Here is a 43,579-nt window from a genome sequence, read left to right as displayed (position 1 = left end):
CTCTTAAAGCAGGCGTCACAGCAGTTTTACAAAAAGTAAACCGTTTCTTTTGGTAATCTAATAAACCAGAATCTTTTAACTGTTTGATTACTTGTCCAGCAGTCTCTCTCGTTGTCCCACTATTAACCGCTAATTCTTTTAGTGTGATAGGGTATGGAATTTCGACATGGCCATCTGTGGTTGGTATGCCAAGCTCTTCTTTTAAAATGAATAAGTTTTGTTTCACTCGATCAAAAGCGCTAGAAGTTAAACCGATCTGTATCCGCAGTTCGTGCATCGCTACTACTTTTGAGATTTTATGGATCATATAGAGTAATTGTTTTGGATTGTTTTTCGCAATTTTTTCATAACAAGATACTGGGAAAGAGAAAGTTTCGATGTCTGTCATTGCTTGAGCAGTGTATGAATAAATTCCTTCTTCAAAAATACCAGACATTGGGAAAAGGTTATTTGGATTGACATAATCATAATAATAATAAGTAGCACTTTCATCATATCGTTCTAGACGAACCAATCCTGATGTTAAAATGTAGAGACGTTGTCGTTCATCTCCTTCATCAAATAAAATTTGTCCTTTTTTATAAGAACGAAGGATCGTATGCTCTTTAATGAGCTCAAATTCCTCGTCAGTAAAGTTTTCAAAATCAGGTTGATAGCGTAACTTTGAAAAATGATAATCAATTCTATTTATACGCATAAAACTCCCACTCCTTACTTTCAGCTACATACTATATTGTGACTGGTTTTGACTTAAATGTAAAGTTTTAACCTAGAAGAAAAATCATGGTTAAAACAGCAATTTTATTCTTTGTGATCAATCTTTTTTGTTATTATGAATAATTTATACAGATAGATTGCATAATTCTTTTTAATGATTGGTATTTTTGTATAAAAAACACAATTATTACATAAAGCAAGCGCTATCAACCTTGTGAAATATCGAAAAAGAAAATATTCAAAAATAATTTTTTAATGAATAAATATTTTTTTGAGAGAGTTTTCAGTATAAAAAAAGTGATAAAAGTTAATAAAAAATGTAAAAACGTGTATTTATTTAATTGTCTTCTAATAATGTGAAATTGCTCTCGTTTTATATGAGAAGAAATTATGAAAGTGGTTACAAAAAGGCGGTATTCTATGTATGTAATCAAAACGAAGGAGGCAACACAACATGGATAAACCTATTCACGTTTTCTCTGAGATAGGGAAGTTAAAGACAGTTTTATTGAAACGACCTGGACAAGAAGTGGAAAATTTAACACCAGATATTATGGACCGTCTGTTGTTTGATGATATTCCATATCTGCCAATCGCACAAGAAGAGCATGACTATTTTGCAAAGACATTGCAAGATGAAGGCGTCGAAACTTTATATCTAGAAAAATTAGCTGCAGAAGCAATTGATGCCGGCAATGTCAAAGAACAATTTTTAAATAAAATGTTAGACGAATCCCACATTGCATCTTCTGCTGTAAGAGATGGTCTTCATGAGTTCCTTCTATCAATGGAAACCCAAGAAATGGTAGATAAAATTATGGCGGGTGTCCGCACGAAAGATATTTCAGTTCGTTCAAACAGTCTGTATGATCTTTCTTCAGATGACGACTATCCATTCTATATGGACCCAATGCCAAACCTTTACTTTACACGTGATCCTTCCGCATCAATGGGAAATGGGATGACTGTTAACATGATGACATTTGAAGCACGTCGTCGTGAATCAATGTTTACTGAATACATCTTGAAACATCACCCACGTTTTGCGAACAAAGGGGTTGAAGTATGGTTAGATCGTGAAAACCCTGATCACATCGAAGGTGGAGATGAATTAATCCTAAGTGACAAAGTCGTCGCTGTAGGTATCTCACAACGAACAAGCGCTAAAGCAATCGAAAAATTAGCACGTAATTTATTTGCTAAACATGCAGGCTTTGAAAAAGTCCTAGCAATCAAGATTCCTAACAATCGAGCAATGATGCATTTAGATACTGTGTTTACCATGGTTGACCATGATAAATTCACGATCCATCCAGCAATCCAAAGTAAAGAAGGAAAAATGGATGTCTTTACGATCGAACAAGCAGGCGATGATATCAAGATCGCTCATTCAGATGACTTACAAGCGTCATTAAAAGCTGCGTTAGGTTTGGATGATTTAGTCTTGATCCCAACTGGTAATGGTGATGCGATCGTTGCTCCTCGTGAACAATGGAATGATGGTTCTAACACCCTGGCAATCGCACCAGGTGTTGTCGTAACGTACAACCGTAACTATGTATCCAATGAATTATTACGTAGCTATGGCATCAAAGTATTGGAAATCAATTCAAGTGAGTTGTCACGCGGTCGTGGTGGTCCACGCTGCATGAGCCAACCATTAGTACGTGAAGATTTAAAATAATATGAATGCTAGTGGCAGTCTAACTGTCAGCTGCCACTAGATTTCCTCTTTAAAACAAAAACAAACAACCTAAAGGAGAATTTTAGTTATGAAAGAGTCAGTATTTCAAGGAAGAAGTTTATTAGCAGAAAAAGATTTTACAAAAGAAGAATTGCAATATCTAATCGATTTTTCTGAGCACTTAAAAGATTTGAAAAAACGTGGCATTCCACATCACTACTTAGAAGGTAAAAACATTGCACTTTTATTTGAAAAAACGTCTACTCGTACACGTGCAGCTTTTACAACTGCAGCAATCGATTTAGGTGCGCATCCTGAATATCTAGGTGCCAATGATATCCAATTAGGTAAAAAAGAATCAACAGAAGATACAGCTAAAGTATTAGGTCGAATGTTTGACGGAATTGAGTTCCGCGGCTTTAGCCAAAAAATGGTGGAAGAACTAGCAGAATTTTCTGGTGTTCCAGTATGGAATGGTTTAACAGACGAATGGCATCCAACACAAATGATCGCAGATTTCTTAACAATCCAAGAAAACTTTGGAACAGTTGAAGGAATCACAGTGGCATATTGTGGTGACGGACGTAACAACATGGCGAACTCTTTACTTGTGACTGGGGCTATTTTAGGTGCAAATATGCGTATCGTAGCACCAAAAGAATTACAACCAGAAGAAGAAATCGTCAAAATGGCAGAAGAATTTGCTGCTAAATCTGGTGCACAATTAATGATCACTGATGACGTGGATAAAGGTGTTGACGGTGCTGACGTACTTTATTCAGATGTTTGGGTATCAATGGGTGAAGAAGATAAATTTGAAGAACGAATCAAATTGTTGAAACCTTACCAAATCAACATGGAAATGATCGAAAAAACGCACAATACTGACCGTTTGATTTTCTTACATTGCTTACCAGCATTCCATGATACTAACACAATCTATGGTGAACAAATGAAAGAACGCTTCGGCATTACTGAGATGGAAGTTACTGATGAAGTCTTCCGCAGTAAATATGCACGTCAATTCGACCAAGCAGAAAACCGCATGCATTCAATCAAAGCAATCATGGCAGCAACACTTGGTAACTTGTTTATTCCTCGTGTATAACGGTTAATCACATTCATCTCAAGAACAAAACGAGTCAGCTTTAATGGACCTCATCATGGGCTGGCTTGTTTTGTCATTGAGAAAATTCAGAACTCTCTGGAGAAAGGAAGACAAATATGGCAAATCGTAAAGTAGTTGTCGCATTAGGTGGTAATGCGATTTTATCAACAGATGCAAGTGCAAAAGCACAACAAGAGGCATTGATGGAAACAGCAAAATACTTAGTAAAATTCATTGAACAAGGGGATGAGTTGATCATTTCTCACGGGAATGGACCACAAGTAGGGAATTTGCTGATCCAACAACAAGCAGCTGACTCAGAAAAGACACCAGCGATGCCTTTAGATACTTGTGTTGCAATGACAGAAGGATCAATTGGGTACTGGTTACAAAATGCAATGGGTGAAGTGTTGAAAGAAAAAGGCATCGATAAAGATGTGGTTTCGCTTGTTACGCAAGTCATCGTTGATGAAAACGATCCATCATTTAAAAACCCAAGCAAACCAGTAGGACCATTCTATACCGAAGAAGAAGCCAATGAACAAATGAAAGCTGATTCAACAGTAACCTTTAAAGAAGATGCTGGTCGTGGCTGGCGTAAAGTAGTGGCTTCTCCTAAACCAATTTCAATTAAAGAAGCACGAGTGATTGAAACGTTAGTAGAACAAGGCGTGATTACAGTCTCTGTTGGTGGTGGCGGAATTCCTGTTGTGGAAACGGCAACTGGTTTAGAAGGTAGAGAAGCGGTTATCGATAAAGATTTTGCTTCTGAAAAATTAGCGGAAATCATCGATGCAGATCTATTGATCGTTTTAACTGGAGTAGATAATGTTTATGTAAATTATCAAAAACCAGATCAAAAGAAACTAGAAACTGTTTCAGTTTCAGAAATGAAGCAATACATTGATGAAAATCAATTTGCACCAGGAAGTATGCTGCCAAAAGTCGAAGCGGCAATTGCCTTTGTTGAGGCAAAACCAAAAGCTAAAGCGATTATTACTTCTTTAGAAAATATCGAGAACCTTCTCGCGTCTGAAGAAGGAACGATCATCGTAGCGGATAACTAAGAATTCTTTTTCTTAGGAAATGAACTATGTTAAAAAGTGTCCAGTTGGTATTTCTTCTCCTTTAGACCTTCTGGACATTTTTTATAAGAAATCCCTAGCCAGCAGTTTTTTTTTCTGCTATAATTCAATTAATATAATAATTTCATAGTTTGTTGAACAAGAGAGTAATTGTATTTACTTGATCAAAGCGAGTTTGGGTGTGGTGAAAGCCAAACGAGAGGATACAATGAAGCGCACTTGGAGAACTCTGTCTAAGACAGACGGCTATCAACCGATATCAGATGAAGCTGGTCCTAGCAAATAGGACAACTGGAGTGGTACCGCGGGATATCTCGTCTCTAGTGATCATAGTTATCTATGATCACTAGAGATTTTTTTGTTTTCAGCAAACAAAAGTATTTATAGGAGGAATGTAAATGAATAACAAAGATATTGTATCAAAAGCGATCTATGACGTTGTCAAAGACGATCTTACAATGGAACAAGTAGAAAAACTATTAGAAAATCCAAAATCTGCAGACCATGGGGATGTAGCCTTTCCTGCCTTTTCATTAGCGAAAATCTATCGAAAAGCCCCTCAACAAATTGCAGCTGACCTAGCAGAAAAAATCGATTCAACAAACTTTGAAAAAATCGAAGTGGTTGGTCCTTACTTAAACTTCTTTATGAATAAAGCGATGATCAGTAAAGAAGTTTTGGCTTCTGTCGTGAAAGAAAAAGAACATTATGGCGACAGCTCCATCGGAAATAACGGAAACGTACCAATCGATATGTCTTCTCCTAATATTGCAAAGCCGATTTCAATGGGGCATTTGCGTTCTACAGTTATCGGGAACTCCATCGGATTTATCATGGAAAAATTAGGCTACAACCCGATTCGTATCAATCATTTAGGAGATTGGGGCACACAGTTTGGGAAACTGATTGTGGCTTATAAAAAATGGGGTTCAGAAGAAGCAGTACGTTCTGAACCAATCAATGAATTGTTGCGTCTGTATGTTCAATTCCATGAAGTGGCTGAAACAGAACCAGAATTGAATGATGAAGCACGTTCATGGTTTAAACGTTTGGAAGAAGGCGACAAAGAAGCCATTGAATTATGGCAATGGTTCCGCGACGAATCTATGAAAGAGTTCAATAAAATCTACGATCTATTAGAAGTTCGTTTTGATTCTTTAAATGGTGAAGCTTTCTATAACGATAAAATGGATGAAATCGTAGAACTTTTAGAAGAAAAACATTTATTGCAAGCAGATAAAGGTGCTGAAATCGTTGACTTATCAGCTTATGATTTGAACCCAGCGTTGATCAAGAAATCAGATGGTGCAACACTTTATATCACTCGTGATTTAGCAGCAGCTCTTTACCGCAAACGCACCTATGATTTTAAACAATCATTGTATGTTGTCGGAAACGAACAAAGTTATCACTTCAAACAATTGAAAGCTGTTCTTAAAGAATTAGGCTTTGATTGGTCAGATGATATGCATCACATCCCATTCGGATTGATTACTCAAGGTGGTAAAAAACTATCAACACGTAAAGGGAAAATTGTTTTACTTGAAGAAGTGCTAAATGAAGCCATTGACTCTGCTAAAGAACAGATCAGTGAGAAAAATCCTGATTTAGAAAATAAAGATGTGGTAGCTAAACAAGTCGGTGTTGGCGCAGTTATCTTCCATGATTTAAAAAACGATCGCCTAAATACATTTGACTTTAATTTAGAAGAAGTTGTCCGTTTCGAAGGTGAAACAGGACCTTATGTACAATATACGCATGCTCGTGCTGTCAGCTTGTTAGCAAAAGCCGACTTTACGCCATCGACAGATCAAGAATACGCCTTGAATGATGAAAACAGCTGGGAAGTTGTAAAATTGATTCAAAAATACCCAGAAACTGTTTTACAAGCAGGTGAAAAATACGAACCGTCTATTATTGCGAAACATGCAATCAAGTTAGCTCAAGCATTTAATAAATATTATGCACATACTAAAATTTTAGTTGAAGATGACCAAAAAGAAGCGCGTTTAGCATTAGTTTATGCTGTAACAGTCTTGTTAAAAGAAGATTTACGTTTGCTTGGCTTACACGCACCAGATAAAATGTAAGAAAAGTAACGTACACAAATAAACCGTCCCTTACGAAAGGCTTACTTATAATAGTAGCTTTCGTGAGGGGCGGTTTATTTTATATAGAAGTGATTGGGACAGATATCATCCATTCATTGATTCATGCTGCGTTGATTAAATTTAGTTGGCTTAAAAAAGTGTTGTTTCTTTGGGAGCATGTAAGAAGGCTTCCACCAATTTTGCTTCTTCTTCATCTTTGGAAATGATAATGGTTGTATCGAACCCGGCAATCGTACTGACGATATGAGGTGGTTTGATATCGTCTAAAACGGCAGCGAAAAGATGTGCGTTGTCTGGTAAGGTATGGACGACCGTCAGAAAATGGACCCGTTCCACTTTTAACACGATGTCTTCGATCATTTGGACTAACCGTTTTTCATCATCTGTTTTTGCTTCGAGTCCTTTTTTTCCTTGAAAAAGAACAAAATGGGAAACGCCATTTTCATCTGGTACTTTTACGATTTTTAAGTCACGAATATCTCTGGAAATCGTAGCTTGTGTCGCTGTCACACCATAATCCTCCAGTTTGGCCAAGAGTTCTTCTTGTGTACGGATCGTAAATTCCCCGATCACTTGTTTAATAAGTAAATGTCGCTCAGATTTACGCATATTCTTTCTCCTTTACGAAAGATTTCACATGTATCATATCAAAAAAAATTCGAGTTGCCCAATATTATTCTGATTTATGAGATAACTCTAGGAATTATGATCATTTGTTAATGAGAGAGTAAAGCATAAAAGATGAGAATAAATGCAGAGGCAACTAGAGATTTCTCTTGATATTTACTAGCAAGTCAGGTAAAATATTGAATGTTGAGCAAGAATGTCTCTTTAGCTATTGCTATACAGGTAGGTTACTTGTATAATGTTTAAAGATGCTTTTTGCATCAACAAATCCACATTCCTGTTGGATCGTTGATAGGTGCTTGAAAAAGTTTGTCAGCGAGGTGAAAGACAGGGAGAGGAAAAATAAAAACCAAATCGGAGGAAACAAAAATGGCAGTAATTTCAATGAAACAATTACTAGAAGCCGGCGTACATTTTGGTCACCAAACTCGTCGCTGGAACCCAAAAATGAAGAAATATATCTTCACAGAAAGAAACGGAATCTACATCATCGACTTACAAAAAACTGTTAAGTTAGTAGATGCAGCTTATGACTACATGAAGAGCGTTGCAGAAGAAGGCGGCGTAGCTTTATTCGTAGGTACGAAAAAGCAAGCACAAGAAGCAATCAAAGATGAAGCAACACGTGCTGGACAATACTTTGTAAACCATCGTTGGTTAGGTGGAACATTGACTAACTGGGATACAATCCAAAAACGTATCAGCCGTTTGAAACAAATCAATGCAATGGAAGAAGATGGAACTTTTGAAGTTCTACCTAAAAAAGAAGTTGCTGGTTTGAACAAACAACGTGAACGTCTTGAAAAATTCTTGGGTGGTATCGCTGATATGCCAAGAATTCCAGATGTAATGTACATCGTTGACCCACGTAAAGAGCGCATTGCTGTTCAAGAAGCGCATAAATTAAATATCCCAATCGTAGCTATGGTTGATACAAACTGCGACCCAGACGAAATCGACGTAGTTATCCCTTCAAATGACGATGCAATTCGTGCGGTTAAATTGATTACTTCAAAAATGGCTGATGCATTTATCGAAGGTAACCAAGGGGAAGACCAAGTAGTTGAAGAAGACTTTGTAGTAGAAAACAATGCTACTTCAATCGAAGAAATCGTTGACGTTGTAGAAGGCGACAACACTTCAGCAGAATAATTTTTAAATGATGGAGCTGTTTCAAAGGCTAGGCGACAAGCCTCACTCTCCTTTGAAACAGCTTTTTTTAAAAAGAAACTATAGGAGGATACAATAATGGCAGATGTAACAGCTAAAATGGTAAAAGAACTACGCGAAATGACAGGCGTAGGTATGATGGATGCGAAAAAAGCATTAGTTGAAGTAGAAGGCGATATGGAAAAAGCAGTAGATCTTTTACGTGAAAAAGGAATGGCTAAAGCAGCTAAGAAAAATGATCGTATTGCAGCTGAAGGATTAGCTTCAGTAGCAATCAAAGGAAATACTGCAGCAATCGTTGAAGTTAACTCAGAAACAGACTTTGTTTCTAAAAACGAAATGTTCCAAGATCTAGTGAAAGAAATCGCTGAACTTGTTGCAGAAAACAAACCTGCAGACATGGAAGCTGCAATGAAGATCAAAACAGAAAAAGGTACGATCGAATCTGACTTGATCGAAGCAACACAAGTAATCGGAGAAAAAATCAGCTTCCGTCGTTTTGAAGTAGTTGAAAAAGAAGATAACGCTGCTTTCGGTGGTTACTTACACATGGGCGGACGTATCGCTGTATTGACTGTTTTAGATGGAACAACTGATGAATCTGTAGCAAGAGACGTTGCTATGCACGTAGCTGCAATCAATCCTCGCTATGTAAACGAAACTCAAATTCCTGAAGCTGAATTAGAACATGAAAAAACTGTTCTTACAGAACAAGCTTTAAACGAAGGTAAGCCTGCTAATATCGTTGAAAAAATGGTAGAAGGACGCTTGAAGAAATTTAAAGCAGAAATCGCTTTGGTTGACCAACCATTCGTTAAAGATCCTGATATGACTGTTGAAAAATATGTTGCTTCTAAAGGTGCTACAGTGAAAACTTTTGTACGCTTTGAAGTTGGCGAAGGAATCGAAAAACGCGAAGACAACTTTGTTGAAGAAGTTATGAACCAAGTGAAAAAATAATTCTGAAAATTGAGTATATGTTATCTAATGTTGATTCATTTTGCGAGTCACTTTTTAAATGTTGGATCAACATTAGATAGTATGCTTATTTGGAATTAAAAAGGAGCAGCGACGTATGTCACAGCTCTTTTTTTTAGGCATAGGTACAAATAGTTAGACTTTTAGTGGCTAAATTACCTGAATATGGTAAAATAGCAATAGAAAATATTGGAGGAATGAACATGGTCACACCGAAATATCAGCGTGTTGTCTTAAAATTAAGTGGAGAAGCTTTAGCTGGGAATGAAGGCTTTGGAATTAAACCGCCTGTTATTAAAGAAATCATCCAAGAAATCAAAGAAGTACACGAATTAGGCGTTGAAATGGCTATCGTGGTAGGCGGCGGCAATATTTGGCGCGGACAAATCGGTGCTCAGATGGGAATGGAACGTGCTCAAGCTGATTACATGGGGATGCTGGCAACTGTAATGAATGCTTTAGCGTTGCAAGATACTTTGGAAAATGTTGGTGTGCCAACACGTGTCCAAACATCAATCGAAATGCGACAAATTGCTGAACCATATATTCGCAGAAAAGCAGAACGTCATTTAGAAAAAGGCCGAATCGTGATTTTTGCAGGTGGAACTGGGAATCCATACTTTTCAACAGACACTACTGCAGCATTACGCGCAGCTGAGATTGGCGCTGATGTTATTTTAATGGCTAAAAACAATGTTGATGGTGTTTATTCAGCTGATCCAAAATTAGATTCAAATGCTGTGAAATTTGAAGAATTGACTCATTTAGAAGTGATTGCAAAAGGGTTGCAGGTAATGGACTCTACCGCTAGCTCACTAAGCATGGACAATGACATCCCATTGCTTGTCTTTAATTTAAATGAACATGGAAATATCCGTCGTGCAATCTTAGGCGAAAATATCGGAACAACTGTAAGGGGGAAATAAAAAATGGCAGATGCAATTATGACAGAAGCAAAAGAAAAAATGCAAAAAGCAGCACAAAATTTACAACGTGAGCTTGGACAAATTCGTGCAGGACGTGCCAATGCAAGTTTACTTGATCGAATCACAGTTAATTATTATGGTGCACCAACACCTTTGAACCAAATGGCTTCAATCCAAATCCCGGAAGCACGTGTTTTAATGATCACTCCATTTGATAAGAGCATTTTACAAGATGTTGAAAAAGCAATTATGGCAAGTGATATTGGAATCAGTCCAACCAATGATGGGAATGTCATTCGTTTAATTATTCCTCAATTAACTGAAGAACGTCGTAAAGAATTAGCAAAAGATGTAAAAAAAGAAGCAGAAAATGCAAAAATCGCTGTTCGTAACATTCGTCGTGATGCAATTGATGAATACAAAAAACAACAAAAAAATGGCGATATCACAGAAGATGATCTACGTGGATTAGAAAAAGAAGTACAAAAACTAACCGATGAAAGCATCAAAGAAGTAGATAAAATCGCTAGTGACAAAGAACAAGAATTACTGGAAGTTTAATCATAAAGCTTGGTAGAATCAGTCTTTTATCAATGCCGTTTATGTATTTTTATACCTACTAAAAAGCCTTGGACGATTTCTTGTCCTAGGCTTTTTTTATAGCAAAAGTTAAAAAATAAGAAAAAAGTCGTAGAAATAACTAAAAAAAGTAATCCAGCATAGGAAATCACGTGATAAATTGATATAATACTAAAGATAGTGGTAACTTTTAAGTATAGGAGGAAAAAGAATGTTACGTTTTTTTCCGCAAAAAAACAAGTATATTCAAGAAAAAAGTGATTTTCATTTTGCGGCTGAAGGTCCCATTCCTCAGCATATCGCAATCATTATGGACGGAAATGGTCGTTGGGCCCAAAATCGACGTTTACCTCGAGTTGCTGGACATAAAGAAGGGATGGAGACAGTTAAAAAAGTAACCAAACAAGCTTCTCGTTTAGGTGTGAAAGTTTTAACCCTCTATGCTTTTTCAACAGAAAATTGGAAACGACCAAAAGATGAAGTCCGTTTTTTGATGCAACTTCCAGTGGATTTTTTTGATACATTTGTTCCAGAATTGATCAAAGAAAACGTTCAGGTTCGTGTCATGGGCTATGAAGAAGTATTACCTGAACATACACAAGATGCTGTTCGTCGAGCAATTGAGCAAACAAAAGATAATACTGGAATGATCCTTAACTTTGCTTTGAATTATGGAAGCAGAGCAGAGATTGTGACAGCAGTCAAAAAAATTGCTGAAGAAGTCAAAAATGAAGAAACTGCGATTGAAGCTATTGACGAAGAACTGATTGCAGATCATCTCATGACTGGTTTTTTGCCAACCGAATGGCGGGATCCTGAATTGGTTATTCGAACAAGTGGGGAAGAAAGAATTAGTAACTTCTTGCTTTGGCAACTTGCATACAGCGAATTGTATTTCACAAAAGCTTTGTGGCCTGATTTTGATGGGGCGCATCTAGAAGAAGCAATCGCAGCATTTCAAAACAGAGACCGTCGTTTCGGTGGCGTGAAGAAAACAGAGAAAGAAGGAGATCAGTCATGAAGCAACGAGTGATCACAGCTGCTATTGCCCTGGTCCTATTTATACCAATTATATGGATCGGTGGAATCACAATCGAATTTGTAGCAGCTTTGTTAGCAGTCGTCGGTGTCTATGAGTTATTCCGTATGAAGGGCTTGACGTTGTTAAGTTTTGAAGGAATATTATCAGCGATTGGAGCAGTTATTTTAGTTCTACCAAAAGAACGTTGGTTTTTCTTTTTACCGGAGAAGACAAGCACGTTTATGCTCTTTTACTTGATCGTCATGATCTTGTTAGGGACATCAGTTATTTCAAAGAATACCTATACGATTGATGAAGCGGGGTTCCCGGTAATTACTAGTTTATATGTAGGTATTGGATTTCAAAATTTCGTCAATGCAAGAACAGAAGGTTTGGCAGTCTTGCTCTTTGGATTATTTGTCGTTTGGGCAACTGATATCGGTGCTTATATGGTTGGAAGACAATACGGAAAACATAAGTTAAGTCCAGATGTTTCACCAAATAAAACAATCGAAGGAGCATTAGGTGGTATTGCTAGTGCATTAGTCGTTGCTTTGTTGTACTTCTTGTTCTATCCAGCCAAAGAATTATTTGGACATGGGCTGTTCTTCATGCTCCTTGTAACGATGCTCTTATCGATCGTGGGACAATTTGGTGATCTCGTTGAATCTTCGATCAAACGTCACTACGATGTCAAAGATTCTGGGAATATCTTACCAGGGCATGGCGGGATACTAGATCGTTTTGATAGTTTGCTTTTTGTCTTTCCAATCATGCATTTATTTGGATTGATTTAGTGATCATCAAAGACTTGAATGAGCACTTGCCTAATCGTCTACTCATTTATAAATAACAATAGTTTAATAGTATGCCAATGAGTTGTTAACTAAATATGGGTATGGGAATGAAGCATTATCTTTTTTCAAATCAATATGCGAGTTTAATGTTCACATCTTACTCAAAAAAGAATACGTGGTGTCTTAGAAGTTGTTCGTTCAGAAAATAAGCCGAATAATCCAGAAGAAAAATAGTTTTGGATTATTCGGCTTATTTCTAAAAATTGATTATTTCCAGCGCCACCTCTTTTCTTTAAAAAAACTAGGGCTATTGGTGAATAGCTATTAATATGGTAAAATTAAGATGTTTTATTTAACCTAAAAAAAAGTAAAGGAGAATGTAAAATGAAAACAATTATTACATTTATTATTGTTTTTGGCATTTTGGTCATTGTTCATGAATTTGGACACTTCTTCTTTGCGAAACGATCAGGAATTCTCGTTCGAGAGTTTGCAATTGGTATGGGACCCAAAATTTATGGGCATCAAGCTAAGGACGGAACTACCTATACACTACGTTTATTGCCAATCGGAGGTTATGTGAGGATGGCAGGAAACGGGGACGATGAAACAGAGATGGCTCCGGGAATGCCGTTATCTCTTTTATTAAATTCTGATGGTATCGTAGAGAAAATCAATTTAAGTAAAAAAGTACAGCTTACAAATAGTATCCCGATGGAATTGATTCGTTATGATCTTGAAGAAGAATTAACGATTACTGGCTATGTCAATGGCGAGGAAGAACAAGAAGTGACTTATTCTGTCGCGCATGATGCTTCGATCATTGAAGCCGATGGCACAGAACTTCGAATCGCTCCAAAAGACGTGCAGTTCCAATCAGCCAAATTATGGCAACGGATGTTGACGAATTTCGCAGGACCAATGAATAATTTCTTGTTAGCTATTTTGTTATTTATTCTGCTTGCTTTTATGCATGGCGGAGTTCAAGTCACTAACACGAATCAAATTGGCGAAGTCTTACCTAATGGTGCAGCACAAACTGCTGGTTTAAAAGAAAATGATAAAATCTTGGAGATCAATGGTAATGCCATTCATTCTTGGGGAGATCTAACGGCTACGATCACCGAGAATCCTGGGAAAAAACTCAATGTTGAAGTCGAGCGCAATGGTCAGAAACAAACCCTTTCAGTAACACCAGGCGTGGTAGAATCGAATGGAAAAAAATATGGGCAATTAGGAATCAAAGCACCAATGAAAACGGGATTTTTTGACAAAATCATTGGAGGAACACAACAAGCTTTCAGTAGTTCATTAGAAATTTTTAAAGCACTAGGCTCATTATTTACAAACTTTAGTTTAAATAAATTGGGCGGTCCTGTAATGATGTTCCAATTATCTTCAGAAGCTGCAGATCAAGGAATATTAACGGTCATTAGCTTGATGGCCATTCTTTCGATGAATTTGGGAATCGTTAACTTATTACCAATTCCAGCGCTTGACGGAGGAAAGCTTGTCTTGAACGTCGTGGAAGGGATTCGTGGAAAACCAATCAGCCAAGAAAAAGAAGGCTTTATCACATTAGCAGGCTTCGGTTTATTGATGCTTTTAATGGTATTAGTCACATGGAATGATATCCAACGATTCTTTTTCTAGAAAAAGTTTATAAATAGGGTATAATTACAAACGATAAATGATTATATGAGAAATGAAGGAGTATATAGAATGAGACAATCAAAAATGTTGATTCCAACATTACGAGAAGTTCCAAATGATGCAGAAGTACTAAGTCATCAAATTTTATTAAGAGCAGGGTATATTCGCCAAGTTTCAGCTGGTATTTATTCTTATTTGCCTCTTGCTAATCGTGTATTGGAAAAATTAAAAACGATCATGCGTGAAGAATTTGAAAAGATTGGCGCTGTCGAAATGTTGATGCCAGCTCTCTTACCTGCGGAATTGTGGGAAGAATCTGGTCGTTATGAAACTTACGGCCCAAATTTATATCGTCTCAATGATCGTAATGATCGCAAAATGATCTTAGGTCCAACTCATGAAGAAACATTTACTGAATTGATTCGCAATGAAGTCAATTCCTATAAAAAATTGCCGTTGAACCTTTACCAAATCCAGACAAAATATCGTGATGAAAAACGTCCACGGTTTGGGTTATTACGTGGCAGAGAATTTATTATGAAAGATGCTTACTCTTTCCATTCATCAGAAGAAAGTTTAGATGAAGCGTATAAAGATTATGAAAAAGCATATACTGAGATTTTCAAACGTTGTGGGTTAGATTTCCGAGCAATCATTGGTGATGGTGGCGCAATGGGTGGTAAAGATTCAAAAGAATTCATGGCGATCTCAGAAATCGGTGAAGATACGATCTGTTACTCAACAGAAAGCGATTATGCCGCTAACTTAGAAATGGCGACAAGTTATTATGTCCCTAAAAAATCACATGAAACACAACTTGAATTAGAAAAAATTGCGACACCAGATGTAAAAACGATTGAAGAAGTAGCGAACTTCTTTGAAACTGAACCACAAAAAATCATTAAATCTGTTTTATTTATGGCAGACGAAAACCCAGTATTGGTATTAGTACGTGGGGACCACGATGTCAATGATGTGAAACTGAAAAACTTTTTAGCGGTTGATTTCTTAGAAGAAGCAACAGAAGAAGATGCTCAAAAATACCTAGGAGCAGATTTCGGCTCTGTTGGTCCAATCGGTGTAGCAGAAGAAGTAAAAGTCTACGCTGATCGTCATGTCCAAGACTTAGCGAACGCTATTACTGGAGCGAATGAAACTGGGTTCCATTATGTGAATGTCAACCCAGAACGAGATTTTGAAGTGATCTCATATGAAGACCTTCGCTTTGTTCAAGAAGGAGATCCATCACCTGATAATAATGGTGTATTGGCATTTACACGTGGAATCGAAATCGGACATATCTTTAAATTAGGCACACGCTATAGTGAATCAATGGGCGCAACCGTATTAGATGAAAATGGACGTGAAAAATTTGTCATTATGGGTTGTTACGGAATTGGCGTAAGTCGTCTACTTTCAGCAATCGTTGAACAAAATTCAGATGAAAATGGCATTAACTGGCCTAAAGGAATCGCGCCTTTTGATTTACATGTTGTTCAAATGAATCTAAAAGACGAAAACCAAACGAACTTAACCGAAGAAGTTGAACAAACGATGTTGGCTGCTGGTTATCAAGTACTCGTTGACGATCGTAATGAGCGTGCAGGTGTGAAATTTGCAGATTCCGATTTAATTGGCTGTCCAATTAGAATTACAGTAGGTAAAAAAGCGGTGGATGGTATCGTTGAAGTCAAAATTAAGAAAACTGGGGAAATGGTTGAAGTTCGCAAAGAAGAGCTAGCAAATACGTTACCCATTCTTTTAAATCAATAAAATACAGTCAAGAAAGAAAATTCTTGCTTGAAATAAAAGACAAGCCTAACAAATAGTTGGGCTTGTCTTTTTTCTAATGAGACTGAGGCAAGTTTTGGCTCGGTATCCTTCGTTTTTTGTTTCTCACATTTGTTCGAATGAAAAATCATACTGGCTCTTTAGTAAGAAGAAATTGATTTGTGTTACAAAATCGTTCTTAATAAATCGTTGGCACCAATCCTCCATCAAGTCGCAAGGCAGCGCCAGAAAAAGAAGTTGCATAGGGGCTAGAAACAAATGCAACAAAACGCCCGATTTCTTCTGGTCGGATCAAGCGTTGGATCTGTGAGAGTGGACGATGATTTTTCATAAAATCTTGTTCCCATTCAGATTCAGGCAATTGGCTGTCTGCGTACATTGTTGTTAACATTCCTTGAACGCCCTCTGTCAAGGTGGAGCCAGGCATGATCGTGTTGACGGTCACTTGAGAGCCAACAGTCAATTTGGATAAACTTTTTGCTAAAGAAAGATTCATTGTTTTGGTCATACTGTATTGAGCCATTTCACCTGAAGGCATCACTGCTTCTTCACTCGCAATAAAAAGGATACGACCAAAATCTTGCTTCAACATTTTAGGTAAATAATTTTTGGCTAATGCATTTCCAGCAAGAACATTGACTTGGAAAAAATGTTCCCAAATATCATCTGTGATAGCTAAATAATCCATCGGTTCAAAAATCCCCATATTATTGATCAAAATATCTATTGTAGGAAATTGCGTAAACAGTTCTTGCCGTGCTTCTGGATCTGCTAAATCAAATGGCGCACGCTGAGGGTTAGTTTGGGGGAATTTTGCTTTTAATTCAGTGACCACTTGATCAACAAGCGGTGCGTGACGACCATTGATGATGACATCTGCACCTTCTTTTGCCAATTCGATCGCAATGGCCTTTCCGATGCCTTTCGTTGAGCCAGTGACTAACGCAACCTTATGAGATAAACCTAGTTCCATCTTACATCTTCCTCCTTTATTTAAAATCGAATGTATCAGGATTTGGCCCTACCCGAAAATGATCGTTCAGTGCATTCAAAACCGTCATTTCATCTTCAGAAAGAACGAAATCAAAAATGTCAGCATTACTTTTCATTCGTTCGGGCTTAACTGACTTGACCACTAATAAGATGTCTTGCTGGACATCCCAACGTAAGATTACTTGGGCTGGAGTAATATGATGCGCTTCAGCAATCTCTACTATAGTTGGGTGATTCAATAGTTTCCCTTGCATCAAAGGAGACCACGCTTGGATCTTTATTGCATGTTTTGCGCAGAAATTGCGTAGTTCAATTTGAGATAACTTTGGATGTAGTTCCACTTGGTTGAGAACAGGAATGACATTTGCGTGTGTCAATAATTTTTCTAAATGAGTGATTTGAAAATTGCTAACACCAATCGCTTTGATTTTCCCCGCTTGATATAATTGTTCCAAAGCACGCCATGACTCTAAAAATGCATCTTCGCCAGGCCAATGGATTAAATAAAGATCTAGATAGTCTAGTCCTAGACGTGCTAAACTGGTTTCAAAAGCTTGGATCGTTTCGTCATAGGTTAAATGATCGTTCCAGACTTTGGAGGTTACGAATAGTTCTTCTCGAGAAATTCCAGCAGCTTTCAGCCCTTCTTTGATTCCGATTCCTGTACCAATTTCATTATCATATATTTGAGCAGTATCAATCAACCGATAGCCCTTTACAATGCCTTCTTTGACTACTTCAGCAGTTTGGGTATCAGGGATTTGAAAGACACCAAGTCCTATCCCTGGAATTTCTATTTGGTTATTTAACATGATTCGATCATTCAATGAATGGATCATCTATACTCCTCCTTTAATTTTCAATAGATATAATGTATACTAGATAGGCTCTAATAGATAGTACCTACTTTATTGTGCTATAGTGTCTAAAAAGTAACTATTGGATAGTAAAAGGATTTTAGGAGGGAAATATGATTGAAAAAACGTATAATATTGGTGTAGAAGCCACGATGGATGTTATCGGTGGGAAATGGAAACCGATTATTTTATGCAACCTGCGTCACAGTCCGCTTCGTCCCAGCGACTTAAAACGAAAAATTCCTAATCTTAGCCAAAAGATGTTGACTCAACAATTGCGTGAATTAGAAGCAGACGGTATTGTTGTACGAACCTCATATCATCAGGTTCCACCAAAAGTTGTTTATTCCTTAAGTGAATATGGTCAAACATTAAGTAGTGTGTTAGATGCGTTATGTGATTGGGGCGAACTGCATGTAACTACGTTGCAAGAGCAAGGAGTACCAATCAGCTTACGTTGTGAGGATTCATTTAGCTAAGTAATCAACGATTTAGAACGAGAAAGAAAATTCTTTGTCGTTTTTTTAATGTAAATCCATGTAAAAACGGGTATACTAAATAGTACTGAAAGAAGAAGAGGTTCAAATGAAATAGCATTGATTTGTCCTCGTCAGAAAGGGCGTATGGTTTTGTCAGAAAAACGAGAGTTATTTGAAAAATTGTTGGAACAAATCCAACTAGAAGAAGTGGAAAAAAATCATCCACTAATCTCTGCTGGCGAAATGGAGCGTGTAGTGGTTCACCGCAAATCAAGATTGTGGGAGTTTACCCTACACTTTACTCAAATTTTACCGATCATGCTTTATCGATCATTGCTCCAAAATTTGACACTGGCATTTAAAGATATTGCACAGATCAGATTAACTATCAAAGCTGATGATCAGCAGTTTGATGAAAAATTATTACAAGATTATTGGGCACAAGCTTTAGAAAGCCAACAATGCGATACGCCGTTGGCTCAACAAGTTTTAAAAACACAAGTCCCTATATTGAAGGAAAAGAAAATTGTCTTGCCAGTCGATAGCAATGGCGCGATTAATTATTTAAAGCAACAATATCTACCTTTAGTTGAAACGCTGTTTGTCAGCTACGGGTTCCCTAAATTTCGTATCGAACCTGAAATTGATGAAGAACAAGCAGAACGTGTGCTAAAACTGTTTGAAGAGCGGAAGCAAGAACAAGCAGAAGCGTTCATGAAGCAAGCTGCGGAAAGTTTGATTGTCCATGAACAAAAGAAAAAAGAAAGAAAAGAGCAACTTCCTGTACTAGATGGACCGATCCAGTTAGGTCGTAATATTCCAGCAGATGAACCGACAACACCAATGATCAATATCGTTGAAGAAGAACGTCGTGTGACCTTGGAAGGCTATGTATTTGATAAAGAAGTGCGTGAGCTACGTTCAAAACGTAAGATTCTAACGTTAAAAATCACCGATTATACTTCTTCTTTTATTGTTAAGAAATTTTCAAATAATGAAAAAGATGAACAAATCTTTGATGCAATCAGCGTAGGAAGCTGGTTAAAAGTTAGAGGAAGTATCCAAGAAGATACATTTGTGCGAGACCTGGTGATGAATGCACAAGATATCATTGAGGTGAAGCATGCACCTCGTAAAGACTATGCTCCTGACGATGAGAAACGAGTGGAATTACATGTTCATAGTAATATGAGTACGATGGATGCAACCAATAGTATCTCTGACCTTGTGGCTCAAGCTGGAAAATGGGGACACAAAGCGATTGCGATCACGGATCATGGAGGGGCACAAGCATTTCCTGAAGCGCATAGTGCCGGTAAAAAAGCAGGCGTGAAAATTCTTTATGGGGTTGAAGCCAATGTCGTAGATGATGGTGTGCCGATTGCTTACAATGATGAACATGTTTCTTTGAATGAAGGAACATATGTCGTATTTGACGTGGAAACCACTGGACTATCTGCTGTTTATGATACGATCATCGAATTAGCTGCGGTCAAGATGTATAAAGGGAATGTCATTGAAAGCTTTGATGAATTTATTGATCCCGGACACCCACTTTCCCGCACAACGATTGATCTAACTGGGATCACAGATGAAATGGTACGAGGATCTAAATCAGAAGAAGAAGTCCTACGTCTGTTTCTCGAATTTTCAAAAGATTCGATTCTGGTCGCCCATAATGCCGCGTTTGATATGGGATTCTTGAATACAAGTTATGCAAAATATGGAATCCCAGAGGCGACAAATCCAGTCATCGATACGCTGGAATTAGCCAGATATTTGTATCCTCAATTTAAACGATTTGGTCTAGGTGTGTTATCTAAAAAATTTGGTGTCAGTCTTGAACAGCATCACCGAGCGATTTACGATGCTGAAGCGACAGGTCATTTAGCATGGATTTTCGTTAAAGAAGCAATGGAAAACCATGAGATGCTCTACCATGATCAACTCAATGCTCATGTGGGAGAAGGCGATTCGTATAAACGAGCAAGGCCATTTCATGTGACGATCTTAGCGAAAAATCAAGCTGGATTAAAAGATTTATTCAAATTAATCTCGATGTCGAATGTGGAATATTTTGAACGTGTCCCACGTATTCCTCGTTCACAACTGAAGAAATTACGTGAGAATCTTTTCATTGGCTCTGCTTGTGATAAAGGTGAGATTTTCGAAGCAATGATGCAAAAAGGAATTGAAGAAGCTAGAAATCGAGCAAAATTTTATGATTATATTGAAGTGATGCCAAAAGCGGTCTATGCACCATTGCTTGAGCAAGAACTAGTCAAAAATGAACATGATTTAGAAGAAATCATCAAAAATCTAGTTGAAATCGGAAAGTCATTGGACAAAATCGTCGTTGCTACTGGGAATGTGCATTACCTTAATGAAGAAGATGCAATCTATCGGAAGATTTTGATTAATTCAATGGGTGGGGCTAATCCGTTGAACCGACATAGTTTGCCTGATGTGCATTTTAGAACAACAGATGAGATGTTGACTGCTTTTAACTTTTTAGGAAAAGATCTAGCGAAAGAAATCGTCGTTGACAATACGAATAAGATTGCTGACCTTTGTGAAGAGGTCATTCCGGTGAAAGATGATTTGTATACGCCAAAAATTCCTGGATCTGAAGAAGAGATTTCTGATTTGAGTTATACCAGAGCTAAACAGTTGTACGGTGATCCATTACCAGAAATCATTGAAAAACGATTAGAAAAAGAATTGAATTCGATCAACGGGAATGGGTTTTCTGTGATCTATTTGATTGCGCAAAAACTGGTGCATAAAAGTAACGAAGATGGTTATTTAGTTGGTTCACGTGGATCAGTTGGTTCTAGTTTTGTTGCGACAATGACTGGGATCACTGAAGTAAATCCATTGGCCCCTCACTATTATTGTCCTGATTGCCAGTATTCAGAATTCTTTGAAGATGGTACTTACGGTTCGGGGTTTGATATGCCTGAAAAAAAATGTCCGAAATGTGGCGCACGATTAAATAAAGATGGCCATGATATTCCTTTTGAAACGTTCTTAGGGTTCCATGGAGACAAAGTACCAGATATCGATTTGAACTTTTCAGGTGATTACCAAGCAGAAGCGCACAACTATACGAAAGTTTTGTTTGGGGAAGAATATGTTTATCGAGCAGGAACAATCGGTACAGTTGCCGATAAAACAGCTTATGGCTTTGTTAAAGGTTATGAGCGAGATCATAATTTACAATTTCGCAGTGCTGAAGTTGATCGATTAGCCAAAGGTGCGACTGGCGTGAAGCGAACGACTGGACAACATCCAGGGGGGATCATCGTTATTCCCGATTACATGGACGTATATGATTTTACACCGATCCAATATCCAGCAGATGATCAAAATTCAGAATGGAAAACAACGCATTTTGATTTCCATTCTATCCATGATAATGTACTGAAGCTTGATATTCTGGGACATGATGATCCGACAGTAATCCGTATGTTGCAGGATTTATCGGGAATCGATCCACAAACGATCCCAACTGACGATCCAGAAGTAATGAGAATTTTTGCCGGTCCAGATGTCTTGAACGTTACCAGTGAACAGATTTATTCTAAAACAGGGACACTAGGTATCCCAGAGTTTGGGACACGCTTTGTTCGGGGGATGTTGGAAGAAACACATCCAACGACTTTTGCTGAACTCTTACAGATTTCCGGATTATCACATGGGACCGATGTATGGTTAGGTAATGCAGAAGAATTGATCAAACGTGGGGATGCGACTTTGGCTGAAGTAATTGGTTGTCGGGATGATATCATGGTTTACTTGATCCATGCTGGATTAGATAGTGGGATGGCTTTTAAGATTATGGAAACCGTTCGTAAAGGGCTATGGAACAAGATCCCTGATGAATTACGAGAAACCTATCTATCCGCCATGAAAGAAAACAATGTTCCAGATTGGTACATTGATTCTTGTTCTAAAATCAAATATATGTTCCCAAAAGCCCATGCAGCGGCTTATGTTTTGATGGCCTTACGTGTAGCTTATTTTAAAGTCTATTTCCCTATTTTATACTATTGTGCCTATTTCTCAGTTCGAGCGGATGATTTTAATCTTGTGGCTATGTGTAAAGGGAAAGATGCGGTAAAACAAGCGATGAAAGAAATCACAGATAAAGGTTTGGATGCCTCAGTCAAAGAGAAAAATCAGTTGACCGTCCTTGAATTAGCGAATGAAATGTTGGAAAGAGGCTTTCATTTTGGCATGATCGATCTATATAAATCAGATGCCGTGAACTTCGTGATCGAAGGAGACACATTGATCGCACCATTTAGAGCTGTCCCAAGTTTAGGAACAAACGTTGCAAAACAAATCGTTGAAGCACGAAAAGATGGACCATTCTTATCAAAAGAAGATCTTGCTACACGAGGAAAAGTTTCTAAAACGTTGATTGAGTATATGAACGACAACGGGGTATTGAAAGACCTTCCAGATGAAAACCAACTTTCCTTGTTTGATATGTTCTAATCAAGGGTTAGCGTGGAAGCTTGTCATTTTAAATGAAATATGGTATAGTTATTTATAGGTAATGATACTAACTGTGAGTGAGCGGAATTTTCGCTCACTCTTTTTAATGGAATTACGGAAGCAATTTTAAGGAGGCGAACTTTTTGAGTAGCGTCGTTGAAACAGTCACAGCAATGGTGACTCCGATTTTAGAGGAACAAAATTTTGAACTTGTCGAAGTAGAATTTGTGAAGGAAGGCAAAAGTTGGTTCTTACGAGTATTCATTGACAAAGATGGCGGAATCGATATCGAAGAATGTGCATGGGTTAGCGAAAAACTTAGCGAAAAACTTGATGCAGCAGATCCAGATCCTATCCCACAAGCTTATTTTCTAGAGGTATCATCTCCAGGGGCAGAACGCCCATTAAAAAAAGAGAAAGATTACGAAAAAGCGCTTGGAGAATATATCCATGTTTCTCTTTATCAACCAGTTGATGGAGAAAAACAATATGAAGGATTTCTCCAATCAGTTGATGCTGAACAGCTGATATTGAAAATACGCATAAAAACACGGGAAAAAGAATTAATTCTTGACCGAAAAAATATTGCCAAAGCTCGCTTAGCGATCCAATTTTAATCACGGAGAGGAAACAGAAAAATGAGTAAAGAAATGCTAAACGCATTAGATGCATTAGAAGCTGAAAAAGGGATTTCAAAAGAAATCGTGATCGACGCTTTAGAAGCTGCTTTAGTTTCTGCATACAAACGCCATTATGGTCAAGCTCAAAATGTTGAAGTTGAATTTGATCAAAAGAAAGGGAAAATTCACGTCTATGCTGTGAAAGAAGTTACTGAAGAAGTAATGGATTCACAATTAGAAGTATCATTAAAAGATGCGCTTTTGATTAATCCGGCATATGAGATTGGTGATACCATCCGTTTTGAAGTGACACCAAAAGACTTTGGACGAATTGCTGCACAAACAGCAAAACAAGTTATTTTACAACGTGTCAGAGAAGCAGAAAGAACCATCATTTACAATGAGTTCAGCGCGTATGAAAAAGACATTATGCAAGGTATCGTTGAACGTCAAGATAAACGATATATCTATGTAAATCTTGGAAAGATCGAAGCAGTTTTATCGAAACAAGATCAAATGCCTAATGAATTTTATCAACCGCATGATCGTATCAAAGTGTACGTTTCTCGTGTAGAAAATACGTCAAAAGGTCCACAAGTCTTCGTTAGCCGTAGCCATCCAGATCTATTACGCCGTTTATTCGAACAAGAAGTGCCAGAAGTTTACGATGGGATCGTTGAAATCGTAAGCATTGCTAGAGAAGCGGGCGATCGCTCAAAAGTAGCCGTTCGTTCAAATGATGAAAATATTGATGCAGTTGGAACTTGTGTTGGACCAAAAGGCCAGCGTGTGCAAGCGATCGTGAATGAATTAAAGGGTGAAAACATGGATATCGTTGAGTGGAACGAAGATCCAGCGGTATTTATCACGAATGCTCTGAATCCAGCGCAAGTGATCGATGTGATTTTTGATGAAGAAAATCCTAAAGCTTGTACCGTTGTCGTTCCAGATTACCAATTATCCTTAGCGATTGGTAAACGTGGACAAAATGCACGTTTGGCTGCCAAACTAACAAATCACAAAATCGATATCAAGTCAGAATCAGATATGGCTGAATATTATGAAAAACAAGCGCAAGATCAAGAAGAAGCTTCTGAAGAAGTCGCTCATGATGAAGCGATCGTTCAATCTGATTATACAGATGATGAATATGAAACGATTGCTTTCAACGATGAAACAGTTGAAAATACGGATCAAGATGCTTAACAATTAGCTTAGGAGGCGAAGAGATGAAACAAAGGAAGATTCCTTTACGCAAATCTGTGGTTTCAGGTGAAATGAAACCCAAAAAAGAGATGATTCGAATTACCCGTTCCAAAGAAGGGGAAGTATCGATTGATCCCACTGGGAAAATGCCAGGCCGTGGTGCGTATGTCTCACTTGAGCCAGCTGAAGTACAACAAGCTTGGGATAAGAAGATTCTTGATCGGGCGTTAGAAACGACTTTGACAGATGAATTCTACCAAGAGTTACTCGATTATGTAACCCATCAAAAAGCACGAAAAGAGCTATTCGGTAAATGAATGAAGGAAATCGGCAAAAAGCCATGAATCTCATTGGGTTAGCGATGCGCGCTGGTAAGTTGATTACCGGCGAGGAGTTGACCATTGCAGACATTCGTAAACAGAAAGCAAAGATCGTGTTTGTAGCAAATGATGCGAGTGAGAATACGAAGAAAAAAGTGAAAGATAAGAGTTCATATTATGAAGTTCCTTGCTTTGAACTATTTTCCGAAGCTGAAATCACGCAGATGATTGGGAAGCCTCGCAAAGTATTTGGAATCGTAGATAACGGTTTTGCGAAGAAAACCAAGGAGCTAATTGAAGGTTAGGAAGGTGATTGCATGAGCAACAAACGAATTTATGAACTAGCAAAAGAATTAAATCAGCCTAGTAAAGACGTTGTGGAAAAGGCGCAGCAACTTGGGATTAATGTGAAGAATCACATGGGAGCAATCACAACTGGTGATGAAAAGAAGTTGCAACAAGCGTTCAAAAAACCACAGACGAATAAAAAACCAGCACAGCAAGCCAGCCAAAAGCCAGCCACAAACCAGCCGAATGAACAAAAGAAACAAGAAACAAAAACGAAACAACAAAAAAATAACCGCAACTATCAAGATCGCGGTCAAGGGAGCGGTCAAGTGAATCAAGGAAAAAACCAATCAACAAACCAAAACCGAAGTAATAATGGAGGCGGAAATAACCAAAACCGTCAAGGAGCAACACAAAGTGGCAATCAAAACCGCCAAGGATCAACACAAGGCGGAAACCAAAATCGCCAAGGATCAAACCAAGGTGGTAACCAAAACCGTAACAACAATAATAATCGTGGTAAATTTAACAATAACAACCGCAATCGTTTTAACAAAAAAGGGAAAAAAGGAAAACAACAAACTTCCAATAAACCTGCTGTACCACCACGTAAATTCCGTGAGTTACCAGAAGTATTAGAGTATACTGAAGGCATGAACGTTGCGGATATTGCGAAGAAAATCCATCGTGAACCAGCAGAGATCATCAAAAAATTATTTATGCTTGGCGTAATGGTCAACCAAAACCAAGCACTAGATAAAGATACGATTGAACTCTTAGCAACAGATTATGGGATGGAACCACAAGAAAAAATCCAAGTAGATATCGCAGATATCGACAAATTCTTTGAACCAGAAGAATTAAATCCTGATACATTGGTTTCTCGTCCACCAGTTGTAACAATCATGGGACACGTCGACCACGGGAAAACAACATTACTTGATACATTACGTCATTCACGAGTAACAAGTGGCGAAGCTGGTGGGATTACACAACATATCGGTGCCTACCAAATCGATATTGATGGCAAACCAATCACATTCTTAGACACACCTGGGCATGCTGCATTTACAAGTATGCGTGCGCGAGGAGCAAGTATCACTGATATCACGATCTTAGTTGTAGCAGCAGATGACGGTGTTATGCCACAAACAGTCGAAGCAATCAACCATGCGAAAGCAGCTGGCGTACCAATTATCGTTGCTGTTAATAAGATTGATAAACCAGGGGCAAATCCTCAACACGTGATGCAAGAATTAAGTGAATATGAATTGATTCCAGAAGCTTGGGGTGGAGAAACGATTTTCGTTGAAATCTCTGCTAAATTTGGTCAAAATATTGACGAATTGCTAGAAATGATCTTGCTGGTTGCGGAAGTAGAGGATCTAAAAGCAGATCCTAAACAACGAGCAATTGGTACAGTAATTGAAGCACGTCTAGACAAAGGAAAAGGACCTGTTACAACATTACTTGTTCAACAAGGGACTTTAAACGTAGGTGACCCAATTGTAGTAGGAAATACCTATGGACGTGTGCGTGTGATGGTCAACGACTTAGGTCGTCGTGAAAAATCTGCTGGACCAGCAACACCAGTTGAGATCACTGGGTTAAACGATGTGCCACAAGCAGGTGACCGCTTTGTTGTCTTTGAAGATGAAAAAACTGCTCGTGCAGCCGGTGAAGAACGTGCCAAACGTGCGTTGTTAGAACATCGTGCGATCACTAGTCGGGTAACATTGGACAACTTGTTTGAAAGCTTAAAAGAAGGCGAATTAAAAGAAGTAAATGTTATCATTAAAGCTGATGTACAAGGTTCTGCAGAAGCATTGGCTGCTTCATTGCAAAAGATCGATGTAGAAGGGGTACGTGTGAAAATCGTCCATTCTGCAGTTGGTGCCATCAATGAAAGTGATGTAACCCTTGCAGCAGCAAGTAATGCGATCATCATTGGGTTCAATGTTCGTCCTACACCACAAGCTAAAATTCAAGCGGATAATGAAGAAGTGGACATTCGTTTACACCGAATCATTTATAAAGCAATCGAAGAAATCGAAACAGCGATGAAAGGGATGCTAGATCCAGAGTTTGAAGAAAAAATCACTGGTCAAATGATCGTTCGAGAAACATTCAAAGTATCAAAAGTTGGAACGATCGCTGGGGCTTATGTCACAGAAGGATACATTCGACGTGATAGTGGCGTTCGCGTGATCCGTGATGGTATCGTCATTTACGAAGGACAACTAGCTAGCTTGAAACGTTTCAAAGACGATGTAAAAGAAGTTAAAATGGGTTATGAATGTGGTGCAATGATCGAAAAATTCAATGACATCAAAGTCGATGACGTCATCGAAGGCTTCATTATGGAAGAAATCAAAACAAATTAATTTTAGGAGGCCGCTCAATATGGCAAACTATCGAGACCGCCGAGTCGGTCAAGAAATTTTAAAAGAAGTAAATGATATTTTACGCAAAAAAGTTCGTGATCCTCGTGTAGAAAACGTGACAATCACTGATGTCCACGTTACGGGAGATCTACAACAAGCAACCATCTATTATAGTATTTTATCTGACTTAGCTTCAGATAAGAAAAAAGCACAGGAAGGCCTAGCAAAAGCAAGTGGACTGATTCGCCGTGAATTAGGACACAACTTAAGCATCTATAAAACGCCTGAATTAACTTTTGAATTAGATGAGTCAGTGGGGTATGGTAACCACATTGATGAGTTGCTTCGTAATTTAAATAAAGATTAAAACAAAAAGAGCTATAAACCTTAAGAAGTGGGGTTATAGCTCTTTTTTAGTAGTTTTTTTAGTTTTAGCTTTTTATAAAGCAGAGATACCGCAGTTACACCATCATCCAATTTTTTAGAAAAAAAGTTCAAACTACACAATGCAAGTAGTTTAAAATGACAAACGCACAGTACCATAATTTTACTGTACAGAATACATGAGAAAAAAATGAGCAATTTGTACGTGTCTCGAACAGGTTGTGAAAGAAGCGGTCAACTCCAAACGAATAAGAGAGAATCTTTTAAAATAGCTTTTCTTATTTTGAAAAATTCTCTCTTATTTTTAAGAAGTGGCTTCTTGGACACCGTTTATTAAGAGTTAGATTTATACTTCAGACTCTTTTCGAGATTCGTATATGATCCTCAGTTTTTTGTTTTGGGGAAGACTAGGATCATTTATTCCTTAAAAGCTGCGACTCGTTTTAATCAAAGGCTGCAAATGAAGGATTCAAGCTTGCTTTTGTCTAAGAGAATAACATGAATTGTATTTACAGGTTTGTGAAGTTTTATTACAAGTTTGTTGCCAAATAATAAAAACGTAGCGAAAAAAGGTAAAATCGTCACATTATTGTGGGATGTGTTATAATGACAAAGTTGATATTTTATTGGATAGGGAGAAAAAACATGGACGGATTATTACCTTTGTGGAAAGAACGTGGCATGACAAGTCATGATTGTGTATTTAAATTAAGAAAAATCTTACATATGAAAAAAATTGGTCATGGTGGTACGTTAGACCCTGATGTTGATGGTGTGTTACCGATTTGCCTTGGAAAAGCGACTAAAGTTATCGAATATTTAAGCGATGCAGGAAAAGTATACCAAGGAGAGATTACATTAGGATTTAGTACAACGACAGAAGACAAATCTGGTGAGGTCGTCGAAAGTAAAACAGTTGATCGATTAATCAGTGATGAAGAAATTGATGAAACGATGAAAAGTTTTATCGGGGAAATCACTCAGATACCACCGATGTATTCAGCTGTCAAAGTGAACGGCAAACGTCTTTATGAGTATGCCAGAAACAATGAAACAGTTACACGTCCCGTGCGTAAAGCGCAGATTGAACGTTTTGAAAGAACAAGTGACGTGCATTGGGACCAAGAGAAGGGGTTGCTATCTTGGCGTTTTGAGGTAGTATGCGGGAAAGGGACTTATGTACGAACGCTTGCTGTTGATACTGGGAAAAAATTAGGCTATCCTGCTCACATGTCCGATCTAACTCGAACAGCTAGTGGAGGAATGAAGAAGGAGCAGGCAATCACTTTGCAGCAAGTAGCAGATTATATGCTTGCAGGAACCTTTGAAGAACATTTATTGCCACTAGAAGCTGGTGTCGCTCGTTTTAAGAGAGTAGACATTAGTGATCGTGTTTGGGAAAAAGTTAAAAATGGTATGCGCTTAGATTACCAGGTATTTAACTTAGCAGAAATGCCGACAGAAGAGATCGCACTTTTTTACCAAGACAAAGTAGTAAGTATTTACCAGCCAAATCCAAAAGAAAAAAATAAATTAAAACCAAGCAAAGTGTTGAGGAATGAGGTATAAAAATGAAAATTATCAAAATTAGACATCCTTATCAAGCAGATCAGATCCCACCAGAAGACGTTGTACTTGTTTTAGGCTTTTTTGACGGGGTACATCTAGGCCATCAACGTGTTATCAATCGGGGAAAAGAAATTGCCAAAAAAGAAGGATTGAAATTAGCTTTGATGACTTTCAACCAACATCCTTCAATCGTCTTCAAAAAAATAAATCCAAGTCAAGTAAAATATTTGACTACTCTGGAACAAAAAGAAGAAAAAATGGCCTTATTAGGTGTTGATTATTTATACGAAATCGATTTTACGTCATCGTTTGCTCATTTAGCTCCACAAGAATTTGTTGATCAATATATCGTAGGACTTCATGCAAAATATGCTGTTTCTGGTTTTGACTATACTTACGGACCTAAAGAAATTGCAGATGTAGCGCACTTACCAAGTTATGCAAAGAATCGATTTGAAGTCATCACTGTACCAAAAGAAGAAGACAGTGGCAAGAAGATTAGTTCGACACGGATACGTGAATTATTAAACGCAGGAGAAATAAATGAAGTAACACGTTTATTGGGGGCTGCTTACGAGGTCGAAGGGGTGGTAGTCCATGGCGATGCTCGTGGCCGCCTGCTAGGATTCCCAACAGCTAACATCAAAGTTAAAAGTACTGTTCATCTTCCAAAAGAAGGTGTCTATGTTTCAGAGATCAAAGTTGGTGAAACGTGGTATCAAGCAATGGGATCAATCGGTCATAATGATACCTTTGGTGATGATCGTGAACTTACCGTTGAATTATATATTTTAAATTTTGCTCAAGATATCTATGGAGAGCATGTAAAAGTCCGTTGGCATCATTTTTTGAGAAACCAAGTGAAATTTCCAAACGTTGAATCATTGATTGAACAACTGAAAGCAGATGAAAAAGCAACAGCGGACTATTTTAAATAAAAGTATTGAATTTAACTGAAGACAATAAAAAAGCCTTTTTTGGTGAAATCATTCGAGTCAGCAAGTAGCTTGCTGACTCTTTTATTATAGAAAAAAGTAAATCGATCGAATAAGCGTATCGTTTGCCTAAAAGACAGGGTACTATTGTACACTTGATATAGGAAGTATGCAGTAGGTGAAAAAGAAGGGTGGAAAGTATATGTATAAAGATCTAACAAATAAGGTGGCAGTAGTAACTGGAGGATCAAAAGGGATCGGTAAAGCAATCTGTGAACGCTTTGGTAAAGAAAAAATGTGTGTGGTTGTCAACTATCATTCGGATGAAGAAGGGGCACAAGAAGCAGTAGCCGAGATCGAAAAAAATGGTGGCAAAGCAGTAGCTGTCGAAGCGGATGTCAGTACAGAAGAAGGGATGGATCGTCTGCTCAAAGCAGCAATCGAAACATTCGGAAGTTTAGATATCTGGGTCAATAATGCTGGTATGGAAACGCAAAAACCAACCCATGAGCTGGAATTAGAAGATTGGGAGAAAGTGTTAAAGGTGAACCTAACAGGCGTATTTTTAGGGACAAAAACAGCGTTGAGTTATTTTAAAACTCATCAGATCAAAGGTAATATTATCAACATGTCCTCCGTTCACGAACAAATCCCTTGGCCGACATTTGCTCATTACGCAGCATCAAAAGGCGGTGTCAAGCTGTTTACAGAAACAGTAGCCATGGAGTACGCACCAGAAAATATTCGAATCAACAGTATTGGACCAGGGGCGATCAAAACTCCGATTAATGCAGAAAAATTTGAAGATCCAAAAGAAAAAGAAATTCTAGAAAGCATGATACCAATGGAACGAGTGGGTAAACCCGAGGAAGTCGCCGCCGCTGCTGCTTGGCTCGCTTCTAATGAATCCAGTTATGTGACAGGAATTACTTTATTTGTAGATGGTGGCATGAAACTATATCCATCCTTTCAAGGGGGTAAGGGTTAAAGCTACTTAGCATTATAAATAGAAACAAGAAATAGGGGAAATAATAAATTTAGAATCTAAAAAAAACAGTAAACGACATTCAAAGAGCTGACCTTCGGCAATAAGACAAAAATCCACAAAACATGGGGAGCTGTTTCGAGATTTTTATCTTGATTGCTCCAACGATTACTCGTCGTAGTTTTTACTTGGCGAGTAATCAGGTCAAACGCTCTTTTCGCAATCTCTTATACACGGTGTTTATGCATCGAGTTCTTGAAATAAGCCTGAATTTTTTGAAACATGGGAAGCTGTTTCAAAAAATTCAGGCTTATTGTCATCAGAGCAGATCGTTTCTTTCACAGGCTCTTTTTCCAAATAAAAAACTAATTCTTTTTTAGTGAAATGGATGTTTGTTTTTGTAGTTGTTCATAGATCCATGACCCGAAATTAGTGACATAATTAAAGTTACCACCAATTAAGATATCATATTCATTTTCTTTGAAATGCGTGTATTGGATCAATCGATCATTTTTATTAGCATAAACCTCTGAATGATAGTTAAAAAGTTGCTCTTTAAAGGCATCCATTTCGTGAAAATCATCTGTTACAAGAGATAATTTTAATGTGACAGGGACATCAAGCGTCACTTGATAATCTTTTTGGATCATTAGATTTTCCTTGTCACCGTAGAGGAAATCAAACAAATTTTGTTCAGAAAACTTCCATTTTCCTCCAACTTTTGTTCCCTTTAATTTCCCTTCGTGCAGATAGTTTCGAATTGAACGAGTTGTCACACCAAGTTGGTCGGCTAATTCTTGTACTGAATAATAACCTTTCAATATATCCCTCCTAAAAATTAAACCACTTATTTAAACACCGTGGTATCGAATTAAAATAAAGTCCTTATGACCCAAAAGTTAGTTTCAGATTGATGAGGAATTAAATATACTTTATAGATTGTAATTATACTAAAATTCTTATGAAAAAAATAGATTTGTTCGTTAAATAATCGTTATGTTTAGAATAAAATAAACAGATAAAGCAGTGTTTTTCAAATTTAAACTTAAAAAATCGTTATTTAAAATAACTTAATGGGAATTTATGATCACTATGGAAATTTGAGGTGATGAAATAAAATAAAAACAAATTTACTTATAGATAGCAATGAATCCAATCAAATAAGTCAGAAGAACAAATCAACGTGTCTTAGAAATTTTAGCGTTATATAAAAGAAACGCATAAATTGTTAAATTTTTTTATTTTATAACTAAGGTTTTAATAATTTTTCTCTCGAACCGTCATTGACAATATTTTCATTCAAAGTTTATACTATATTTAGGAAAAAAAATGAATATTATCGTGCTTTTTCCTAAAAGTTCAGAAAGGAGACTTGTTATGTTTACGAAACCTGTACTAAAAAAAATCTCTGGCAATGTTTTGTCCCCATGTTCTTGTGGGTTATTGATTGGTAACGGTTCTTAATCTAGTCTTCCGATGTCCATTTTTAATTGGAAAATAAAGTTGCCCTACAAAACTCCCCTGTTAAAAAGGCGACTTTATTTTCCTATTTAATATAGTCAAAATGTTATTATTCGTTTGTGATGCTAATAAAAGAGGTGAGAGTTCTATGAAAATCAAGGAAAATTTATACGCTTATCCTTTTCTTGATGAAGTGATTCTCCATAATGTTCTAAGAAGCAGCTGGCTAGTGATTTCTAAAGAAGAGTTAGAGTTGGTGAAGCTACGAAAGTATTCAGCGTTATCCGAGTCTACGCAAAAAAAACTAAAAATCTTTCAGCTTCTATTAGATGAGCCATTAAAAGTAAAAAAAAATGAAGTCACCATTCCTGAAACCGCTTATTTGGCGTTGACACATCAATGTAATTTAAAATGTGTGTATTGTTACGCAGAAGCAGATATGACCAAGAACTATCCGGATCAATTGTCTTTAATTGAATGGTTCAAACTATTAGATCAATTAAAAGACTGTGGTGTAAAAAAAGTCATTTTTACTGGTGGAGAAATAGGACTGAATCATGATTCTTTAAAATATATCGATTATGCTTATCAACTAGGCTTATCGGTTGGTTTGATCACTAATGGAACCTTGATTGGAAAAAAAAGGAATGCACAATTCTTGGCAGATCGATGCGAATCAATGACCATCAGCTTGGATTCGATTGATAAAGAAGAAAATGACAAGAACCGTGGTAGAGGTTGTTATGAAATAGCAATGAGAGGTATCCGTAATCTTTTAGATATCGGTTTCCATAATATTCACGTTAATGCAACCGTTACCAACTATAACTTAAAATCAGTTGATCAAACGATTGAGTTTTTTAAAGAGAATGGAATCGCCTATAAATTAGGTGGATTTAGCGAATTAGGAAGAGGTAGTATGGCAGATATTTCATTATCTTTTGAAGAAAGAAAAGAAATCGAGTGCAAAGAAAAAAGTGCTCAACGATCTGCATTTTTAAAGCCATTTACAATTAAAGAATCTTGTGGTTTGGGTTTGGGAGAGTTCGTTATCAATCCAGTTGGGGATATTTTTGCATGTAAATTATTGGAGACAGATGACTATAAATTAGGTAATATCAGAAAAAACAAATTAGCTGATATTTATAACCATAAAGAGATAGAATTGCTTGAATCTCAAAATATCCATCATTTATCTGGTTGTCAAACTTGTTCTTTTCGCTATTTATGCGGTGGTGGTTGTCGTGCGCAACATTATTATCATACCAATGATATTCATGGAGTGGATCGCTCTGAATGTCAATTATTGCAAGAGTTAATAAAAAATCAAATGTATCGTATCTGGAAACAGACAGAAATGACCTGAAGGAGCGTGATTAGGTGAGACTGAACGGCGAATTGGCCTATGAGAAATTAGGGAACGACCTCTATCTTTCCTTGAATGATGAAATCTATCTTTTAGATAATGAAGTATCGATCTATATATTTGAATTATTAAAAACAAATGTAGCACTTAGTCATGTAAAAGAAAAAGTATTAATACGATTTGCTGATTCTGGTGACTATTCTAATGAAGAAAAAGAAAAATATATCACAGAGTTTATCTCAGATCTGATCAACAACCAAATTCTCTTACAAGATTAGGTCAATCAATGAAAACTAGTAAAAGAACAATGCGTTTATCAAAAGATAATCAACATTGTTCTTTTTTGCTTCTTTCTTCTGGCTTCACTCAAATTATCAAATGAAGCGTCATATTTCGGTAAAACTTCTCTTTGTCCGTTACAAGACTCAATTAGATAGAGAAGGGTCTAACTCAGTTCTTTGTTTAAAAATTAAACAATACAGTACGCCTATGATAAAGCCACTGATTGCTGGCAGGATAAAACCAACACCACTGGAAGCAAATGGAATCGTATGAACATACCAATTGGTTAAATTTGTTGTCAAATGATTTTGAATAGGTAATGCTTTGATACCATCAAATAAAGCAGGTATGGCTGTAAAGATTGTCGTCAATTGATAAACGATTCTGCGATTTTGGAAAAAGGCAGAGCAAAGTGCTGGGATGATCATTGCCATGGAAAGAGGATAAAGAATCATTAAAAATGGCATGGTCCAAGCAATAATGGTGTCAAGTCCAAAGTTTGCGGTAATAAAAGAAAGTAATGTAGTGATTCGAAGCCATCCTTTATAGCCGATCTTAGGGAAGCGGACAGAGAAATCTTGGGCAAATGAGGCAATCAATCCCATCGCAGAAGTGAAAACTGCTAATAGCGTCATCAAGGCCATAAAAATCAATCCCACTTTACCAAAATAGGATTGAACGATTTGAGTTAATGCAATCCCTCCGTTTTCGGAGATACCAAAGCGATTTAAAGACATCGTACCTAATGCAATAATCCCCAAATAGATACCACCACATAAAACCATCGTTAATAGACCAGATTTTACAGTATTTTTAGCAATCTGATCTTCATCATGAATCCCCATTCCTTGAAGCGCACGAATGATCGTAATTCCAAAAGCTAATGAGGCTAATGCGTCCATTGTATTATATCCTTCGATAAAGCCGTTGGTAGTTGCTGCTTGTTGGTAATCCAGTACAGGCTTGGCATCCAATGGTCCTAAGGGAAGAATCAAAGCGACGATAAACACAGCTAATAGTAAAATTAAAAATAATGGGTTTAAATATTTTCCAATGATTTTTAATAAATTTGATTCACGAGTTGATAAATAATAGGCTAAGCCAAAGAAAATAACCGAAAAGATAAATAAGCCAATCGTTGTATACTTTTCTGGTAAAATCATTCCTAAACTAAATTGATATCCTAATGCAGCAGTTCTGGGAGTGGCGAATAAAGGTCCTAAGGCCATATGGTTCATAATAAGAAATAAGGTACCATACCACGCAGCCACTGGTTTAGCAAAATCGTACAACCCGCTTGAGCGTGTTTTACTTAAGGCAATCAGTGCAGCTAAAGGTAATAAAGTAGAGGAGATCAAAAAACCAATCCCAGCAGATAACCAATGACTACCTGCAAGTTGACCTAAATGAGCAGGGAAAATAAGGTTACCTGCTCCAAAAAGCATTCCGAAAATGAGTGAAGCTAATAAAAATAATTTCTTTGTTGATAATTTTTCCATCATAAATAACTCCTTAATCGTTTAGTTAACATAAATGAAATGAAGCTAAACGTCTGACTCGTCTTTGTCTAAAAATTTGCATAAATCTTTTCCTTTCTTTGGTGAAAAACACAAAAAGCCCGTTGGAATAATTATTCCAACGGGCAATTGACATTGCGGTACCACCGTTTTTTTTGTTTATGAATAAACAATCTCTTAGCGACTCACTAATAGTGAAGCGCATTATCCGATAACGGGGATCGCCGGCACAAACTTCTAACGTCACTTGTGCATCTCCAGAGTTACTTTCACAAATAATAGACCTACGATTTTCCACCAACCAATCGCTCTCTAAAATGCTTATTATTCGTTACTCTCTCTATCAATGATTTTTGTTCATTATAGAAGCAATGATGGACAGTGTCAAGACAAAAAAAGTAAAAAATTGAATTTTCTGTCAATAGATTTGGGTGAAACGTTCACCATTGATTTTTTTCTTTCTTCTTAATTACGGTCAATTTTTATTGCTGTAAGAGTCTTCGTTAAGGACAGAAGCGTAGTTAAGTGTCTACATAATAAATAGTGAAACGAATACTTAATGGCTTGAAAAATGTGGTGGAATATTCTTTGAGATTGTTACAAACAGCCAACTATTGTTAGCAAAGTATTTATTTGACTGTCTCTACAACAATTTTGAAATTTGATCTATCACACCGATTTGTTATCAGTCAGTCGTTCGATTCATCTTTTAAGACAAAAAAAGCAAAAATTGCAAGGTTAAACGGTTTCAAACGCCTTTTTTTAGAATGAATATAAGTAAAATAGGATTTACCCAATTGAGCGAAGATTAAAAAAAGGAGGTTTTGTTACATTTGCTGTAAAGAGAAAGGTGAGGGTAAGTGGATGAGAAAGATGACGATTGTTTTCTTTTTGTTCCTTATTTTTTTGACCATTGAGGCATATACGCGAACAATGATTGTCTACGCTGAATCTGTACAAAGCACAGCGGGGATCCGCTTTGTACCAAATCCTTCAAATGCATCATCAGAAGATCTGGCAAAAGAGAAAGACGGGCAGACAAAAAGAATGATGCAAAGAAAGCTCCCAAAAACAATTGATCAGCAGAGTAGTTCTTTGATGATCTGTGGTGGACTCATTGTAACAGCAGCAGGAGGTTTCCTCTTACTGAGAAAAGGAAAGAAGGAAAAAAATGAAAAAAGTAGTTTTAACAATCGCACTATTTAGCACATTCGTTATTAGTGCGAAAACAACAACCGTTTATGCAGAAATAGCCGATGATACTCATGGCACAAGTATCGCTAAAGTTGGGTTAGAGAAACAAGATGAAACGGATGAACCAACGGATCCAATTGATCCACCAGATGTACCAGGTACGTATATTCCAACAGGAAACACCGGTGCTTTACGTATTGACTATATCTCAAATATTGACTTCGGTACACAAAAAATCGCTAGTGAAACAAAAAACTATACAGCTGGGAATTCAGATGAATTTGTTGAAACACAAATATCTGATCTACGAGGAAATGGTGCAGGTTGGAACTTACAAGTTAGCTATGATAGTGAAAAAGCAGGATTTTATACTGAAAATGGTGTTGCGTTAGCTGGGGCTGAACTAAGCTTGCCAGCTGGGACAGCAAAAACGGTGACAGAGAATCAATCTCCGGCAGCTGAAACGGCAACGGTAACAGTAAATAAAGATGCGCAAAATATTATGTTTGCTGCCGCAACAACCGGTCTAGGGACTTGGGAAGATCAGATGTCAGCAGAAGCTGTTTCATTAAAAGTACCTTCTGGTAACTTGGCAGGAACTTATTCTGCCACACTTGTTTGGACATTAACAGACGCACCAGCTTAATCTAAAGGAGAAGAAACATGAAAAAAAATATTCTAGCAACTACATTATTAAGTGTGTTAGCCATTAATACCATGAGTATGACCATCTATGCAGAAGAAATGAGTGATTCAGCAACTTCAACAGCAAAGATCACATTCGAAGGGAATGATACCCATTCCAACAAACCAGTGAATCCAGATAATCCAGATGATTTAATCGACAAACCAGACGAAGTAGATCCAGATGATCCTAACAATCATGGAACTGGCGATCAAGGACCACTTTCAATTGACTATGTGTCCAATATCAGTTTTGGTACACAAGAAATTTCACAAAATAAAAAAGTCTATGTCGCAGCAAATGCAAAACCATTTGTTCAAATTACAGATAAACGAGGAGTAGCTGGTGGCTGGTCACTAACTGCGACTGCTTCAAAATTTTCAGCAGCTGACAGCACTGAATTAAAAGGAGCAATCCTATCATTTGCGAATGGAGATACTCGAACGACTTCTGATAACATCAGCGGCAAACCTGATGCTTTTGATTTCACTTTTAACAATCATGAAGCTCAACCAGTTATGACGGCAAAAAGTCTGAATGGTCAGGGAACTTGGTTAGATGTATTTGAAGGAGAAGAAGGAAACAATACAAATGTTCAATTGACTGTTCCTGCTGGTTCTGCTCAAGCAAAAGAGTATACCGCAACGATTACTTGGACCCTTACTGCAGGTCCAACTGATGCACAATGATGCATAAACGTCATCATCGTTTTATTTGTTTAGTCACAGGCATCATCGGATTTTGGGGAATCCTTGGTGTCAATTCGCTTACCTCATATGCAGATTCAGCTGAATCTGCATATAGTGTAAGTGCAAATATACCTGAAGAACAAACAAATAAAGATGTATCTTATTTTGATTTAACTGAAGCACCAAATGAAACGCGCGACCTATCCATTCATTTATCCAATGTCGGAGAAAAAGAAAGTGTCTTTGAAATAGAGATCAACAATGCAGCGACCAACACAAACGGTGTGATCGATTATAATCAACGAACAGTTAAAAAGGATGCCTCTGCCAAATACCAAGTCAGTGATTGCTTAACCACTGATGCAAAGGAAGTAACAATTCCAGCTGGAGAAGCAAAAGACGTGCACTTTCAATTGAAAATGCCAAAAGAATCATTTGACGGGATTCTTTTAGGAGGTATCCATGTAACGAAAAAAGAGAACCAAAGTGAAAAAGTTTCTGGAACAGCGATTCGAAATAAGTATGCTTATGTTATTGGGGTTGAGCTTAGGAACAACAGTAAACCTGTCTCACCAGATTTGAAATTAATTTCTGTAAGAACTGGGTTACAAAATTCGTATGCAACGATTTTTGCACATTTACAAAATCCTACATCAACGATCATCAGTCAAGTTCATACGGAAGCGACGATCACTAAAAAAGGCTCATCAAAAGTGTTGTATACAGCAAACAAAGATCATATGTCGATCGCACCCAATACGAACTTTGATTTTCCGATCAGTGTCAACAAGAAGAAAATCGATCCGGGAACTTATATGTTAACAGTGGATGCGACAACAGAAAATAATCAAAAGAAATGGCATTTAGCAAAAACATTTACGATCAAACCAGAAAATGCCAAAAAAATCAATGATGAAGCAATTACAGAAGAAAAAGCAGAAGTATCTTATCTGCCGATGATCATTGGGATAGGCGGCTTACTATTAGGGATCATTGTGTTCTTAAGTTACAAACTGTTCCAACAAAAAGGTAGGTGAGGAAGGAAATGAAAAAGCAAAAAGTGAATAAAAAATTAGTATTTCTAGTCGCCTATTTTGCTTTGTTCAGTCTCTTTCAGCTAGCCTTCTCTACTAAGTCAGTTGTTGCGGATTCATGGCCTGATGGACAATCAGAAGCTGACATCTATGGTGGACATATCCATGCTAAAATCACCTATGTAAAAGATGGGAATCCAAATTATACAGCGATTGGGGATACGATAACAGTTACAACAGTTTTAGAAAAAAAAGATGATACAAACCTTGAAGAAGAGTATAAGCAATCAACGTTAGTGACGGTTTTTCCTGATAAAGAGCAAGGGTTGGAATTATTAGGAGAACCCGAACTTGTTTATAAACATGGTGGTGTAACAGGTAACGGAAATTTGATGGCTCCATCTAAGGAAGTTGCCTATGACATCATAACGGCTTATAACTTTTATGGACATACAGAATTTGGAGATTCCAAGTCCTATGATGGGCGGATTACAGAAATATTGCCGCTCGCTTCAGACGGTATCTCTGATGGTCCTTATAGTGACAATTACTCGGTTTATCGATTATTGGAAAAAACGGGTGATTCAATGACGATCACCTATCGTGCCAAAGTCACAGAAAAAGCAGTCACTAAGGATAAATTTGTCTTGCGTGCATCTGTTTGGGATAGTATGAAAAAAGATATTGGATTTACTCATTTTTTATCTGCTGAAATGCCAAGCTTTCAATCAGAAAAGTTAGCCTTATCTTTTGATGATACGAGCAAAAATCTAGAATTAGATTCCGAGCAGATCACGCTAACAGGTAAATGGAGTGGTCCTTTGGACGATCTCACAGCTTACTTAACAATCAATGGGATGATAATGAACACTGATGAACTATTGTCTTGCTTCAAGAGTGATGGCACATTTCGTGTACCTGTTGACCTGAGTCAGCTACCATCAGTTTCAGAAGTGAATAATGTGACTTTGATGATTCAAAAAAGTAATGGTGAGTCAGCACAAGATTCAACGGTCTTAAGAATGACCAAACCTGCTTCACCTCCTACGATTGAACTGGCAAATAATCTTGCTAATCAAACGCTCGTTCTTTACCCGGGGGATCAAGGGTTTACCTTGAGTGGCAAGTGGAAAGCCGATAGTGGTTCGTGGATCAATATTTACTATAAGTTAAATGGTGTTGAAAAAAAGCTGAATGATTCAGATTCGATTGCGAATACACAACCTGGAAATATGGTTGATTTTTCAAAGAATTTCACACTTGCAGACTTAGCAGCAGGAGAAAATCAATTTGAAGTTTATGTTAAAAATGAAAAACAACAACAATCAAATATTGAAACATTTAAGGTGATCAAAGAAGCGGGGGTTGTGAGATTTGTAAACGTACCAGATCTTCTGACTTTCATGGCAATCCCCGTTGCTAGTCATACGATTCAAACAAATTTGACACAGGCAGCCAATCTTTTAGTAGAAGATACAACTGGAAAACCGATGAATTGGAAACTTAATGTGTCACAAACTGAAGAGTTTAAAGATGGTAAACAAGTATTACCAGCCACTCTTTTTTATCAAAATGGTGATACGGCACAAGTCATCGAAAAAGAACATCCGATCACACTTCCTATGACTGAAGTAACAACTAATAATAATGTCCGGAATTACAGCATTCTACAAAATTCAGAAAACTATTTTTATCTAAATGTTCAACCCGGTGGATATGCTGGGGAATATTCATCACAGGTGGAATGGACAATTGTCAATGCCCCTTAGTTACTTTTATTGATAAAATATAGTGGAGCTGGTTAACAGGGATATTCAAATGATTGAAATCCAGATTTTTAATATTGAAATTAGCGAAATAAGCCAAAGATAGCCAAAATTACTTTTTGTATTTAAGCTATCTTTGGCTTATTTTTTTGTATTGTTTTATTAAGGATGGTGCAAATGCTGATCAAAGAAGACTGTTCATTGATTGAAATAGTTTGGATAGTTCTATGCTAGTAAAAAAAGATGATTAAATGAAACTTGGATTTCTATCTAATCGAGAAGGTTAAGGTAACGTGAGATTCAGTTTTACAGTTAAGCTCTAAGGTGGTTAAATAAAAATTAAATTTTTCAAATATTCTAAATATGCTTGCGATTTTTCTAGTATTTTTTATTATTCATGTTATCTTATAACAGTAATGTTATTGGTTGTCAAAAGGGGAGGCACCAATTAATGAAAAAGTGGTATGTTTGAAAATGATAAACTGGTTTGCTTAGGGGGATGGGTTAATGGAAGTGATTATTTATATTATAGTGGTTCATCTTAATTTTGCACTGATAGGTCTCATTTTATTTGCAAAAAAAAGGATTTTTATGGAGTGCTTCATTCGTTTGGGATTAACGCTACTTAATATATGGCTGATTGAATGGACGCCAGTATTTTTGGTTTTACTTTATTTTTATAATGGAAAATACATTTTTCAGGAAACAAGAAATCTATTTATTGTTTTTTTATTAAATACTTTTTGTGTAAATTTTATCGGCATTTCTGTTTTTTTGACAATTGAAGTGCCACGATTTTTAGAAAATTATGACTTATTAGCGAATGCGATCCTAGAAATTTTGCTTTTAGTGGCAATCCTAATTGTAATGAAAGAATTAGATAAAAAGTTTCGAATTAGTAATTATCTATACGCATATAAAAAAAATCGTCTGTTTTCGACATTTTTGATTATATGTATGTTCATGTCACTTTTGTGGTATCATTTGCTTTTTTCGATGGATTCATTGGATTTCCTTTTAACCTCTTTTATTTTAGTTGCTAGTAATTCCTTTTATGGACTACTTATGCTTTTGATTTTATTGAATGAGAAAAAGGAAGAATACTATCAGATCTATTTGGAAAGCATGAAAAAAAATGAAGAATATTATCAAAAGCTAGAAGAATTTCGTCATGATTATAAAAATTATGTTGGTGTGATGGAAGATCTTGTACAGAATAAACAAATTCATAACGAAATAGAGGCCATCGTAGGGGAAGAAAAAGAGTTTTTTGAAACGCAACTCAACGATGCTTTACACATGAAGTTACAAAAAATTTATGATCCACTGTTGCAAGGAGTTTTTGTCAAATTTGTTAAGCGGGCAGAAGAGCTTCGGATACCTTATAAAATCCAAGTTAATCATATCATACCCAAGCTTTCAATGAATTCCTATGACATGATTCGCTTATTTACAAATATTATCGAAAATGCGTTTGTTCATTATGATCAAACGATGGCGAAAGAAAAAAAAGAAATCACGATCATCGTTGAACATTTGTGGGATTGTTTTTATTTTGAATTTAGTAATCCCAGCAAAAACACTGGAAAAAATCTAACTGAATTGTTTCAAAAAGGAACAACCAGTCAGAAAAGTAGTAAGGGAATTGGGTTATACAGTGTCAAAAAAATCGTAGAAGAGAATGAGAATCTTGCATTGAATTTAAAGTATGACAAACAAGAGCAACGTTTTTACTGTATCTTAACTTTGAAAAAAGAAACAGTCCATTAAAAAAAAGCCACTTGCCTATTTACTGAATAGGTAGGTGGCTTTTTG

37 protein-coding genes and 1 other annotated feature are annotated in these 43,579 nt (G+C 37.0%); of the genes, 31 read left to right on the top strand and 6 right to left on the bottom strand.

Annotated elements, in window-relative coordinates; all coding sequences use genetic code 11:
• Positions 1-697: Crp/Fnr family transcriptional regulator (locus AB3H93_RS13520; RefSeq protein WP_368020700.1), on the bottom strand; the 697-nt coding region annotated here is incomplete at its 3' end.
• Between the two features lie 474 nt (positions 698-1,171).
• Between AB3H93_RS13520 and arcA the strand changes: the two genes are divergently transcribed.
• The 4 genes from arcA to argS all read left to right on the top strand — a co-directional run bounded on the left by arcA (position 1,172) and on the right by argS (position 6,684).
• Positions 1,172-2,401 carry an arginine deiminase gene (gene arcA / locus AB3H93_RS13515; RefSeq protein ID WP_010718865.1) on the top strand — a complete coding sequence of 410 codons (1,230 nt, stop codon included), beginning with the start codon at positions 1,172-1,174 and terminating at the stop codon, positions 2,399-2,401.
• Positions 2,402-2,489: 88 nt separating this feature from the next.
• Positions 2,490-3,509: an ornithine carbamoyltransferase gene (argF, locus tag AB3H93_RS13510; RefSeq protein ID WP_010718866.1), complete on the top strand. Its 1,020-nt coding sequence runs from the start codon at positions 2,490-2,492 to the stop codon at positions 3,507-3,509.
• A 116-nt stretch (positions 3,510-3,625) separates the two neighbouring features.
• The gene (arcC, locus tag AB3H93_RS13505) at positions 3,626-4,576 is read left to right on the top strand and encodes a carbamate kinase (protein ID WP_010718867.1); all 951 of its coding nucleotides are present in this window, start codon (positions 3,626-3,628) and stop codon (positions 4,574-4,576) included.
• A gap of 416 nt (positions 4,577-4,992) precedes the next feature.
• Positions 4,993-6,684: an arginine--tRNA ligase gene (argS, locus tag AB3H93_RS13500; protein WP_034698338.1), complete on the top strand. Its 1,692-nt coding sequence runs from the start codon at positions 4,993-4,995 to the stop codon at positions 6,682-6,684.
• A 150-nt stretch (positions 6,685-6,834) separates the two neighbouring features.
• Here the strand turns inward: argS and AB3H93_RS13495 are convergent, their stop codons facing one another.
• Positions 6,835-7,314: an arginine repressor gene (locus AB3H93_RS13495; RefSeq protein ID WP_010718869.1), complete on the bottom strand. Its 480-nt coding sequence runs from the start codon at positions 7,312-7,314 to the stop codon at positions 6,835-6,837.
• Positions 7,315-7,701: 387 nt separating this feature from the next.
• Between AB3H93_RS13495 and rpsB the strand changes: the two genes are divergently transcribed.
• The 8 genes from rpsB to AB3H93_RS13455 all read left to right on the top strand — a co-directional run bounded on the left by rpsB (position 7,702) and on the right by AB3H93_RS13455 (position 16,229).
• Positions 7,702-8,484 (top strand): 30S ribosomal protein S2, encoded by a 783-nt coding sequence (rpsB, locus tag AB3H93_RS13490; protein WP_010718870.1) that lies wholly within the window; start codon positions 7,702-7,704, stop codon positions 8,482-8,484.
• 96 nt (positions 8,485-8,580) lie between these two features.
• On the top strand, positions 8,581-9,462 hold the full coding sequence (gene tsf, locus AB3H93_RS13485) for a translation elongation factor Ts (RefSeq protein ID WP_010718871.1): 882 nt from the start codon (positions 8,581-8,583) through the stop codon (positions 9,460-9,462).
• 221 nt (positions 9,463-9,683) lie between these two features.
• Entirely contained in the window at positions 9,684-10,406 is a 723-nt protein-coding gene (pyrH, locus tag AB3H93_RS13480) for a UMP kinase (RefSeq protein ID WP_010718872.1), read from the top strand.
• Between the two features lie 3 nt (positions 10,407-10,409).
• Positions 10,410-10,967, top strand: a complete 558-nt coding sequence (frr, locus tag AB3H93_RS13475) for a ribosome recycling factor (protein ID WP_010718873.1) — start codon at positions 10,410-10,412, stop codon at positions 10,965-10,967.
• 229 nt (positions 10,968-11,196) lie between these two features.
• The gene (locus AB3H93_RS13470; RefSeq protein WP_010718874.1) at positions 11,197-12,006 is read left to right on the top strand and encodes an isoprenyl transferase; all 810 of its coding nucleotides are present in this window, start codon (positions 11,197-11,199) and stop codon (positions 12,004-12,006) included.
• The gene (locus AB3H93_RS13465) at positions 12,003-12,803 is read left to right on the top strand and encodes a phosphatidate cytidylyltransferase (protein ID WP_010718875.1); all 801 of its coding nucleotides are present in this window, start codon (positions 12,003-12,005) and stop codon (positions 12,801-12,803) included. Before AB3H93_RS13470 ends, AB3H93_RS13465 begins: the two co-directional genes overlap by 4 nt.
• A 384-nt stretch (positions 12,804-13,187) precedes the next feature.
• On the top strand, positions 13,188-14,456 hold the full coding sequence (gene rseP, locus AB3H93_RS13460) for an RIP metalloprotease RseP (RefSeq protein ID WP_010718876.1): 1,269 nt from the start codon (positions 13,188-13,190) through the stop codon (positions 14,454-14,456).
• Between the two features lie 69 nt (positions 14,457-14,525).
• Complete coding sequence (locus AB3H93_RS13455; protein ID WP_010718877.1) at positions 14,526-16,229, top strand: proline--tRNA ligase; 1,704 nt, start codon at positions 14,526-14,528, stop codon at positions 16,227-16,229.
• Positions 16,230-16,425: 196 nt separating this feature from the next.
• Here the strand turns inward: AB3H93_RS13455 and AB3H93_RS13450 are convergent, their stop codons facing one another.
• Both AB3H93_RS13450 and AB3H93_RS13445 read right to left on the bottom strand, forming a co-directional pair.
• Positions 16,426-17,220 (bottom strand): SDR family NAD(P)-dependent oxidoreductase, encoded by a 795-nt coding sequence (locus AB3H93_RS13450; protein WP_368020699.1) that lies wholly within the window; start codon positions 17,218-17,220, stop codon positions 16,426-16,428.
• Between the two features lie 16 nt (positions 17,221-17,236).
• A complete protein-coding gene (locus AB3H93_RS13445) occupies positions 17,237-18,079 on the bottom strand; it encodes an aldo/keto reductase (protein WP_010718879.1) in 843 nt (280 codons plus the stop codon).
• A 131-nt stretch (positions 18,080-18,210) separates the two neighbouring features.
• On the opposite strand from AB3H93_RS13445, the gene AB3H93_RS13440 reads away from it, so the two are divergent.
• From AB3H93_RS13440 to AB3H93_RS13390, 11 genes are all read left to right on the top strand, one after another.
• Positions 18,211-18,576 (top strand): helix-turn-helix domain-containing protein, encoded by a 366-nt coding sequence (locus AB3H93_RS13440; protein WP_010737776.1) that lies wholly within the window; start codon positions 18,211-18,213, stop codon positions 18,574-18,576.
• A 150-nt stretch (positions 18,577-18,726) separates the two neighbouring features.
• Entirely contained in the window at positions 18,727-23,079 is a 4,353-nt protein-coding gene (locus AB3H93_RS13435; RefSeq protein WP_063627709.1) for a PolC-type DNA polymerase III, read from the top strand.
• Between the two features lie 143 nt (positions 23,080-23,222).
• Positions 23,223-23,696 carry a ribosome maturation factor RimP gene (gene rimP, locus AB3H93_RS13430; protein ID WP_010718882.1) on the top strand — a complete coding sequence of 158 codons (474 nt, stop codon included), beginning with the start codon at positions 23,223-23,225 and terminating at the stop codon, positions 23,694-23,696.
• 21 nt (positions 23,697-23,717) lie between these two features.
• Positions 23,718-24,905 (top strand): transcription termination factor NusA, encoded by a 1,188-nt coding sequence (nusA, locus tag AB3H93_RS13425; protein WP_096708951.1) that lies wholly within the window; start codon positions 23,718-23,720, stop codon positions 24,903-24,905.
• A 23-nt stretch (positions 24,906-24,928) separates the two neighbouring features.
• The gene (locus AB3H93_RS13420) at positions 24,929-25,222 is read left to right on the top strand and encodes a YlxR family protein (protein WP_010718884.1); all 294 of its coding nucleotides are present in this window, start codon (positions 24,929-24,931) and stop codon (positions 25,220-25,222) included.
• Positions 25,219-25,530, top strand: coding sequence for a YlxQ-related RNA-binding protein (locus AB3H93_RS13415; protein ID WP_010718885.1), 312 nt, complete (start codon positions 25,219-25,221; stop codon positions 25,528-25,530). The genes AB3H93_RS13420 and AB3H93_RS13415 overlap by 4 nt, the downstream gene beginning before the upstream one ends.
• A 12-nt stretch (positions 25,531-25,542) precedes the next feature.
• Positions 25,543-27,897: a translation initiation factor IF-2 gene (gene infB, locus AB3H93_RS13410; protein WP_053766744.1), complete on the top strand. Its 2,355-nt coding sequence runs from the start codon at positions 25,543-25,545 to the stop codon at positions 27,895-27,897.
• A gap of 19 nt (positions 27,898-27,916) precedes the next feature.
• A complete protein-coding gene (rbfA, locus tag AB3H93_RS13405; protein ID WP_010718887.1) occupies positions 27,917-28,264 on the top strand; it encodes a 30S ribosome-binding factor RbfA in 348 nt (115 codons plus the stop codon).
• Positions 28,265-28,926: 662 nt separating this feature from the next.
• Positions 28,927-29,850 (top strand): tRNA pseudouridine(55) synthase TruB, encoded by a 924-nt coding sequence (truB, locus tag AB3H93_RS13400; protein ID WP_010718888.1) that lies wholly within the window; start codon positions 28,927-28,929, stop codon positions 29,848-29,850.
• A 2-nt stretch (positions 29,851-29,852) separates the two neighbouring features.
• Entirely contained in the window at positions 29,853-30,788 is a 936-nt protein-coding gene (ribF, locus tag AB3H93_RS13395; protein WP_096710217.1) for a riboflavin biosynthesis protein RibF, read from the top strand.
• A 199-nt stretch (positions 30,789-30,987) separates the two neighbouring features.
• Positions 30,988-31,773 carry a glucose-1-dehydrogenase gene (locus AB3H93_RS13390; protein ID WP_010737770.1) on the top strand — a complete coding sequence of 262 codons (786 nt, stop codon included), beginning with the start codon at positions 30,988-30,990 and terminating at the stop codon, positions 31,771-31,773.
• A gap of 362 nt (positions 31,774-32,135) precedes the next feature.
• Here the strand turns inward: AB3H93_RS13390 and AB3H93_RS13385 are convergent, their stop codons facing one another.
• On the bottom strand, positions 32,136-32,591 hold the full coding sequence (locus tag AB3H93_RS13385) for a helix-turn-helix domain-containing protein (protein WP_010718891.1): 456 nt from the start codon (positions 32,589-32,591) through the stop codon (positions 32,136-32,138).
• Between the two features lie 788 nt (positions 32,592-33,379).
• Here AB3H93_RS13385 and AB3H93_RS13380 point away from each other — a divergent pair.
• Together AB3H93_RS13380 and AB3H93_RS13375 are read left to right on the top strand one after the other, a co-directional pair.
• On the top strand, positions 33,380-34,597 hold the full coding sequence (locus AB3H93_RS13380; protein WP_368020698.1) for a radical SAM protein: 1,218 nt from the start codon (positions 33,380-33,382) through the stop codon (positions 34,595-34,597).
• A 14-nt stretch (positions 34,598-34,611) separates the two neighbouring features.
• Positions 34,612-34,875, top strand: a complete 264-nt coding sequence (locus AB3H93_RS13375) for a hypothetical protein (RefSeq protein ID WP_053766748.1) — start codon at positions 34,612-34,614, stop codon at positions 34,873-34,875.
• A gap of 147 nt (positions 34,876-35,022) precedes the next feature.
• Here the strand turns inward: AB3H93_RS13375 and brnQ are convergent, their stop codons facing one another.
• The gene (gene brnQ / locus AB3H93_RS13370; RefSeq protein WP_368020697.1) at positions 35,023-36,381 is read right to left on the bottom strand and encodes a branched-chain amino acid transport system II carrier protein; all 1,359 of its coding nucleotides are present in this window, start codon (positions 36,379-36,381) and stop codon (positions 35,023-35,025) included.
• Positions 36,382-36,514: 133 nt separating this feature from the next.
• Positions 36,515-36,752, bottom strand: a binding site (T-box leader).
• Between the two features lie 508 nt (positions 36,753-37,260).
• Here brnQ and AB3H93_RS13365 point away from each other — a divergent pair.
• From AB3H93_RS13365 to AB3H93_RS13340, 6 genes are all read left to right on the top strand, one after another.
• Positions 37,261-37,602 (top strand): LPXTG cell wall anchor domain-containing protein, encoded by a 342-nt coding sequence (locus tag AB3H93_RS13365; RefSeq protein ID WP_010737766.1) that lies wholly within the window; start codon positions 37,261-37,263, stop codon positions 37,600-37,602.
• A complete protein-coding gene (locus tag AB3H93_RS13360) occupies positions 37,568-38,236 on the top strand; it encodes a WxL domain-containing protein (protein WP_368020696.1) in 669 nt (222 codons plus the stop codon). Before AB3H93_RS13365 ends, AB3H93_RS13360 begins: the two co-directional genes overlap by 35 nt.
• 17 nt (positions 38,237-38,253) lie before the next feature.
• A complete protein-coding gene (locus tag AB3H93_RS13355; RefSeq protein ID WP_096710223.1) occupies positions 38,254-38,964 on the top strand; it encodes a WxL domain-containing protein in 711 nt (236 codons plus the stop codon).
• Positions 38,961-40,001 (top strand): DUF916 and DUF3324 domain-containing protein, encoded by a 1,041-nt coding sequence (locus AB3H93_RS13350; RefSeq protein ID WP_053766751.1) that lies wholly within the window; start codon positions 38,961-38,963, stop codon positions 39,999-40,001. The genes AB3H93_RS13355 and AB3H93_RS13350 overlap by 4 nt, the downstream gene beginning before the upstream one ends.
• Positions 40,002-40,009: 8 nt before the next feature.
• Complete coding sequence (locus tag AB3H93_RS13345) at positions 40,010-41,767, top strand: hypothetical protein (RefSeq protein ID WP_368020695.1); 1,758 nt, start codon at positions 40,010-40,012, stop codon at positions 41,765-41,767.
• A gap of 504 nt (positions 41,768-42,271) precedes the next feature.
• A complete protein-coding gene (locus AB3H93_RS13340) occupies positions 42,272-43,534 on the top strand; it encodes a GHKL domain-containing protein (protein WP_368020694.1) in 1,263 nt (420 codons plus the stop codon).
• The last annotated feature ends 45 nt before the right edge of the window (positions 43,535-43,579 follow it).

The organism is Enterococcus sp. C74 (assembly GCF_040887125.1).
Taxonomy (GTDB): domain Bacteria; phylum Bacillota; class Bacilli; order Lactobacillales; family Enterococcaceae; genus Enterococcus_B; species Enterococcus_B hirae.
Note: the sequence above shows the minus strand (reverse complement) of the source record. Positions and strands in the feature narration are given on the sequence as shown.

What these genes read in the sequence shown, in the direction of transcription:
- infB (WP_053766744.1), top strand. Translation starts at nt 25,543, where the DNA reads ATGAGCAACAAACGAATTTATGAACTAGCAAAAGAATTAAATCAGCCT.
- argF (WP_010718866.1), top strand. Translation starts at nt 2,490, where the DNA reads ATGAAAGAGTCAGTATTTCAAGGAAGAAGTTTATTAGCAGAAAAAGAT.
- AB3H93_RS13470 (WP_010718874.1), top strand. Translation starts at nt 11,197, where the DNA reads ATGTTACGTTTTTTTCCGCAAAAAAACAAGTATATTCAAGAAAAAAGT.
- AB3H93_RS13350 (WP_053766751.1), top strand. Translation starts at nt 38,961, where the DNA reads ATGATGCATAAACGTCATCATCGTTTTATTTGTTTAGTCACAGGCATC.
- AB3H93_RS13355 (WP_096710223.1), top strand. Translation starts at nt 38,254, where the DNA reads ATGAAAAAAAATATTCTAGCAACTACATTATTAAGTGTGTTAGCCATT.
- AB3H93_RS13360 (WP_368020696.1), top strand. Translation starts at nt 37,568, where the DNA reads ATGAAAAAAGTAGTTTTAACAATCGCACTATTTAGCACATTCGTTATT.
- nusA (WP_096708951.1), top strand. Translation starts at nt 23,718, where the DNA reads ATGAGTAAAGAAATGCTAAACGCATTAGATGCATTAGAAGCTGAAAAA.
- rbfA (WP_010718887.1), top strand. Translation starts at nt 27,917, where the DNA reads ATGGCAAACTATCGAGACCGCCGAGTCGGTCAAGAAATTTTAAAAGAA.
- AB3H93_RS13415 (WP_010718885.1), top strand. Translation starts at nt 25,219, where the DNA reads ATGAATGAAGGAAATCGGCAAAAAGCCATGAATCTCATTGGGTTAGCG.
- AB3H93_RS13455 (WP_010718877.1), top strand. Translation starts at nt 14,526, where the DNA reads ATGAGACAATCAAAAATGTTGATTCCAACATTACGAGAAGTTCCAAAT.
- AB3H93_RS13440 (WP_010737776.1), top strand. Translation starts at nt 18,211, where the DNA reads ATGATTGAAAAAACGTATAATATTGGTGTAGAAGCCACGATGGATGTT.
- AB3H93_RS13380 (WP_368020698.1), top strand. Translation starts at nt 33,380, where the DNA reads ATGAAAATCAAGGAAAATTTATACGCTTATCCTTTTCTTGATGAAGTG.
- AB3H93_RS13450 (WP_368020699.1), bottom strand. Translation starts at nt 17,220, where the DNA reads ATGGAACTAGGTTTATCTCATAAGGTTGCGTTAGTCACTGGCTCAACG.
- arcC (WP_010718867.1), top strand. Translation starts at nt 3,626, where the DNA reads ATGGCAAATCGTAAAGTAGTTGTCGCATTAGGTGGTAATGCGATTTTA.
- tsf (WP_010718871.1), top strand. Translation starts at nt 8,581, where the DNA reads ATGGCAGATGTAACAGCTAAAATGGTAAAAGAACTACGCGAAATGACA.
- brnQ (WP_368020697.1), bottom strand. Translation starts at nt 36,381, where the DNA reads ATGATGGAAAAATTATCAACAAAGAAATTATTTTTATTAGCTTCACTC.
- ribF (WP_096710217.1), top strand. Translation starts at nt 29,853, where the DNA reads ATGAAAATTATCAAAATTAGACATCCTTATCAAGCAGATCAGATCCCA.
- rseP (WP_010718876.1), top strand. Translation starts at nt 13,188, where the DNA reads ATGAAAACAATTATTACATTTATTATTGTTTTTGGCATTTTGGTCATT.
- argS (WP_034698338.1), top strand. Translation starts at nt 4,993, where the DNA reads ATGAATAACAAAGATATTGTATCAAAAGCGATCTATGACGTTGTCAAA.
- AB3H93_RS13445 (WP_010718879.1), bottom strand. Translation starts at nt 18,079, where the DNA reads ATGATCCATTCATTGAATGATCGAATCATGTTAAATAACCAAATAGAA.
- truB (WP_010718888.1), top strand. Translation starts at nt 28,927, where the DNA reads ATGGACGGATTATTACCTTTGTGGAAAGAACGTGGCATGACAAGTCAT.
- arcA (WP_010718865.1), top strand. Translation starts at nt 1,172, where the DNA reads ATGGATAAACCTATTCACGTTTTCTCTGAGATAGGGAAGTTAAAGACA.
- AB3H93_RS13495 (WP_010718869.1), bottom strand. Translation starts at nt 7,314, where the DNA reads ATGCGTAAATCTGAGCGACATTTACTTATTAAACAAGTGATCGGGGAA.
- AB3H93_RS13465 (WP_010718875.1), top strand. Translation starts at nt 12,003, where the DNA reads ATGAAGCAACGAGTGATCACAGCTGCTATTGCCCTGGTCCTATTTATA.
- pyrH (WP_010718872.1), top strand. Translation starts at nt 9,684, where the DNA reads ATGGTCACACCGAAATATCAGCGTGTTGTCTTAAAATTAAGTGGAGAA.
- rpsB (WP_010718870.1), top strand. Translation starts at nt 7,702, where the DNA reads ATGGCAGTAATTTCAATGAAACAATTACTAGAAGCCGGCGTACATTTT.
- AB3H93_RS13340 (WP_368020694.1), top strand. Translation starts at nt 42,272, where the DNA reads ATGGAAGTGATTATTTATATTATAGTGGTTCATCTTAATTTTGCACTG.
- frr (WP_010718873.1), top strand. Translation starts at nt 10,410, where the DNA reads ATGGCAGATGCAATTATGACAGAAGCAAAAGAAAAAATGCAAAAAGCA.
- AB3H93_RS13390 (WP_010737770.1), top strand. Translation starts at nt 30,988, where the DNA reads ATGTATAAAGATCTAACAAATAAGGTGGCAGTAGTAACTGGAGGATCA.
- AB3H93_RS13420 (WP_010718884.1), top strand. Translation starts at nt 24,929, where the DNA reads ATGAAACAAAGGAAGATTCCTTTACGCAAATCTGTGGTTTCAGGTGAA.
- AB3H93_RS13345 (WP_368020695.1), top strand. Translation starts at nt 40,010, where the DNA reads ATGAAAAAGCAAAAAGTGAATAAAAAATTAGTATTTCTAGTCGCCTAT.
- AB3H93_RS13365 (WP_010737766.1), top strand. Translation starts at nt 37,261, where the DNA reads ATGAGAAAGATGACGATTGTTTTCTTTTTGTTCCTTATTTTTTTGACC.